Here is a 44247-nt window from a genome sequence, read left to right as displayed (position 1 = left end):
AGCGCAACCTTGCCAAGGTTGAGGTCATCGGTTCGAACCCGATGTATCGCTCCAGTTTACTTTTCATGGTAAACAAAACTCTTTAAGCCACAGTGTTTAAAGACGACCTTACCGGTCACGCTCTTTCTTTAATGCTGCGAAGCATAATCCCCCCAAAAAGCAAATAATCCTCCATTATGGTGGATATTTTTTTGTCTTAAATTTTTGTTAGCAACAAGAATGCTAGTAAACATCAGGTCTCTGAAGCAGATACTTGAGGTTTTTCATATCTATAAACAGACTTATCCACAAAGTATTAAGTGTGGATAACTTGGTTGATAAAGTTATTTCAGACCTAATTCTTTACATTTCTCTAAAAGATCTTTCTTGTTTTCAGTATATTAGCTGAATTGTGCCGATCGTAACTCATTGTTTTTTATCAGGTTGAATGCTTACCTTGAATTTGATAAAAGATCGTTAACTTGTTGTTTTTTGATCTTAATCATTTATCGGTACTGTGTTTAACTTTACGTGGGTGTCGGAAGTTTACGAGAGTTCTGAATTTTTTCCACATTGTTAGAATTGAGAACAAGGTCAAACATTGTTCGAAAATTATGTGCAACGAGTTGTGTTGTATGGTGGGTTGTTGGTGTGGGTTGACCTGCCAATCGTTGATGGCTAAGGGGCTAGGCGTCTCTTGGTAGCCCTTTCTCAACGATGCGTATTAGCCTGTGCTTTTTGGTGAGGATTTTGCTGCTATTTTTTTGCACACAGCTATTTTTCTGCGTAGAGCTATCTTCTTGCATGCTGCTAGCATTGGGTAACTGTTGTAGTTGTTTATTTAAAGCCCACTCAATATGCACATCCAGCATTTCGTTGTTGCCTCGATGAGATTCCAGTGTTTCAACAATGCGTTGTTGAAATGGCGCATTGCCCATAGCAACAAAAATATTGCGTAACCATTGGGTGTGTCCAATACGTCTTATCGCTGAGCCTTCCATCTTCTTTAGGAAGGTCGCTTCATCCCAACTTGAAAGTGAAACAAGGTCTGCCTCTCGGAAGTCTTCTCTGCGGTGGAAGTCTGTTTGCTCAGTGAGTTCGGCATGGCGGTTCCACGGGCAAACTAACTGACAGTCATCGCAACCGTAAATACGATTACCAATTGCGTCTCTATACTCTTCCGGGATCACACCATCATATTCAATGGTTAAGTACGAGATACATTTTCGAGCATCCACTACGCCATCAGCAATAATGGCGCCCGTTGGACAAGAGGTGATACATGCGGTGCATTTGCCGCACTCATCGACACTGGGTTCATCTGTTGGAAGAGGTATGTTAACTAACAATTCTCCTAGGAAGAACCAAGAGCCAGCGTCTTTATCAAGAATTAATGAGTGTTTACCTGTCCAGCCCAACCCTGCTTTTTGAGCGAGCGGTCGTTCCAAGATGGGCGCTGAATCTACGAAAGGACGTGAGTCTAAACCTTCGACTTCCTTCTCGATTCTTTGTCCCAGCTTTTTCAACTGGTTGCGGAACAATTTGTGATAATCGCGGCCTAAAGAATAACGGCTGATATAACCTTGAGTGGTATCGCTTAGGTTAGAGGCAAACTGAGCTTCTGGTGGTAGATAGTTCATTCGGGCGCTGATCACTCGAATGGTGCCTGGGTGAAGTTCATTGGGACGAGCACGCATCATCCCATGTCGAGCCATCCAATCCATTTCGCCGTGGTTGCCAGCATCTAGCCATGCTTGAAGAGGGGCTTCATGTTCACTTAAATCAACATCGCAGATGCCAACTTTTTGAAAGCCGAGTTCTTTTCCCCAGATTTTAATTTTTTCAGCAAGATGGTCTAGATTCATGGCTTCATTCTTAATTCTTATTTTCTCTGTTTTACAATTAGAGATAAGGCTAATTAAAATTAGGTTCGGCAAAAATGGGGGCGGATCTTAACGGATCTTAGTGGTATTGACCAGAACAGACGTGTTTTGATCAGTATTTTTCATAGAACTTACACTTGAGTGCTTGTCTCCCAAAAGCATCACGGTTTACTATTCTTGTTCTTTTGATTTTTATATAGTCAACGATCGATTTTTAGAGAACGTATTCATGAGCACGAAACAATTTACTTTGAAAGATGAACAAGCAACGATTCAATTAGGAACGGAGCTTTCTAATCTTTGCTCACAGCAGACAACTATTTATCTGCATGGTGATCTTGGCGCAGGTAAAACGACCTTCAGTCGTGGTTTTGTAAAAGCACTTGGCCATCAAGGAAATGTAAAGAGCCCAACGTATACTCTAGTTGAACCTTATCAATTTGCCGATTGGCAGGTGTACCATTTTGATCTTTATCGCCTAGCCGATCCTGAAGAATTAGAGTTTATGGGGATTCGTGACTACTTCACGCCAGATGCTATCTGTTTGGTTGAATGGCCAGAGAAAGGTTATGGAATGCTACCAGAAGCTGATTTGGATATTGATATTCGTTACCAAGACGATCACCGCATTGTTTCTTTAACCGCTAACAGTGAATACGGACAGCGCTTACTTAGTCAGTTGGAGTTATGTTGATTTCTAGACGCCTTATTTCAGCAGTAGCTATGTTGGCTGCTGTTTTTTCTATATTGTTTTCTTCACTTGTTTCTGCAAACTCACTAAAGAGTTTAAGGGTTTGGCCTTCTCCAGAAGAAACTCGTGTGGTTATCGATTTAAAATCAGAAGCGGATTTCAGCTATTTCACCCTGAGTAGCCCGAGTCGCTTGGTTGTTGATTTAAAAAAGACCAACCTTGCAACTAAGTTACCTGTCGTGGTGAAAGACAGCCCCGTTCTATCTAAGATTCGTAAAAGCTCACCGCCAGACAAAAACACCTATCGCTTGGTTTTTGAGTTAAAGAAGTCGTCTAAAGCAGAGTTGTTTAAACTCAGTCCGACTCCTGGTGGTCAGTACGGACATCGCTTGGTGATCGACTTGCCTCATGGTGCGGCAAGTAAAGGCAAAGCAACATCAACGCCGAGTAAGCCAACAGTGAGTAAGAACCTCAATCAAGTTAAGCGTCAGCGTGATGTTCTGATTGTGATTGACCCAGGCCACGGTGGTGAAGATCCTGGTTCCATTGGCCCATCTCGTAAATATGAGAAGAATGCGACTCTTAGTATTTCGAAAAAGATCGCTGCGCAGTTAAATGCAGTTCCAGGAATCAAAACGCGTTTAACACGTAATGCTGATTACTTTGTAAACCTGAACAGACGTGTTGCAATTGCTCGTGAGAACGAAGCACACCTCTTGATCTCTATTCACGCCGATGCCTTTACGACGCCTCAACCAAGAGGTGGTTCGGTGTTCGTGTTGAATACTCGACGGGCAAATACTGAGATTTCCCGTTGGATTGAGAACAAAGAGAAGCAGTCAGAATTGCTGGGCGGCAGCGGTGCTGCGTTTACTGGCAATATTGCAGATAAAAACGTCAACCAAACCCTGCTTGATTTGCAGTTTAGCCACTCTCAAAAAGAGGGCTATAAACTGGCAACGACCATTCTCTCTGAAATGGGTAAGGTCGCAAAACTGCATAACAGTAAGCCGATTAACACCAGCTTGGCAGTGTTACGTTCACCACAAATTCCATCGGTACTTGTAGAAACGGGCTTTATTTCGAATCCGACCGAAGAGAAGCTTCTTTTCCAACGTTCGCATCAAGACAAACTTGCGCGAGCTGTGACCAAAGCGGTCGTTAAATATTTGAAAGCGAATCCACCAGAAGGGATTGTTATTTCTAACGCGGCGGCATCTTCTAACTCTACCAGTCAGCACAAAGTACAGCGTGGTGAATCATTGTCTGTGATTGCGAAGAGGTACGGCACGTCTACACAAGCATTAGTGAAGTTGAATGGTTTGAAGTCGACGAGCTTAGCGGTAGGGCAAATTCTAAAAATTCCAAGCTCGGGTTCACAAGCGGCTACCACAACAAGCCGTAAAACGGTGACACACACGGTTAAGTCTGGAGAGTACTTAGGCAAGATAGCTAGCCGTTACAAAGTATCGGTAGCAAGCATTAAACGTGAGAACCGCTTGAAATCAGAAACCGTGAGAGTAGGCCAAAAGTTACGTATTACGGTTGAAGTAAAAGATATACCTCTACGTAAACATAAAGTCGCAAGAGGCGATTATCTTGGCAAGATTGCTTCGAAATATGGCGTGAGCGTCAACAGTATCCGTCAAGCAAACAAACTACGTTCCGATGAGTTGGCCATTGGCCAAGTGCTGATTATTCCGCACAAATAGTTGGCTAATGTTGAAGTAATGTTTAGAGCATAGAAGCAATCTCAAACGCGAGAAGTGCTTCTATAAATGGCAGTAAGGTAGCTATACATATGACGATCAAAATACTGCCAGCTCGGCTAGCTAACCAAATCGCAGCGGGTGAAGTGGTAGAAAGACCTGCTTCTGTTGTGAAAGAGTTGGTTGAGAACAGTTTGGATTCTGGTGCGACACGTATCGATATCGATATCGAGAAAGGTGGCGCTAAGATGATCCGCGTTCGTGACAACGGCAAGGGCATTGTTAAAGATGAGCTTGCCTTGGCATTAAGCCGTCATGCTACCTCTAAAATTCATACTCTTGATGACCTTGAAGCGATCGTCAGCCTAGGTTTCCGAGGTGAAGCACTGGCGAGTATTAGCTCTGTTGCCCGCCTAACTATGACTTCACGTCCTACGACTCAGGATCAAGCTTGGGCTGCACATAGTGAAGGTCGTGATATGCAGGTGAAACTGCAGCCAGCAGCGCATCCCATTGGCACCTCGGTTGAGGTATTGGATCTGTTCTTCAATACTCCGGCACGACGTAAATTCTTACGCACCGAGAAAACTGAATTCACGCATATCGATGAGCTGCTTAAACGCATTGCATTGAGCCGTTTTGATGTGACGATTAACCTTCGTCATAACGGTAAAATGATTCGTCAGTACCGCGCTGCAAAAACACAAGTTCAAGCCGAAAAGCGCATCGCAGCAGTATGTGGCAATCCTTTTGTTCGCCATATGCTTAAGATCGAACTTGAGCATCAAGGCTTAAAACTTCATGGTTGGATCACCACGCCTGAAGGAGCAAGACAACAAAGCGATCTGCAATACTGTTATGTGAATGGTCGTATGATGCGCGATAAGCTGATCAATCATGCGATTCGTCAAAGCTACGAAACTAGCTTGCGCCCCGACCAATTCGCGACGTATGTGTTGTTCATTGAGCTAGACCCACATCAGGTGGACGTGAATGTTCATCCTGCAAAACATGAAGTGCGTTTTCATCAAGCCCGCCTTGTACACGACTTTATCTACCAAGCCTTGAGTGATGGCTTAGCCCAAAGCAAACAAATTGATGCAGCACCGATCAAGCAGTCTGCGTTTCATCAGTCAGAAGTGATGCATCATCAGCAAGGTAGCTCGAATCCGGGTATCGGAGAGATTGCCAGTTTCTCAGAGCCTGAAAGCATAATGCCGAGCAGTTCAGAACAACCTCAAGTATCTGATAGTGAAAGATATGCTATTGAGCAAACGCCAGCCTACCCAAGAAAAGCCGAATCTGAACAGGTTTATGATAACCCTCAGCACAGCGTTAATGATGGTGGGCAGCGTTATAGCTCACCAGCTAACCGAGGTTCATCGTCTAGCAGAGGCTCGTCGGATCGCGAAACCAGTTTTACAGGCTCGCCTCGCCAAGAGTGGATAGAGTCTCGACCTGAACCTAAAAAAGAAAAAGAGCCGCACCAACATCATGGTGAACCTGCTCCATCTAAGCGAGAAGTGAAGGCCTATAAAGAGCTTCTGAAAACGCCAGATTTTGATGATCAAGTTGTACAGCCATCATCTCCTCAAGAGCACGTGGCACCAGTAGAAACCAGAGATAACATAGACAAAGAAGCTAAGCCTTCTCAACAGAATCCCGTTAACTTGAAACCAAGAGCACCTGTAACGGACTTGGGTAAAGCGGTCTCGATTGTGGAACGTCAATATCTGGTGATGGGCAATAAGAACGGCAGTGTGTTGGTTTCTTTGGCTAAGGCTGAGTTATTGCGTGTTGTTGGTCAGCTTGATACTCGAGGGGGCGCGTTAAAAAGCCAGCCACTATTGGTGCCCTTATCGATTAAGCTGGGCAGTGAACTTGTCGAAGTTGCTAAGGCGCTGAGTCAAACTTTGGCGTTACTGGGGATTGAGCTTAAGGCGCGAAACAGCGAGGCGGTAATGGTGATGGGCGTGCCTTCTCCTTTAAGGCAGCAAAACTTACAAATTTTGATCCCAGATCTGTTATCTTACGCGGCTTCATTAAACGCTCAGATTGTTGATAATCACTCGGCTAATGTTTCCAGCGATCTGTTGCCATCATTGGTTAACTGGATCGGGATTCAAACGGCACAAGTAAAAAGCGACTACACTTTATCTGAAGCGGTTCAACTAGTTGGGGAACTTGAACAACTTTGGCATGGTCTACTTCCATTAGATGATCCAGAGTTTGTTAATCCTATCGACTTTTCTGCAACCATCGCTGCTTTTATGGCTTAGTTTGCAGGTGAATTTTCACAGCTGAGTTTTAGATAAATTAAGCTTATTTACGGCTTCGGCTGTTTACGATTTAACTGTTGCGATGAGGCTTTTCTTAGTAGACAAGAGTATCGCGACATGAAGCCTTTTAATTAAGTGCTCTAACAGAGAAATAAATACAAAATATCATGACTGAAAAATTACCTTTAGCGTTGTTTTTAATGGGCCCAACGGCATCAGGAAAAACAGATTTAGCTATCCGCTTGCGTCAGAAATACCCGGTAGAGATCATCAGTGTCGATTCGGCGCTAATCTACAAAGACATGGATATTGGTACTGCTAAGCCGGATGCAGGAGAGCTCGCGCTCGCGCCTCATCGCTTGATTGATATTCTCGATCCAAGCGAAGCGTATTCTGCGGCTGACTTTCGTCGTGATGCGATCAGTGAAATGAATAAGATTGTAGCGGAAGGTAAAATCCCGCTACTTGTTGGTGGCACAATGCTTTACTACAAGGCATTGTTGGAAGGTTTATCGCCACTACCCGCCGCGGATCAAGAGATTCGTAAGAAGATTGAAGCGGAATCTATCGAACAAGGTTGGCAGGCATTGCACGATCAATTAAGAGAGATAGATCCCGTATCCGCTGAAAGAATACACCCAAATGATCCACAAAGGCTTTCAAGGGCATTGGAAGTTTACCGAATTTCGGGTAAAACATTAACAGAGCTAACTCAAACGAAAGGCGATAGCCTGCCATTTCGTGTAAAACAATTTGCAATAGCTCCCAAGGAAAGGACTGAACTCCATCGCCGCATTGAGCTGCGTTTCGAGAAGATGATAGAAGCGGGATTTGAAGATGAAATGAAGGCGTTGTACGCCAGAGAAGATCTTCACCCTGAACTGCCATCGATCCGATGCGTTGGTTATAGGCAGATGTGGGATTATTTAGACGGTAATTGTGATTTAGACGAAGCGGTTTTCCGTGGTGTCTGTGCAACCCGTCAGTTGGCCAAGCGACAAATCACCTGGTTGCGCAGTTGGGATGATTTAACTTGGTTAGATAGCGAAAACATTGATCAAGCGTTAGAAACTCTTTCAGATGCAATAGCATCTGATTAGTATTGCTGTGTATAATGTGATCGCTTTTGCGTGAATATACTCTGGAAAGGATCCGTTATTGAGGCTTTTAAAAAATCACAGCCTTTCAATAACAACGGAGTTTTTTTATTCATTTAGCTCAGATGCAAAGGCCGCACCTTTTTGTGCACCACTAGCTAAATAATTACAACAAAATACAAATAAGGAAAATAAAATGGCTAAGGGGCAATCGCTACAAGACCCATTCCTAAATGCACTCCGTCGTGAGCGCATTCCAGTCTCTATCTATCTTGTTAACGGCATTAAGCTGCAAGGTCAGATCGAGTCTTTCGATCAATTCGTGATCTTATTGAAGAACACAGTAAACCAAATGGTTTACAAGCATGCGATTTCTACTGTGGTACCTGCTCGCGCAGTGAGTCACCACAGCGGCGAGCAACGCACGCCATCTGATCGTCCTGAGAAGACTGAAGATTAATCGTTCAATTGATACAGCTTGCGCTGTAATAAGGAGTTGGTTGCTTGTTTGACCGTTATGAATCCGGCGAGCGAGCCGTACTTGTTCATATCAACTTCACGCAAGAGGGAGAATGGGAAGACCTAAGCGAATGTGAAATGCTGGTCTCCTCAGCGGGGGTAGAAACGCTACAAGTGATTACTGGTAGCCGACAATCCCCACTCCCTAAATACTACGTTGGAGAAGGTAAAGCCCTAGAAATCGCACAAGCTGTTCAGCTAACCGGTGCTGAAATTGTGATTTTTAACCACTCCCTCTCTCCTGCCCAAGAGCGAAACCTCGAGCAATTGTGTAAATGTCGTGTGATTGATCGCACGGGTTTGATCTTAGATATCTTTGCACAACGTGCGCGAACTCATGAAGGTAAGCTACAAGTTGAGCTCGCTCAGCTTCGTCATATCTCTACTCGATTGATTCGTGGTTGGACTCACCTTGAAAGGCAGAAAGGTGGTATTGGTCTTCGTGGTCCAGGTGAAACTCAACTGGAAACCGATCGCCGTTTGTTGCGTGACCGTATAAAAGCAATACTACGTCGTTTAGCGAAAGTCGCTAAGCAGCGTGAACAAGGGCGACGTGCTCGTAATCGAGCTGAAATCCCAACAATTTCTTTGGTTGGTTATACCAACGCAGGGAAATCAACACTTTTCAATCGCATCACAAGTGCTGGTGTTTATGCGGCAGACCAACTGTTTGCAACTCTAGACCCAACACTACGTAAGATTGATTTGGCAGATGTCGGGCCTGCAATTCTCGCAGATACCGTAGGTTTTATCCGTCATCTACCACACGACTTGGTCGCTGCGTTCAAGGCAACATTACAAGAGACGCAGGAAGCTGACATTTTGTTACATGTTGTTGATGCCAGTGATGACCGTTTTCGTGAGAACATTCAGGCTGTTCATGAAGTATTAGAAGAAATCGATGCTCATGAAGTGCCAACCCTTGTAGTCATGAACAAAATTGACTGCATGGAAGACCAAAAACCTCGAATTGAAAGAGACGAAGAGGGCGCACCTCGCGCTGTTTGGGTTTCTGCAATGGAAGGAGAAGGTATTGAACTGCTGTTTGAAGCTTTAACTGAGCGTTTAGCTAGCCAGATGGTTCAATTCCGGTTGTGTATTCCACATCAACATCAGGGCCGTATTCGTAGCTTATTCTTTGAGATGAAATGTATTCAACAAGAAGAGTATGATGAAAATGGTAACTTGTTGATAGATATCCGAATGCAACAAATAGATTGGTCTAAACTTGAAAAAAGAGAAGGGGCGCTCTTAGGTGGCTTTATCGTTACCAAAGAGACTGCTACAGTATAACGTCATATCAAATGATGGAGCTTTCTAATGGCGTGGAATGAGCCTGGAAATAACAACAACGGCGATAATAACGGCCGCGATAACGACCCTTGGGGTAAGAACAATAATCGCGGCGGCCGAGATCAAGGACCGCCAGACTTAGACGAAGTGTTTAGTAAACTAAGTCAAAAGTTAGGTGGCAAGTTTGGTAAAAAAGGTGGCAACGGTAACGGGCCATCTATTGGTGGTGGCGGTGCGATTGGCTTTGGTGTCATTGCTGTCATTGCGATTGCTATCTGGTTCTTCGCGGGTTTCTATACCGTTGGCGAAGCAGAAAGAGCAGTAGTACTTCGACTGGGTCAGTTCGACCGTATCGAGGAACCTGGTCTTAACTGGCACCCACGCTTTATCGATGAAATCAAAGATGAGCAACTGGTAAACGTTCAAGCGATTCGTTCTCTACGTGCTGCTGGCACCATGCTAACGAAAGATGAAAACGTTGTGACCGTTGAAATGGGTGTTCAATACCGTGTTTCTGACCCATACAAATACTTGTATCGTGTAACGAATGCAGACGACAGTTTACGCCAAGCAACCGATTCTGCGCTTCGTGCGGTAATTGGTGACTCACTAATGGATAGTATCTTGACAAGTGGTCGTCAGCAGATTCGTCAAAGCACTCAAGAAACGTTGAACCGTATTATTGATAGCTACGACATGGGTATTCTGATTGTTGACGTGAACTTCCAGTCAGCACGTCCACCAGAGCAAGTGAAAGATGCATTTGATGATGCTATCGCGGCTCGTGAGGATGAAGAGCGTTTCGAGCGTGAAGCTGAAGCTTACCGAAATGACATTCTTCCAAAAGCAACAGGTCGTGCTGAGCGTTTGAAGAAAGAAGCGGTGGGTTACTCAGAGCGCACAGTTAATGGTGCTCTAGGTCAAGTAGCTCAGTTCGAGAAACTGCTACCTGAATACCAAGCAGCTCCTGAAGTAACACGTAACCGTATGTACCTTGATACAATGGAAAAAGTGTACTCAAGCACATCGAAAGTCCTGATTGATTCTGAATCAAGCGGTAACTTGCTATACCTACCAATTGATAAGCTAGGCGCACAAGGTGGTTCTCAGTCGGGCACTCGCCCTGCAAAAACATCATCAACTTACGATCAAATTGAGTTAGAAACTCAAGCCGATCCAAAGTCTAGCACTCAAACTCGTTCAGACAGTTCACGTCAAGGGAGATACTAATAATGCGTAAATTAATGATCCCTGTATTAGTTGTGACGATTGCCCTTCTATTGATGTCACTATTTGTGATTCAAGAAGGCGAACGTGGCATGGTAATTCGTTTTGGTCGAGTTCTCGATGACAACGGCGTATCACGAATCTATGAACCAGGCTTGCACTTTAAACTGCCGATGTTTGATCGCGTAAAAGTACTTGATGCTCGTATTCAAACGATGGATGGTCGTTCTGACCGTTTCGTAACATCAGAGAAAAAAGACGTTCTAATTGATACCTACGCAAAATGGCGTATTGCTGATTTTGGACGTTTTTATCTGAGTACCGGCGGCGGCAATATCATGACGGCAGAAGCACTTCTTGAGCGTAAAGTGACAGATGTTCTTCGTTCTGAAATTGGTTCTCGTGAAATTAAGCAGATCGTATCAGGCCCTCGTAATAAGGACATCCTGCCAGACTCTGCTGATAGCGAAGTTGTCACAACGGTAGCGGCTGCAGAAGCACTAGAAGTTGATGGCGAACGCGATAAGATCATGGAAAACGTTTTGTCTGGAACGGCAGAAAGTGCGATGGCTGATTTAGGTGTTGAAGTTGTTGATTTCCGAATGAAGAAGATTAACCTTCCTGACGAAATCAGTGAATCTATCTACCGCCGTATGCGTGCAGAACGTGAGTCGGTTGCTCGTAGACACCGTTCACAAGGTCGTGAGAAAGCAGAAGTTATCCGTGCTCAAGCTGAGCTAGAAGTCGCGACTGTTCTTGCTGAAGCTGACCGTACTGCTCGAGTGACTCGTGGTGATGCTGATGCAGAAGCAGCGAAGATCTACTCTGATGCATTTAGCAAAGACCCTGAGTTCTATGGCTTCATGCGTTCACTGCAAGCTTATGAGACATCATTTAGCGATAAGAGCGACATTCTAGTACTGGATCCGAAGACTGACTTCTTCCAATACATGAATCAAGCAAGCGGTGCTCCAGCAAAATAAGCTGATTCGTTAATTCATTAAATTAGCGAAGTACCTAAAAATCAAAAGGCTCCCATAATGGGAGCCTTTTTGTTTTCTATTCGTAGAAGACTGCAGGTGACCATTGAATCTTCGAGGGAAGTCGTAGTGACAGCTCCGTACTTTGAGAAAACCTAACGGTAGGTCATGAAAGCGATAACGGCACCAGCCACCACAAGACAACCGCCAATACGGCGCAGTTGGGTGTCTGGTTGCTCGCTCAGTTGCGCGACCATGTTTCTCCAGCCATTAGGTGCAATCAAGGGGCCGAGCCCTTCAGCGATAAGAACGAGCCCAATAGCGAGCCAAATTGATTGAGACATGGTTCTGCCTTTTGTCTATAAAATGCAATGATATCAGCATCTTTACACATTCGCCCTCAGTTATCGCTGGTTTATTTTTGTACAGTGTTAACGTTTATGAACAAAAAGTGACTGCAAGAAGTGTGATTCAGTGCTAGAATCCATTTTTAATTAGCAACAGAAATTGGAAAGATGGGAAATAACGTAGTCGTTCTAGGCACCCAATGGGGTGATGAAGGTAAAGGTAAAATCGTTGACCTTTTAACTGAAGATGCAAAATACGTGGTTCGCTACCAAGGCGGTCACAATGCAGGTCACACACTTGTAATTGACGGTGAAAAAACCGTTCTTCACTTAATTCCATCAGGCATCCTACGCAATAACGTTAAATGTGTTATTGGTAACGGTGTTGTATTATCGCCTGACGCACTTCTTAAAGAGATGAAGCCTCTTGAAGAACGCGGTATCCCAGTGCGTGAGCGTCTTTTCATCTCTGAAGCTTGTCCTCTAATTCTTCCGTACCATATTGCTATCGACAACGCGCGTGAAATCGCTCGTGGCGCTAAAGCTATCGGTACAACAGGTCGTGGTATCGGTCCTGCTTACGAAGATAAAGTTGCTCGTCGCGGTCTACGCGTTGGCGACCTTTTCGATAAAGAAGCATTTGCTGAGAAGCTAAAAGAAGTTATGGAATTCCACAACTTCCAACTAGAGCACTTCTACAAAGCTGAAACAGTAAGCTACGAAGAAGTACTTGAGCAAGCGATGAGCTACGCAGACATGTTAACTGCGATGGTTATCGACGTAACTGACGAACTAGACGCAGCACGTAAGCGCGGCGACAAGATCATGTTTGAAGGTGCTCAAGGTACGCTACTAGATATCGACCACGGTACTTACCCATACGTAACGTCTTCTAACACGACTGCTGGTGGTGTTGCTGCAGGTTCTGGTTTCGGTCCTCGTCACATCGGTTACATCCTTGGTATTACTAAGGCTTACTGTACTCGTGTTGGTTCAGGTCCATTCCCAACTGAGCTATACGATGGCCTTGAGAAGCAAGATCCAGTCGGTAAGCACCTAGGCGATGTTGGTCACGAGTTTGGCGCAACTACTGGTCGTCTACGTCGTACAGGTTGGTTCGATGCTGTTGCTATGCGTCGTGCAATCCAAATCAACTCTCTATCTGGTATGTGTCTAACTAAACTAGACGTTCTAGATGGCCTAGAAGAACTAAAAATCTGTACTGGTTACAAGATGAAAGATGGTTCTATCCTAGAAGTTTCTCCAATGGCTGCTGAGTCATTCGAAGAAGCGACGCCAATCTACGAAACAATGCCTGGTTGGTCTGAAAACACATTTGGTGCTAAATCTATCGACGCGCTTCCACAAGCTGCTCTAGATTACATCAAGCGTATCGAAGACCTAACTGGCGTTCCAATTGATATCGTATCAACTGGCCCAGATCGTAACGAAACTATCATCAAGGTTCACCCATACGGCGCATAATGCCCAGCTGAGTGATTACCACAGCACGAAGCGTACTGAGGTAATTAAAGTACTTTGATAATGAAATAGTTTTCTAAAAGCCGACTTTGTTAAGTCGGCTTTTTAATACCTGCAATTTGAAAACTAAGCCGCTCGTGATGATCTTTTGAACTCCATATGGCAAAATATTGCCCATTAGCGGCAAGTTTTGTCTAAAGCCGTCAAGGTTATTGCCGATACAGATATCATGGAAAGTGAAGTTCACCCTATTTTGGTGCGTGCAGAAATCGTCTGCTGCCCTCAATAGATAGCTTTAACGACAGATAATAGAGTGCAGGTATGAAGCTACGAATTGTAGCAGCTTCATTGATAGTGGCGCTGAGCTCACCCTTGAGTCATGCAGATTTGGCTGATGTGGGAGAGCCCGTTCCAATATATACAGAAGCTGAACTGATTAATTTAATCGAGAATAATCAACACCTAGAGCGAGTGAAAGCTGATAAGTGCCAGTTAGTTGAAGATATCGTTGCTCGTGCAACGCGTATTAGCTTGCCTTCTTATGAGTTTTTATACGGTGATATGTTGGCTTGGGGTGTGTGTGTTCCGCAAGATGTAGAGCTTGGCCTTTACTATATGGAAAACGCAGCACATCAAGGTTTACCAGCGGCACTCGAGCAGTTAGGACGTTATTATTCTCTTGGCACTTTGGTGCAACAAGACAAAGAGCGTGCGATCCCGTATTTACGTGAAGCCGCCTCGATGGGTAACTTAAGTGCAAGTATCCACTTAGCGGAACTCTTGCTACGTGATTACGGTAGCCCGTTAGATTATGAGGATGCTTATCGCTGGTTATACAACTCGGTGACAGCGGATCAAAGGCAACATAAGCGTATAACTGTGCTTCGAAGCGGTTTGGAGCGGAGAATGCCAGACAACATTATCGCTCGAGCAAAACGTCGAGACGTGTTCTGGTAATTACAATTATTAATTAAGGTTGATGGTTAACGACTGCACTCGTTAACCATCTATCTTGATCGAGAAAGATATCGATATAAAAAGGCCTCATAGGTAAATACCTATGAGGCCTTTTTTGATCTGAACGGAAAGCCGTTTATTTCATTCGATGACGTTACTGAACAACTTCACCAGATTCAATTACCGTCTTACGAACGACTTTGGTGAAATCGAGTGCTTCTTGGCGAATTTGATCTTCATCGACCGTTAGCATGTCGCGATCTTGCATGATGATCTTGCCATCAACGATGGTGTGACGAACGTTCCCCGAGTTAGCTGAGTAAACTAATGCAGAGTATGGGTTGTAGACCGGAATCATGTTTGGCGCTTTAGTATCGATCACTATGATGTCGGCTAGTTTGCCTGCTTCAAGAGAACCGATCTTATCTTCCATGTGTAGTGCTTTTGCTGCGCCCATTGTTGCCATGTCGATCACTTTGATCGGCGGCATTGCAGCACGATCTTTATTCACCAATTTGTGAACCTTAGCGACTTGGTTGAACTCATCAATGGTGCTCAATGTGTTACCAGACATTGGACCATCAGTACCTAAACCGATACGTACATTTTCGTCATACATCTTAAGCGCAGGTGACACGCCTTTTGCTGACTTGATGTTGGCACTCATGTTGTGAGCCACGCCCATATCTGATTTTTTCACTAGCTCGATATCATGATCGTCTACTAGGATCATGTGTGCGCCAACTAAGTTTTTGTTTAGTGCACCAATGCTGTCCATGTATTGAACCGGAGATAAACCTTCAGCTCGTTTTGCAATTTTTTCTTCTTCACGATGAGATTCAGCTAAGTGAATCATTACTGGAACATCAAGTTCTAGAGAAAGCTTTGCTACTTTTTGAAGGACTTCGGTTGTGTTTGTGTAAGGGGCGTGAGGAGCAAATGCAGGCGTAATACGCGGGTGATCTTTATATTCTTCAATGAAGTTCAATGCGTATTTAATACCTTCTTCCGCGTTTGCTGCATCAGCCACTGGGAATTTGATTACTGTTTCGCCTAATACTGCGCGCATACCAATTTTATCAACAGTTTTAGCGACTTCGTCTTCAAAGTAGTACATATCAGCGTAAGTAGTTACGCCACCTTTTACCATTTCAACGTTACCAAGGTTAGCGCCTATACGAACCATATCGCGAGACACTAACTTAGCTTCAAGTGGGAAGATGTAGCGGTGCAAGCGATCAGGCACATCATCGGCCAACGAACGGAAAACCGTCATGGATACGTGAGTATGAGTATTGATGAGACCTGGCATTACGATATCGCCATCAACGTCTAGCACTTGTTTAGCTTGGTACTGCTTCTCTAGTGAAGCATCGCCAACCGCAATGATTTTGTTGTCTTTGACGACAACAGTGCCGCTCTCGTAAACCGTTTTGTCTTGGTTCATGGTTAGAACCATGGCATCGGTTATCATCAGGTCAGCTTTTTCCATTGCTGAACTCGCAAATGGAAATAGAGCTAGGCTTGCCATCGCTGAAGTCAATAGGGTGCGTTTTAGTTTCATATCAATACTCAGAACAGGTGTTGTTAAAGTGTGTGGATAATAGTGTATTTCATTCATGGCGCAAACGTTTGTTTTATCGTTTGCTTGAAATTTTGATGATAGTCCGCGTCTATGAAGTGATGTTTCACAAAGTGAAGATATGTATCAATCTTAGGTTATTTTAGGCTTTTCCAAAGCATATCTGTAGCTTACCTCTAGCATCAGATATACTAGGGGTAATATACCTTCCTTGCTTAAGCAGGCCCGCCTATGTCAAAAAACACACCAATGTCAGAAAACACGACAGCGACAACCACTGTTGATCCTTTTGCCGACCGAGAGTCGAAAAATTACGAAAACCCAGTACCAAGCCGTGAGTTCATTATTTCGTTTCTAACAGACGCGAATACTCCTATGAACCGCAACGATCTATTCGAAGCTTTGGGTTTGGCTGGAGAGGAACAATATGAAGGGCTGCGTCGTCGTTTACGTGCAATGGAACGTGATGGACAGCTTATCTTTACCCGTCGTCAGTGTTACGCATTGCCTGAGAAGATGGAATTGATTAAAGGCTTTGTGATTGGTCATAAAGACGGTCATGGTTGGGTACGCCCAGACGGCAGTGTGGGTAAAGACAATGATATCGTGCTGCCGCATCATCAGATGAAAACCATCATGCACGGTGATTATGTATTGGTTCAGCCGACTGACAACAGTAAGCGTGGCCGTCGTGAAGGCCGTTTGGTTCGTGTGCTTGAAGAGCGTAAAACGCCACTTGTTGGTCGCTTCTTCCTAGAGTACGGCCATTCTTATGTGGTTGCTGATGATTCGCGTATTAGTCACGACATCCAGATCCCAACGGAGCATAAAGGCGGTGCTCGAATGGGTAATGTGGTTGTGATTGAAATTACGGACCGTGGTGGTCGTTCTCGTAACATGATGGGTAAAGTGACCGAAGTTCTTGGTGAGAATATGGCTCCGGGTATGGAAACGCAGATAGCGATCCGTACTCACCAGATCCCACAAGAGTGGCCTGAAGCGGTAGATAAGCAAATCGTAAACCTCGGTGAGCATGTTCCTGAAGAAGCAAAAGAAGGACGTGTTGACCTGCGTAAATTGCCATTGGTGACTATCGATGGTGAAGATGCGCGTGACTTCGATGATGCGGTTTACTGTGAAGCGAAGAAAGGCGGCGGCTGGCGCCTGTGGGTAGCGATTGCTGACGTAAGTTACTACGTTCGCCCAGAGACAGCGCTAGACAAAGAAGCGATTAACCGTGGTAACTCGGTATACTTCCCGTCACAAGTTGTCCCAATGCTGCCAGAAGTCCTTTCAAATGGTTTGTGTTCATTGAACCCTCAAGTCGACCGTTTGTGTATGGTGTGTGAGATGACTATCTCAGACAAAGGTAAACTGTCAGGCTACAAGCACTATGAAGCAGTCATGAATTCTCATGCTCGTCTTACTTATAACAAAGTAGGCGCGATCTTAGATGGCAATGAAGAATTACGTGAACGTTACGAACCAGAAGTACCACATCTTGAAGAACTGCATAAGATGTACAAGGTGCTTAAGAAAACGCGTGACGAACGTGGTGCGATTGAATTTGAAACGGTAGAAACTAAGTTTATCTTCAATGCGGATCGTAAGATTGACCGTATTGAGCCAGTAATCCGCAACGATGCACACAAGATCATCGAAGAATGTATGATTCTTGCGAATATCGCATCGGCATCTTACGTAGAAAAAGCGAAAGAGCCGGCTCTATACCGTGTTCACGATACTCCGGGTGAAGAGCGCTTAATGGGCTTCAAGAGCTTCTTAAGTGAACTAGGTTTAACGCTGGAGGGTGGCCTGTCGCCATCTCCGGTAGACTATGCACAACTGATGCAGCAGATTAACGAACGTGAAGACCGTGAGTTAATCCAAACTATGCTGTTGCGCTCAATGAAACAAGCGGTATACAACGCGGACAACGCGGGTCACTTTGGTCTAGCTCTTAAGCGCTATGCTCACTTTACCTCGCCAATTCGTCGTTACCCAGATTTACTATTGCACCGTGCAATTAAGTACCTTATTGCGAAAGAAGAAGGTCGTAACAGCGAGCGTTGGACGCCAACCGGTGGTTACCACTACACTTTCGATGATATGGACTTCTACGGCGAACAGTGTTCAATGACTGAGCGTCGTGCTGATGATGCTACACGTGAAGTGAACGACTGGCTGAAATGTGAATACATGCAAGACCATGTTGGCGAAGTGATGGATGGCGTGATTGCCAACGTGACTGGCTTCGGTTTCTTTGTGCGTCTAACGGAACTGCACATCGATGGTCTGGTACATATTTCTGCGCTAGCGAATGACTACTACCAATTTGATGCTGTTGGTCAGCGTCTAGTGGGTGAAAGCTCAGGTAATATCTACCGCTTGGGTGATTCGGTTAAAGTGAAGGTTTCTGCGGTTAACTTAGAAACTCGTCAAATCGACTTTGATTTAGAAGACACCGATCGTCAGCCGCGTGGTAAAGGTAAAACAGCCAAGAAGCGTGCTGCTGAAGCGATGAAAAAGGCGAAAAGCAAGAAGCGTTCAGCGGTGAAGAGCAATAAGCCGGGTGTACCTGCAACGCCTTTAGTTGAACCAACTAAGCGACCTGATGGAAGTAGCGAAAGTTCATCTAAGAAGAAAAAGCCAGCGAATAAAACTGGTGCTGCTAAAGCTCGTGCGAAGAAAAAGCGCGCAGCAAGCCGTAAGCCAAAGGCTGATAAGTCTTAAGCTATCGTCATTACAGTGACGAGTAGCGCTTAAACGTCTAACGAATTTAAATGCGAGAGTATCAGGCGGAAGATGCATGCTCTCGAAATAAACAATACAGAGATGGGTGCATCGGGTTTGATGACATTCACCTCTGAGCAATAAGAGTAACCAGAGACAATGAGTAACGAATTTATTTACGGTATTCACGCGGTGAAAGCCGTACTAGAAAAAGATCCAGCGCGTTTTATTGAAGCGTATGTACTGAAAGGTCGTCAAGACGATCGCCTGCTTCCATTACTGAATCAATTGCAGCAATTTGGTGTATCGATTCAACAAATGGGTCGTAAGCCGCTTGATGAAAAAGCACAAGGTGCGAATCACCAAGGTCTTATTGCTAAGGTGAAGCCTGCTAAGCAGCTTAATGAAACTCACCTAGACGATATCCTTGCGCAGCACGAACAGCCTCTGCTGTTGGTTCTAGACGGCGTAACAGACCCTCACAACCTAGGTGCTTGTCTGCGTAATGCGGATGCCGCGGGTGTTGCTGCTGTTATCGTACCGAAAGACCGCTCTTCGCCGCTAACAGCAACGGTAAGCAAGGTAGCGTGTGGTGCGGCTGAGACCGTTCCTCTAGTACGTGTAACCAACCTCGCTCGAACAATGCGTGCACTGCAAGAACAGGGTGTATGGTTTGTGGGTACCGCAGGTGAAGCAACGCATGATATCTACCAAGCGAAGTTAACAGGCCCTCTTGCTGTGGTTATGGGTGCTGAAGGTGACGGTATGCGTCGTCTAACGCGTGAAACCTGTGATGATCTGATTAAGATCCCAATGGCAGGTAGCGTGTCGAGCCTGAACGTTTCAGTAGCATCGGGCATCTGTCTGTTCGAAGCGGTACGTCAGCGTTTAGCTCAGTAAACCTAGGTTCAGCAACATTTGACTCAGTCACGCTTGGTTTAGTTGTGTGCCTCTATGTTGTTTAGAGGTACTTGCTATATAAAGAGTTAAACGACTTTAAGTCTATGAATTTATTAACGCTCGCCTCTTGTTGGTGAGCGTTTCTTTTTAGGCTGCAATAGCAGAACTCATTGGTTTATCAGATGGCTAGATGGCGAAAGAAAAACTGTTTCATTATTAGCCAAATACCGCTTGCCAATACCGGGTTCTTTCTATAATATTTGCCGTCCTTAAAACTCGGTCATTTTTCTTTAGTTCCTTGCTTCCCTTGGACGACCGAGCCTTTCGTGGAAGCTAATAATCCGTAAGGAGCAACCAAATGCGTCATTATGAAATCGTATTCATGGTTCACCCTGATCAAAGCGAGCAAGTTGCTGGCATGATCGAGCGTTACACTGGTTCAATCACTGAAGCTGGTGGTACTATCCACCGTCTAGAAGACTGGGGCCGCCGTCAAATGGCTTACCCAATCAACAAACTTCACAAAGCTCACTACGTTCTTATGAACGTTGAAGCTGGCCAAGAAGTGATGGACGAGCTAGAAACTGCTTTCCGTTTTAACGATGCAGTTCTACGTAACATGATCATGCGCACTAAAGGCGCTGTGACTGAGCAATCTATCATGCTTAAGCAAAAAGAAGAGCGTGCAGAGCGTGCTCCTCGTCGTGATGACCGTGAAGAACGTGCACCACGTCGTGAAGAAGAAGCTAAGCCAGAAGCTGCTGCTGAGTAATTCTTTTTTGGCCTTTTAGGTCATTAAATTTTATTCAACTCGTTTAGGTATTCTCACTACAAGCATTTGCTTAGACTTATTTATAAGTTCGTGTGAGTACCGCATTATTAAATTTAGATCAGGAGATAGCCCATGGCTCGTTTCTTCCGTCGTCGTAAATTCTGCCGTTTTACTGCAGAAGGCGTACAAGAGATTGACTACAAAGACGTAGCAACTCTAAAAAACTACATCACTGAAGCTGGTAAAATTGTACCTAGCCGTATCACTGGTACAAGTGCTAAATACCAACGTCAGCTAGCTCGCGCTATCAAGCGTTCTCGTTACCTAGCACTACTACCGTACACTGACAAGCATCAGTAATCGGTAATAGTTAATAATAGTTTAAGAGGACTAAGATAATGCAAGTTATTCTACTTGATAAGATCGGTAACCTAGGTGGCCTTGGCGACCAAGTAAACGTTAAATCTGGTTACGCTCGTAACTTCCTTATCCCACAGGGTAAAGCAGTTATGGCAACTAAAGACAACGTTGCTATGTTCGAAACTCGTCGTGCAGAACTAGAAGCTAAAGTTGCTGAGCAACTAGCTGCTTCAGAAGCTCGCGCTGAGAGCGTTAACACTCTAGAAGGCGTTACAATCGCTTCTAAAGCTGGTGACGAAGGTAAACTATTCGGTTCTATCGGTACTCGTGACATCGCTGACGCTATTACAGCGGCAGGTGTTGCAGTAGCTAAGAGCGAAGTACGCCTACCTGAAGGCGCTCTACGTAACATCGGCGAATTCGAAGTAAGCATCCAACTTCACTCTGAAGTTTTTGCTACTGCGAAAATCGCTATCGTTGCAGCTGAGTAATTTCAGTACCAAGACGAATTCTTTCTTTTGAAAGTTTTAAACACCAGCTTCGGCTGGTGTTTTTTTATGTCTGCAATATGAGTTTTAAGCTTTTTGGAACAGTGACGATTGCAGGGATAGAAAGCACTAGAGAGGAGGGGCCTTACATAGTAAAAACGAGGGTGTTCTTTATCGATACACCGTTATACCCGCTCTCAAATTTAGAATTGAAAAAGTAGATTTACAGACAGTACGGAATCTTCTTTGTTCAACCCTTCCGGTACCTTGTCGTGGTACTGTCGAGAGTGAGCAATTTTTAGTGCGATATTGTCGGTAATATCGTTGATGGCTTCTAATTCAGTATCAAATTTTAGGTTGCTGTGGCCAGACACCAACGTCACATCGGCTTTGAGCTTCAAATTTTTCAATACCTGCCATGATGTATTTACATTGCCACGGAAAATCGCTTCTTCAACGATCTCTGGGAAGATGATGTCATCGTCGTCTAATTCATCGAGATTAGGCTCTTGGTAACGAAAACCCGGCCCCACTTCGACCTCCAACACAAACTCTTCTGTATTCGAAAACTGATAACCTAGACCGCTAGAAACGGTGTAGTCCTTAAAATAAGCACTGTATCGTGAATCGACCCCTTTAAAGCTGCCATAGAGGTAGGTTTTCGGACTTAACTTGTAGTCACTCTGAGCAGAATATGTCGATTGCCTTTTATCTTCTTCGCCATCTTTGTAGAGATTGTAATATTTCCATTCGCCACTGGTTCTATGACGGCCAGCCGTGTACTCACCGTTCAGGCGTGCATTCAGCGATCGAGAATCAGAATTACCAGTATGCGACTGATATCCAAATTCGACTTCAGTATTCAGTGGGTTCGGCAGTTCTGAATCACTCGGTGCGATATCCATATCTTTTTCTTCAGGTGTCGGTGCAACGACGATCGGCTCAGCAGCAGGTTCTGCTACCACTATCGAGTCGAGGATTGCATCAACAGAGGCTTTAGCATCATCCGCTAAGGCCGACGGAGTGCTCAGGAGACCGATGCTTAGAAGACCAGTGCTCAGAGCCAATAATTTGGACACGCATACCTCAGTTATACAGTGAATGAATGGAAGGATCGTAATGCTACCTTTGGTTAATTCCGTCAGCAATAGGTAAATTCTTGCTGAAGAATAAAACAAACTCATAGGATCGGATTACAAACGGATGTTCTTGGGTATAATGAACGATCATTATTAGTTATTGAGTGTAGTCATAGTGGATACCAAAAGTCAGAAATCAGCCAACGATCAGGTGGACGCCATCAAGGTCCCGCCACATTCATTAGAAGCTGAGCAATCTGTTATTGGCGGTTTGTTATTGGATAACGAACGCTGGGATACGGTGGCCGAAAAGGTTGTGGCCAAAGACTTTTATAGCCGTCCTCACCGTCTGATCTTTGAAGCGGTAAAGGATATCCTTGAAGAAAGCTCTCCTCTGGATCTTATTACACTCTCTGAACATTTAGAGCTGCGTGAGCAACTTGAAGAAGTGGGTGGCTTTGCTTACCTTGCTGACCTAGCGAAAAATACGCCAAGTGCGGCAAACATCAATGCCTATGCAGATATCGTGGCACAACGTGCATTGGTGCGTAGCCTGATTGGTGTAGCAAATGAAATTGCGGATTCTGGTTATGACCCGCAAGGTCGTACATCGGAAGAACTTGTTGATCTTGCTGAGAGTAAAGTTTTCGCGATTGCCGAAGGCCGAGCAAGTGAAAATGAAGGTCCACAAAACGTTGATAGCATTCTAGAGAAGACGCTAGAACGTATCGAAATCTTATATAAATCGCCACAAGATGGTGTGACAGGTGTCGATACGGGTTTCAACGACCTCAATAAGAAGACAGCAGGCCTTCAGGGTTCTGACTTAATCATTGTTGCTGCGCGTCCATCGATGGGTAAAACCACGTTTGCGATGAACCTATGTGAAAACGCAGCGATGAAGCAAGACAAGCCAGTGTTAATCTTCTCGCTAGAGATGCCTGCTGAACAGCTGATGATGCGTATGCTTGCATCACTTTCTCGCGTAGACCAAACCAAGATTCGTACCGGTCAGTTAGACGATGAAGATTGGGCTCGTATCTCGTCGAGTATGGGTATTCTGATGGATAAGAAGAATATGTATATCGATGACAGCTCGGGTCTAACACCAACAGAAGTACGTTCTCGAGCTCGACGAATTGCTCGTGAGCATGATGGTATTTCTATGATCATGATAGATTACCTTCAATTAATGCGTGTACCTTCGTTATCTGATAACCGTACTCTAGAGATCGCCGAGATTTCTCGCTCATTGAAAGCACTAGCAAAAGAGCTCAACGTACCAGTTGTGGCACTTTCTCAGCTTAACCGTTCCCTAGAGCAACGTGCTGATAAGCGCCCAGTTAACTCGGATTTGCGTGAATCAGGTTCGATCGAGCAAGATGCCGACTTAATCATGTTTATCTATCGTGATGAGGTTTATAACCCAGATAGTTCATTGAAAGGCATCGCTGAAATCATCCTTGGTAAGCAACGTAACGGTCCGATCGGTTCGGTTCGTCTTACGTTCCAAGGTCAACACTCCCGATTTGATAACTATGCAGGTCCTGCATTTGATGATGAGTAATCACTAATGACTTACATGAAAGCAGCGACGGCGAGTATTGACTTAAACGCGCTTGAACATAACCTGAACCAGATAAAGTCGAAGGCTCCTCATTGCAAGGTAATGTCTGTTGTGAAAGCCAATGGCTACGGACATGGCTTACTGCATATTGCCAAGCATTCAAAAAGCTCTGATGCTTTTGGTGTGGCGCGTATTGAAGAAGCATTACAGCTTCGTGCTGGTGGCATTGTTAAACCTATTTTGTTGCTAGAAGGGTTTTATTCTTCGGGTGATTTGCCAATCTTGGTGACCAATAACATCCAAACTGTGGTGCACTGTGAAGAGCAATTAAGCGCGCTAGAGAATGCAGAGTTGGAAACACCTGTTGTGGTTTGGCTAAAAGTCGACAGTGGTATGCATCGCCTAGGTGCTCGTCCTGAGCAATACCAAAACTTTGTTGAGCGCTTACATCAATGTGCGAATGTTGCTAAACCTCTGCGCTACATGAGCCACTTCGGTTGTGCTGATGAACTTGATAGAGCAACCACCGTTGAACAGACCGAGCTTTTCTTATCGCTCACCGACGGTTGTGAAGGTGAGCGTTCACTTGCTGCTTCAGCGGGTCTATTAGCTTGGCCAGACAGCCATCTTGATTGGGTTCGACCGGGAATTATCTCTTACGGTGTTTCTCCTTTTGTTGATAAATCAGCGCAAGATCTTGGCTTTTATCCTGTAATGACTTTGACCTCGCACTTGATAGCGGTTCGTGATGTTAAAGCGGGTGAAAGTGTGGGTTATGGCGGTAACTGGACCAGTGAGCGAGATACCAAGGTTGGTGTGATCGCGATAGGTTATGGTGATGGTTATCCTCGCACTGCTCCTAACGGCACTCCAGTATTCGTTAACGGCCGAAAAGTACCGATCGCAGGACGTGTATCAATGGACATGCTAACGGTTGATCTTGGCCCTGATGCGGCAGATAAAGTCGGTGATGAAGCAACATTATGGGGTAAAGATTTACCTTCAGAAGAAGTCGCAGAACATATCGGCACTATCGCTTACGAGCTGGTCACTAAGCTGACTTCGCGTGTTGCGATGGAGTACGTGAAGTAGCTAATGTGAAGTAACTAAATGTGAAGTAACTATGGATCCTATAAGTAAATGATGTTCATACGAACGACTCGATACTGGTTAATGTCTGCAATGGCATTACTCGGTGTCAGCTTGTCTTCTCCCGCTGCGAGTGAAGAAAAAGATTCAGCCTTTGTTCCTTTCTATTTTAGTACTGAAACCATGGGTAATACCTTCGGGGTTGCTGGTGTCGCAAAGGGGGTTTGGCAACCTCAAGCCGCTCTGTTTGGCATGGCGCTTTATTCAGATAAAGACAGCTACGTTGGTTTCTTATCAGCCTTTAACTTCGCACTGTCTGAGAACGTATTGTTCAGTACTCAGATGTACCAAGCTCGCTTTAACGAAAACCCGTATTACATTGGCTCTCAAGGCGATAATGATTCATCCATTGATGATAAAACCATTGCCGACGGCTTAGAAGAAAACTATCAGGTTGAGTTTAAGTATCTGCTGCCTTGGGGCAATGTTGCAGAGCATGGCTTGCTAGGGGCTTTCCAACCCATCAAAGATGTGAGTTTTGCTTCCCCATTAGAGTCGGGTGTCAGTTCGATTGTCTTTACGCCTTTCTATACGGCTCGTGAGCTAGAAGGCTTAAACAATAGCGAGCAAGCGACAGGTTTTAGTTTGGCGTTTGATTGGGATAACCGTGATAGCACACGCAACCCAACCAAGGGGTCTCATACCAATCTTGAGTTTACTACCGGCGCTGAAAGTTGGTCTAACGATGACTTATGGCTGAAGTGGACATTCCAAAACAGTCAGTATTTTGCATTGGGTCCTTTGGGGAACTTGTTCGACCAACAAGTCGTGGCATTTGATGTCTATACCGCTGATACACCTACGTGGGGCAACTGTTCAGGGCAAGATTGTGCTCGTCCACCGGAAACAGAGCAGGCTCGACTCGGTGGCTTATATCGCTTAAGAGGTTATAGCGGAGGCCGTTACCACGGTCGTTCTGCTATTCACTACTCTGCGGAATATCGAGTGCTTCCTGATTGGCAACCACTGGGCGATATCCCACTGATTAACTACTACGATTTGCCTTGGTGGCAGTGGGTGGCGTTTGCTGAAGTCGGGCGTGTTGCTGATGAGTACGATATCAAAACACTGCACACAGACATGAAATGGAGCCTAGGCGGCGCAGTTCGTTTCCAGGTCGAAGGCATTGTTGTACGTGCTGAATTAGCGCGAGGCGGTGATGAAGGGACCTTTAGGGTTATGATAAACCAGCCTTTCTAATTCTAATTCTGATTTTACCAACCCGACTCTCTTATATTTTTAAAGGGTGACACATAACTGTGTCACCCTTTTTTGTTTTCTACCATTATGTTTGTTAAGCGGTATTTCACTGTTGATGACTTAACGTTACTCACCTTGAATGGTCGCAATAACGGTACGACTTCCGCCACAATCTCGGTGTTCACCTAAGTAAATGCCCTGCCATGTCCCTAATGCTAGACGACCATTGGTAATCGGAATTGTCACACTGGTGCCAAGTGTCGATGCTTTAATGTGAGCGGGCATATCATCATCACCTTCGTAGGTGTGCTTGTAGTAGGGGGCTCGTTCGGGCACAAACTTATTAAAGTGTGATTCCATATCGGTGCGGACGGTCGGGTCTGCGTTCTCATTTAGCGTAAGGCTAGCAGAAGTATGCTGAATGAATAGATGTAATAAACCAACAGACAGTGAATGGATATCGGATATCTGTTGTTCAATTTCATCAGTGATGAGATGAAATCCACGTTTTTGTGCGTGTAGGTGTATCGTCTTCTGAATCCACATACGCCATCCTCTATAATGTCTTTGGAAAAAAAGTGGTTTAACGCTATCTTTTGAACTTGAATTTATCAGGTTTCGCTCACATTTAATGATGTGAGCGCTAGAGTCAGTACCGATTCTTCTATCAGGAAATCTAATTCTGATTTATCTCAAGGTACCGCTCTTCATATGCGGCATAATACGTCGTGAAAAAAAATTACAAAGAATCTTTCAGTGGTGATGCGATTTGGTCATCATAGAAAAATATAAACTTTCGCCTAATCGGGGGTTCTATTCATCACTTTGGTGACGTCTAGAATAAAACCTACAGTAACATCGGGATAGATACCATGTTGAAAAATATCAACCCAACGCAAACACAAGCGTGGAAAGCTCTAACTGCACATTTTGAGTCTGCTCAAGATATGGATATGAAAGAGCTATTTGCTCAAGATGCAAAGCGTTTCGAGAGCTTTTCTACTCGTTTCGGTTCAGACATCTTAGTGGATTACTCTAAGAACCTTATCGACGCTGAAACGATGCAGCACCTATTTGCTCTTGCGAACGAGACTGAAGTTAAGTCTGCAATCGAAGCAATGTTCGGCGGTGATGCAATCAACAAGACTGAAGGTCGTTCAGTTCTTCACACTGCGTTACGTAACCGTAGCGACAAGCCAGTAATGGTTGATGGCAAAGACGTAATGCCAGCAGTGAACGCAGTACTAGCAAAAATGGAACTGTTCACACACCGTATCGTTTCTGGTGAGTGGAAAGGTTACACAGGTAAAGAGATCACTGATGTCGTCAACATCGGTATCGGCGGTTCAGACCTTGGTCCATACATGGTAACTGAAGCACTTACGCCATACAAAACTCGCCTAAACATGCACTTTGTTTCTAACGTAGACGGCACTCACATCGTTGAGACACTTAAGCCTCTTAACCCAGAAACAACACTGTTCTTAGTGGCATCTAAGACATTTACCACTCAAGAAACAATGACGAACGCACACTCTGCGCGTGATTGGTTCTTGGCTGAAGCGGGTGACTCAGCACACGTTGCTAAGCACTTCGCAGCACTATCAACAAACGCGGCTTCAGTTGCTGAGTTTGGTATTGATACTGACAACATGTTCGAATTCTGGGATTGGGTAGGCGGTCGTTACTCACTATGGTCAGCGATCGGTCTTTCTATCTCACTATCTATCGGCTTCGATAACTTCGCTGAGCTACTCGATGGTGCACACGAGATGGATAACCACTTTGCTTCAACGGAATTTGAAAGCAACATTCCAGTGATCCTTGCGTTAATTGGTGTTTGGTACAACAACTTCCACGGCGCTGAGTCAGAAGCAATTCTACCTTACGATCAATACATGCACCGTTTTGCTGCTTACTTCCAGCAAGGTAACATGGAATCTAACGGTAAATTCGTTGACCGTGAAGGTAACCCAGTAGAGTACCAAACAGGCCCTATCATCTGGGGTGAACCTGGTACAAACGGTCAGCACGCGTTCTACCAACTGATTCACCAAGGCACTAAGCTGATCCCATCAGACTTCATTGCTCCGGCTATCAGCCACAACCCAGCATCTGATCACCACCAGAAGCTAATGTCTAACTTCTTTGCTCAAACTGAAGCGCTAGCTTTCGGTAAGACAAAAGAGACAGTAGAAGCTGAATTCCTAGCGGCTGGCAAAACAGCTGAAGAAGTTGCTGAGCTAGTACCTTTCAAAGTATTTGAAGGTAACCGCCCAACGAACTCTATTCTTGTTAAGCAAATCAACCCTCGCTCTTTAGGTAACCTAATCGCGATGTACGAGCACAAGATCTTCGTTCAAGGCGTTATCTGGAACATCTTCAGCTTCGACCAATGGGGCGTAGAACTTGGTAAGCAACTAGCAAACCAAATTCTTCCAGAGCTTGCAGACGATGCACAAGTAACGTCTCACGACAGCTCTACTAACGGTCTAATCAACGCATTTAAAGCGCTGAAAGCTTAAGACTGTTTAAGTAACACCAAGTAATAACTGTAAACGGCAACCTTTCGGTTGGCGTTTTTTATGTCCGTTGATTTTACGGCAATAAAAAAGGCTGACGTATGTACGTCAGCCTTTCGCTTTTTATTTACTCGATTGTCTCTATTCGAAACAGATCTCGATGAAAGCATTACCCCACTGAGATGAGAAAGGCATGATGATGATTGCGCCTTCACATTTGTGACGAATAGTATGGCCTTTACCTGAAACCACGATTGGCGTTGCCATATCGAAGTCAAAGCCGCTTTCTGCAAGAATACGCTTTGCGCCACCGGTTACCATGTTAGTGATTTCACCCACCATGTCGGTCACTTCTTCGTTCAAACCGTTTGGTCGTTCACCTAGCATGTTTTCCATGATTTCTAGAGCAAGCCCTTCATCAAAGGTGATCGACATTGAGCCACGAGACTGTGTACCAACCATACCAATTAGGCCGGACACATCACCACGAGCGATTTCATCTTTCTTCACTCTTGGTTTCTGAGGCTTTAATTCTAGAGATGCCATCGTTTTTAGTACGTTCATCAAAGAAGCTAAAAACGGGTTTACAAATTCAGCGCGCATAATGTTCTTCTATAATCTTATTCTTTCATTTCGGAGGAGCAAGTTTGGCAAATGCCATGTGATTCAATGACATGGTTGGTCAACTTGAATCCATGCTGCTCGGCGTTACTCGCGAGTAGGGCGACAAGCGCATCGTCTTGTAATTCTATCACAGTGCCACATTTATCGCAGATCAGTAATTGAGAAAAATGCGTGTTGGCATTGCAAGAGCAGCAGCATATAAAGCTATTCGTTGACTCAACTCGGTGAATGAACCCTTGCTCTAACAAAAAATCCAAAGCGCGATAAACTGTAGGAGGCTTGGCTTGCGGTTCACTGACTTTCAATTGCTCTAATAATTCATAAGCACTGGAGGCTTTTTTATTAGATAGGATAAGCTCAAACACTCGCTTTCTTTGGGGTGTTAGCCTAACACCTCGCGATACGCATATCCCTTCAACTTGCTCTATTAATGTGTGGTCCAAATTTTTCACCGTTCAATCAAACATCCCCATTCAGCCCCTATTGCTAGGTAACCTTGTTTGAGGAGACATTGATTTTATTAAAGTCAGGTACAGAGCGTATTGTGACCTACGACTTTGAATAAGACAAGGTAACTCAAAACGACAGTGTGACTCAAGGCATAACTGATTAATCAAGCTGAATTAGAGATCTGGTGAATGAGTTTGAAAATATCAAGTGCAACAATGTGCTTATTGGGCGAAAGTTCTCAATCGACATTGGCCTGTCATCGACTAAAAAGGGTTAAGTGTTATCTGGCGCAGGAGCGGTTTTGATCTCTGATCATCAAGAACTTATCGCCACTAGCGTATCGGCAGACGGTGTTCAATTCGGTGGCATTATTGGCGCAAGTACTCCAATAGTATTTGGCCTATAGGAAACCCTACGCAATGAGTTTAAGTAAATGGCAGAGTATCAAACAATAATTGTTGCCGTTGTTAGTGCCTTGTCTAGCGGGGTGGGGAAGGCATTACACTTAAAACCGATGTTAAGTGGCTGCACTTAATGATGGAAAAGATGGATGAGCGTATTATAAGGCTTGAAAATTGTAACGGGTAAAAGAGACAGCCTTGCGACTGTCTCTTTAAGTTATTCTTTAATCAAGTCTGCGACTGTATTGACAAAGTAAATTAGACCTTTGACAAAAAAGTCAGGTCTTAATTTGAAAATAGTAAAGCCAGTGTTGAAGACCTTACGTAGCAAAGCTTGGACGCTTTTGGGCAACATAATCACACCTATATGGTTGTGTTAATTTGATTGCCAAGCCTGTATCCACGATCTATAGTCTCGGTGTCAGATATTGAGATTTAGATATCTAGTGGCCACTTTTCGAGTGATTGGCGTTACTCTAGACTTGGCTTTGAATTCGAACCCTGCCTTTTGGTGGGGTTCTTCGTTTCTGGTTAAATAAACAACACCTCCTGTATAACTCCCTTCTGTATATTGTGAATAACAAAAACACTATATCGTGTGCTTTCCCGTATTTCGGATTACAAGATAGAGCTACAACTGATATTTTTCAAGGTAAAGAAATGGGGGTGCTTGTGGATAAGTAGTGGATCTAAAAAAACTGTAAGTGACTACTAACTGATGGTGATATATGCCACTTGATTGTATAAAAAGCGTCTTTTAATGATGCTTTATTTTCGCGCGATCATAAAAAAACCCCTTGATCTTTGGGTGAAATATACAACCTTGTTTTTTGTCGAGAATACACCTAAGTAACTAATTTTTTTAATCCTTTGAGGCCTGAGTAATCCTATTTTTTCTATGTAATTTGTGCGGGAAATAATTGTGTATAAACTTGTCAGAGGATATTCAAATTTCTATGTCTTGTGACTTGGGCTACTTCTTCAATAGAGTAGCCCTTGTCAAACAACCGACTTGCACCCTCTCTTCTTAAGTCGTGATACCTCAAGTCCTCAATACCTAATTCATTTCTCACTCGCTGAAAGCCTGCACTAACACTGTGCGAGTTGTACGGGAAAATAAGTTCGTCTTTGTTCCTGAATGTTTTCGATTCCCTGTGTATAATCGCCCAATTATTTTTGACTACAATGTCCACTGTGAAGCGTGATTCACCGCTTTGAAGTGTTCTTTTTTAATGCTAGATGCCTTCGTTTCACTTCATCAATACGTACTATAGGCGTACTGAGTGGGTGAGCTTGCGGCAGAACTAGCGAGTTTCTGTATATATATGCAGTGTATAGATTTTGAGTAACGCTTTATGAAACCTGACAATACCAGTAAATACGCGGCTAACCGCTTATCCGTTGCACCCATGCTCGATTGGATTGATTAAGCAGCCTTAGCAAGGGCTGGGCTAGTTCGAGGGGTACCATAGGGGTACTCTTAATGTAGTCGTTCTCAAATATTCTCGAAATTAGTCGACATATACTATAGTTTGTATAAGTATAGTATTTGTATGATTCTTACCCATCTGATAGAATCCTCGCCTCCCAAATTAAGGGGTGGCGAAATTGCAACCCGTTTTTCTTAATCTACTCAAGTTTAAGGTGATATATGTTTTCTGAAGAAAAAGTTACGCAAATGGCTGCTTATTTTCTTCTTAGAAATGATCGCCGTTTGCCATACATCAAACTGATCAAATTGCTTTATTTAGCAGAACGAAAAGCTTTTGATAAGTGGGGAACGTCAATGAGTGGGGATAGATTCGTTTCTATGCCTTATGGGCCTGTTTTGTCTCAAACATATAATCTAATTCAAGCGCATGCGCCTGAAGATGATAGTCCATGGCAATCTACGATAAAAGATGAAGCAAATCATGAAGTGTCTTTGATAGATAACTTAGATGTAGATGATTTGGATGAACTCAGTCGTTCAGATTGTAAAATCATGGATAGTGTGTTTGAATCTTACGGTCATATGAAACCTTTTGACCTTGTCGCCTATACGCATAAACAATGTGCTGAATGGGAAGACCCTCAAGGAAGTTCGTATCCGATAAAACCCGAAACTATTTTTCGAGCTCTTGGTAAAAATGAAGATCAAGTAGAAAAGCTGATAGAAAAATATAGGGAAGAACAAGCTTTAGACTCAATAAGGGCTTCGCTGAGATAGAATGGACGATATTGCTAAAAAAGGGACAATTCTCATACCATCGGGGGGTGTTAAGCACCTACATTTTGTGTGTTCCGACCCCGTGTTCTACCCTAAAACAGCTAAAGAGAGTATTTTAGTTGTGAACATATCCTCAATACAAGAGGGGCTAGAACATGATGAGACTTGTGTACTTGATGTTGGTGATCATCCGTTCATAGCTCATCCAAGCTATGTCTACTACCGAAAAGCAGATATTTTTGGTGCTGATACCGTCAAAAGGAACATCGATGATGGTACTTTTAACGTACATGAACCTTGCGGTGACGGTACCTTTAAGAGAATTCTTGATGGCTTTGACATTAGTGAAGATGTCACAGGAAAAGTTCTTAACTTCTATCAAAAATATTGCAAATTAGAGGACTAGTGATAGTCCTCTTTTTACATCCTTTGCCCTGACCAAACCACCTCTCCAATGATTTGAAAGTCTTTGTGCTCTAAATCTTTCTTGATGATCTCCCAAGTTTTATAAGTTGGGTTATCGCTTACTACTTCGATTCGTTCCGGTAAGAATTGTAGCCGCTTAACCAACAGTGCACCTTCAAACCGAAATACATAAACCCCATCTGAAGCAAAATCATCTATTTTATTGACCATTACAATGCTCTGGTTCTTGAGCGTTGGCGCCATACTGTCACCCCTAACTGACAACAGGAAAATGTTTTCAGGTTTGTAACCCAGATCTTTCCTTAGGTATTTTTCACTGAATAGGAGAGCGGTGGAGGGGTCTTCGTTTTCGACAAGTGAGCCTGAACCGGCACTCGCTTCGACTTCATAGAGTTTTACTGAAACATACCCTCTACTAGTCGGAGTAAGGCAACCGTGCAAGGAGATTTCTTCAGCTTTAGCCATTATGTGTTTCGGTATTTTTCCGCGAGCACGCCAGTTCTGAATGGTAGACGTTGAAACACCTAAGATTTCTGCCAAATCGATATTCCGAATCGTGCCGGTCATCTTTTTTAATTCTAATAATTTATCATCAATTATGGCCATGCTCCCTCCCTTTAGAGTCAATAAGGTGCTTATATAAATTAAATATGAGCGCTTTAGTTGCCTATTGAGCTCATTGGTTGCTCATTTATAAGTGAGCGATTTTAGAGCTACTCAATTGCTCTAGATAGTCTTGAATAAACCAGAGTATCACAGGTGACCAGATGAATATGCACTTCGCATTGTTGGCTCGTTTTGAGAGTCCGACAGTTGAATTAAAGGCCGTAAGTCAGGAGTTTTTTGGGATTACGCCGAAAACCGCAGAGCAGAAAGCTAAGGCGTGTGACTTTCCTGTTCCTACTTTCAAACTACGCGACTCTGAACGGAGTCCAACGCTGATCAGGGTGGAAGATCTAGCTATGTATATCGAGAAACGATATGAGCTAGCAAAAACCGATTGGCAATCAGTGAATGGATGAGGAGGAATTATGGAAACCCCTATGCATTCTATCAACATTGATTTTACTCATTCCAGTGAAGCTAAGTTGTTACATCGATTAATTGAAAGCCAGTTGAACCCATCTATTGACTCCGAGGAGGATAGTTATCTCTCTGTTGTTTTAGGCCAATTTGAAGAAGCAATTGAATTACTTGAAAGTCTGGAGGTGTAGATATGCAAACACCAACAGAGATTCGATTCGATGAGCTGAAATTGATAATTAAGCGCTATCAATATCGTCATGCAAAGTCGCCGCGTCAACGCGAGTTGATTGAGCAACAAGCTAAATTGATAAGTAAGCGAGTATCGAGCTATGCAAGACACAAATCTTAATGTAGAGGAGCAGCTCAAAGAGCAGGCCAGTCGTGATGAAGCGACTCGTTTTTCTCTAGAGACGTCAATTGGTCATCATTTTTTTAAGCTGCTCCCCCGTGTTGTTCAGGAGGATATTGAACATCAACTTATCAAGCGTAAAAAGCGTAAGAATCCTGATAGAAGAAATCTCGAACTCTTTGCTGTTGATGTGTTCAGTCATGCCCTAAAACTTTCACCCATTATTGAAGATAAGTTTCCCTTTGCAGATGCACGTAAAGAGGCCAAACCCAAACCAGTCGTGTGCTCAGAGCTGCGACCGTACATTCAACTTGATCACTTTACGCTGACCAATGACGAAGCGTTGGAACGTTTGGCGTTAAACCTGACCGAAGTGTTCCACTATGACATCCGCCAAGTAGAGTTAAAGGAAAGCTACTTGTCTGCTTTAGATATGGCTTATCAAGCGATTGAAACCCAGATGAAGGAAATCCACCTTGAGCCTCCGAAGTTATATATTACCGAACAGATGCCGCTTGAGGATTGTGAGCGTGAATACGAAAGTGCAATTCGTCGTTGTTTGGATGTTCGATATTTAGTGCGCAAGCTCATTTATCTACGGAATCAATATATTGAGTTCGCTCAAATAGCACTTGAGCGGGTTGGGGGCGATAAAGCGCAAAGAAGTTACGTATCGAGTCGTTCATTTGAAATGTGGCGCCGCAAGCAGATAGAAGCCGAAAATTATGTTCAGTCGATGGTTGTCGTCAGTGAAGAGACCGACACCGTTTTTGATTTGAGTGAAGTGGTGAAACGAACGACGGCGAATCATGAAAATCGTCGTATTGAGCTGGTGGTACGCTCTAGAGGTGACGAAGAAAGAGCCATCGATTTAGGTTATGAAGGGGTGTTTATTACTTGGACTTTACCGGGAAAGTATCACCGAAGCTCAAAGCATTGGATTGGGTGTACACCGAAAGAAGCCCATATAAATTTGATGGCTCAGTGGAAAAGAGCGAGAGCTCTTTTCAAAAAACATCAAGTTGATTGGTTTGGTCTTCGGGTGGCGGAACCACATAAAGATGGGACTCCTCACGCGCATTTGTTTTTGTATTGTCCTAAACAGCAGCTTGAGCAACTAGTGGACATATGCCGTCAGATCGCTATAGAGGAAGATAATGAAGAGCTTAAAACAAAGGAACTTCAGGAAAAACGTTTCTTGGCTAAGCAATGTGATCCATCGAAAGGGACGGCAACGGGCTACATCATTAAATACATTTCCAAAAACATTAATGGTGCTCATATGCCAGAGAAAGAAGCGGATGAAAATGCTTTATCGGCTCGTGCATGGGCATCAATTCATAGAATTAAGCAATTTTCTCAATCGGGCTCTCCTGCAGTGGGGCTTTGGCGTCAACTCCGAAGAGCTAAACCATTAGATACCGCATTCGATGAAGAACTTGATTCACTTCGTGCTCACGCTGATAACTCTAGATGGAAGGGTTTTTGTGAATTAGGTAACAAAGCCAAATTAGCTTATGAAGAGCAGTTTAATAAGTATGGTGAGAAGACCAAACGTGTGGTTGGTTTTCGTTGGTTCGGAAAACTTATTGAGACATGCAGCGAGCACTTTCGATTGGTTAAAAAATCGGATCTGAAGCAAGTGCAAGAAGCGCGGAGCGCTTTACCTTGGAGCACTGAAAATAAGTGTAACCCACCTCCGGAAATGGAGATATCCCCGCTCGAAAAAGCCTTAATGGACGTGACCGGATGGAGCGTAAAAGGGGTTCAATGCTTGCTTAAACCGCTGTCGATGGGGGCGAAAATCCCCATTGATAAGCACACTACTCTCAGCCTGATAAATGGAAGACTGGGAGTGACTTAACCCACGCCAACGATGTGAATCAGGGGCCTTTTATCCAATACCAACGTCGAGAGACAGGGGAAGACAATGAAAAGACTATCGCTTGAGGAGTGTCAACGAGATTTATCCGCCCTCGATGCGGCTGATAAGCTGACCGCCAGCCTAAAAGTGGAAATTGACCGTTTTAAAGAAATGGACACCGGCGCACTCATGAAAAAAGCCATGGGAATGTTGATGAGTGGCAACCTTTCACTGGAGGCGTTAGGCCTTCCCGTTAACTTGTTTGAGCAGCTTGAACACCTCGACAAGCTCAATGGGGTGGCTCGCCTGAAATACCGTGCAGTGGTAGAGGTTCAAAAGCAGCAGCTTGATGAGATGGAAAGTGCAGAGGTGGATCATGGCTGAACATAAAAACCCAATCCGTGGGTATCTCTCTTGCCCGGTTTGTCAGTCGGTCGCCAGCGCTCATCAAGTGGGTGAAGGGAAACTGATTGCTACAGGGGAGCCGCCTAAAAACAGCCGCAACATTGGGTTGATGTATTACCGTTGCCCAAAGTGCGGTAACAGCTCACATAGCCATGAAGTGACCAAGTTCATTAAAGCGAATCTTGTCGCTGACTCAACCGAACTTCAACCGACAGTCACCGATAAACTGTCGGTGGTTGATCCGGTTTTGATAACCGAACCTAACCGAACAGAGGTAACCGAACTAACCGAGGGGTTAACCGAACCGGAAGAAACACAAGAAACCAGTAAAGACGCGGTTTCCAACCGAGCGGTAACCGAAACGGGCAGCGATGAAGAAACAGAAAAAAACCAAGGCAAGTTTTCCTTTAAACGAGTCGTAGCAGCGTTGGTGTCGGTTATCTTCCTCATCTGGGCATTTTCTCAACTGCTACCTAAACCGAAAGCCCCAACCGAACCAACGCAAGGGGGTGAGCATGGAGCAAACGAATGAAGTCTTGTTGAATGAGTCAGCGGCGGTGGATGATTGGGGGGATTTTGGCGCGGTCATTGATCAGCTTGAACAGCAAGAGCAAACCGAAAGCGAACCAGTTAGCCTAACCGGCTCAACCGAAACGGTAACCGAAGATAAAACCGAAGCCATGGCGGGATTACTGGATATTGTGTTCGCTTTGACCGAACAAGCCACGTCCATGATTTCAGGGGTTGAGTTTGAATTCGACGGTAAAGGGAAACAAGCCGTTATCGATGCTGCGCAGCCGGTCTTTGCCAAACATGGCTCAACCTTGATGGGAGTGTTTGGGGACTACATCGAAGAGGCGACGCTGCTGCTTGCAGTTTTGGGCTTGATCTACGCGTCCAAACAACAAATGGCTGCCTTGATGCAAGCCAAGGAGACCGAAAGTGAACAAACCCAAAACCCTAGCCCTACCGAATCCCGTTAATGCTAACCCGTCCTTTGATGCCGAGCACACCCTTTATGTGGCGGGAACGGGAGGGGGAAAAACCTCAGCGGTTAAGCATTTGGGGTTAATCCCGAAAACCGCACAAGCGGTCTTTTTTGACCCCTACACCAACTACGCGGGAAATAAGTTTCAAGGACAAATGTGCCACGGCACCTCATCACGCTTAATCTTTGTGAAATCGCTGGTGATGGCGCGTCGTCGTGGCGGCTCGTTTAAGTTGGCGTACATTCCAGCCAATGGGGCAACCGGTGGAGAGTTGGAATTTTTCGCGTCGGTGGTGTGGTCGGTAGGGAACGGCCGCGCTAGCCGGCTCTATACGGTGATTGAAGAGTTAGCCTCCTGCGTAGAAACCTCTGGCAAACTTCGAGGTCGTGCGGGTGAGCTGTTGCGTGGCGGGCGTCAGTATGGCCTTGTGGTGCACTCCATATTTCAACGAGGTCAAGAGGTACCGAAAACCGTGACCGAGCAATCCAGTGTTTGGTGGGTGGGCGCAGTTAATTCTCTGAGTGATGCTCAATGGATCGCGGATAAACGCGGGTTGGATGTGAATACTATTGCGACGTTGAAATCCGCTAAGGTCAACAAGCAACGTATCGGAAAACCGATCGCGGAATACCTCTTGATCCGTGATGGTATTGGTAATATTGAGCATAAGGCGTTGAACTGTCAATCCGGCTCAACACTCAATTTGAACTACCGGTAACCGCCCTTTTTAACCTATAGGTTACCCATCTAACCTATAGGTAACGCTTCCTTTCTTTTTCAACCTTTTTCCTCTTTGATAAACACTTCATTTGATTATTCAAGATCCAACGTCGAGAGACAGGGGAGTGTATGAAAGCTCAGCATAAAAACATCTTGATTGCTGTTGTCCTGACCTTACTGATGATTGCCATCATTAATAACGTCTCAACGTTAGAAGCAGTCAAACAACTCATCAACGGCAAACGTGGCTGGTTTTAAGGAGAGACAAACATGTCAGTAAAACCAATCAAACTGAATTCCATGGTCGGGGCCGCTTGGGGACAAAAAGGCACGCTGCCTATTCCTGTTGGGCCGACTTACCATGAGTTAGTGTTAGAGACGAATGCCGAGGCCGCCGAGATTGAACGCTTGTCTATTACGCTGAACGCAGAAGAAATCTATGTCTTAACGGGCAGTGAGATCCTCATGTTAGAGCGTTACAAGCAACGTGCTCATACCACCGGCCATTACGTGATCCCATTCAGTGATATTACCGCTCGCACTAAAAATGGGGTTCGTTACACAGGACTGGTGACAGAAGCGGGCGATAACATCCATTTGGATGTTCAGTTCAAGGCGAAAGCCGGCGGCGATCCCCTGTCTATTCAGGTTCATGCTTGGGTCACCAATGCGCAACCTGCCCGAATCTTGGTTCCAATGATAAAGCGTGAAACCATGCCAGCGAACGCAGAAGGGGTAAACGAATTTACGAGCTTAGTCTCAAGTCCGTTAATCAGCTTGCGTCGTGCGCACTTTATGTACGCGGGGATCACTAAGCTCGAGGTGGAACGTGACTTTGTGAAAGAGTACGAAGCCAACAAATTCATCAATGAAGCGAACGCCAAACGAAACGAACGTACCCCGCAAGCGGGTTACTTTCACTTTGATCCGATTGTGCGTGGTTTTTCTATTGATGAGCTCTTCCCAACACAACACAGCTCTAATTTGAAATTTTCAGTGACCACGAATGACGTCGCCGGCTCAATCCCTATTTTGGTTGAATCGGTGAAAGTGGTTCGCCCTGAAATGCTCACAGGTAAATACTAAGGAGCGCGCATGAGCTTTTTTGATGACCTGTTGGAGTTTGGTGAGGGGGCGCTCGATAGCGTGGGCGAAAATGCCGATTGGTTATTTGGTCACAACGCCAATTCGTCCAATCCCAACACCACGCAGCAGCCAAATACCCCGGCGGTCGACAATAACGGCAATGCCGTGACGACGCCACAAGGTGGCTCTGCCGTGGTGAAAGATAACACCCTGCTTTATGTGGGCGGTGGGATAGCGGCGCTCTTGGTGGTGGTTCTTCTCATTGTTCTCTTCAAGGATTAGCGCATGCCATTACTTTTCATCGGTTTGGGCGGTCTGGGGCTGGGAACGGCACTCGGGGTTGGAGTGAGTCAGGGGCTCAAAAAAACCTTAACTGCGACTGCGGTGATGGCTTTGCTCTACCTTGCCTATAAATCGGGAGTATTTCGCTCATGCTAGGCTCATTGACTTCTTTAACGGGAGGCGGTGGTTTGACGGGCGGGTCTTCAGGACCTGCAGAGTCAGGGAACACCTCCAACACCACCAACAACAGCGGCTTTACGGCCGGCGCAATGAACTTTGGCAGTCATAACGGCATACCGTGGTGGGGAATAGCGCTCGTCGCGCTTCTTGCGCTGTATGTTTTCACTCGAAAGTAACTTAATTCCTGAAACGTGGGGAAACGCCAAGCCGAGGTTAAGTCAAGCGCTTGGTGACTACCTAAAGAAGGCTGAAATTGAAGTGAAAGCGGGGCGAGAGTCCCTCTATCGAGTCGAAGACACGTTTATGTTGCTGCGCGGTGAGCAATCCCCCACCGGCGCTAAGGAGCTGGTTGTGGTCGCTTTAGCGGGTGACATGGCCATGGGGACGCTCAGTGCCCTCAATCACGGAGTGGCGAATGGGTTTGATTCGATTCGCGCCCACTTTAATCAGCGCGGCGCTTATCGCTACATTCAACGTAAATTGCAATTGCCTGTGCGAGAGATTGAGACCCACAAGAATGAGCACGTATTACAAATAAGGTTTGATGACATGGGTGGACGGAGTAAATCGAAGAGCAATGCGAAAACCATCACCACGACCACCAACAAAAGCAACAGTCAGGGCATAGGTGGTGATAACAATGGCTTTGCTCTGTCAGGGATAGAAAACTCTGACATTAATTTAAGCATGACGGACCACGGCGCCATGGCGGTGGCGGGTAAGACCGCGGAAGAAGCGTTTCACTTTGGTAATAATGCCTTAGATTTGGCGTCAGAGACCGTAGATACGTCGTTTAATTTTGGTGAAAGTGCCCTCGAAGAGGCATTGAGTTTTGGTGAGAGTGCGTTAGGAACTAACGCTGATCTTAGTGAGTACGCGATAGGCGCAAACACGAACCTGAGTGAGCACGCGATAGATTCGATTAAATCCATGGCGGGTCAACAAACGGAAACCACCAAAGCCGCGATTGCCATGGCGAACGCGTCCAAAGCAAGAGAGCAAACGGGTGAGAACGAAAGCAATAATGAGCTGTTGAAGAACGTGTCTCTTATGGTCGGCATTCTTGGCACGTTAATCACCATGGCCTATTTAGTGGCGGAGCGTAATAAATGAAACAACTCCAAACCCTAAGCCCAGGCGAAAGCATTCAATTTAATGCAGGTCAGGCGGGCAAATACCTCATCATTCGTGAAGCCAGCCATTCCCTCATGCTTCGCGGAGACGCGTTACGTCCTACAGAAATCGGGCGGGGTGATACGGTGGATATCACTCGTTTTGATGAGCTTGAACTTTTTAACCATCAGGCGGAACCGGTCACGGTTGAATATCAAGTGGCGGACATTCCCATCAGCACCACATCGCAAAAAATCGACATTAATAATTCCGTCGCGATTAGCGAAATTTTAACCCCCATCACTGTCAGTGCCGTTCAAGCAGAAGTGAAGACACGCATTCAAAATGACACGCTAACTGTGAAGAAGCTTGCTGAGCTTTACACCTTGCAAAAGGTCGATACGGGCTATCTGGATTTAACGGGAGATGAACAAAGCATTGCGGGAAATGAAGAGCGGAAAGGACTCTTCATTCAAACCTATCAAGATAATGATCGCTCTGTTTTGGTTCAAGGGTTTATTGAGGTTGTCGCCGGTGGTCATGTACTTATCAAAAGCAATGAAGCCATTACATTGGAAGGCGTTGCTGGGAATGGTGTTCGTATTGGGGAGTTTATCTAATGTTTGAACTTCACAATCCTATTGGCAGTCGTGGTGATAAGACGGGAAACGGTGGTTTTCAGTCATTAGTATTAAGCAACCAGTATGCTCAAGTTTCAGATGCCACAAACCGACAAGTAGAGTTTTCTCTGTCAGATGATGTAGAGCTACTGGAAGTACGAGTGGGTTGGTTGGATAGAGAAAATTCAAGGAACTTAGATCAAGTCGTCTTTTGGTCTCAATGCTTTGATGATCATGACGAGATGATAGCTAATAGCCATAGGGCAATGGTAGTTCCCTTTGTGGCTGGCTTTGCAAGGCGATGTTATTTCATTCCTATTTTGACACCGAGCAACGCGAAAAAAATCATATTTACTTGCAATTATATTGATATTCAAGTGTGCATTGTGTCTCGAACGACCTTTAAGGAGTTAGAGCGATGATACAGGTCGATACGCAGGGGCGAATTGTCACGATCAACGCGCCTCAAGCGTCAACTCAATTAATCCGTTTAGATGTCCAACTGACGCAAGACGTCGCCGTTAATCCCGAACTCTACCGATGGACTGGTGAGGCTTTTGTCCTGTCACTAGAGGCTCAACAAAATAAAGAACAATCTGAAAGGCGCGCAAAGGCTAAACATTACCTTGATGCGACCGATTTTTACTTAGTACGCCAAGTAGAAAACGGTGCGGACGTCCCCCAAGAGGTTCTCTCCAAGCGTGAGACAGCCAGAGCCTTACTCGTGACCCAGTTACCGGATTTCGAATAATGACCATTAAAAAGTTGAGTGCGCTCGTTGTGCTCTTCACTTTACTAGGAGTGTATTTCATGAACAAAAAAACCGTCGATAAAGCACTCAGTCAGTTTGCGTTATCAGCAAGAAGCGAGTCTCGCATGATAGGGGTTCATGGCGATCTCAAACGCGTGGTTCGCAGGGCGATTGAGTTAACCCCGTTTGATTTTGGCATTACCTCGGGAAAGCGAACGGCCGAAGAGCAAAATGCGCTCTTCAAAAAAGGCGCTAGCCAACTCGATGGCTACAGTAAAAAAAGCCGGCACCAGTCAGGCCATGCGATTGATTTTGTGGTGTATGACGAAAACAGCAAAGTCACGTGGGGCTTTAGTTATTACGAACAAGTGAGTTGGGCGTTTAAACAAGCGGCAAAAGAGCTGAATGTGCCTATTGTCTGGGGTGGGGATTGGGTCAGCTTTAAAGATGGGCCTCATGTGGAACTCGATAAACGGGTTTACGCATGATAGGCGCCATCGCCAACCTCATCACTGGCGGCATTGATGCCTATAAGCAGCACGGCCTCAATAAAGCGAATGCCCTCAAGCGACAAGATGAGATCGAGCAAGAGCGTCACCAAGCTCAAGTGAAGCGTTTACAGTCTGGAGATGAACAGGCCGCCGATTTAGATAGGGTGAGCCTCAAAGATCGCGGCCTTAAAGATGAGTTCATTCTCTTGGTGGTGTTTGTTCCTCTGATCTTGTCGTTTATCCCAGACTATGCGGAGTATGTTCAAGAAGGGTTCAAAGCGTTGGAATTTGTGCCCGAGTACTATTGGTACATAGTGGGTGCGGTGGTCATCGACACGTTTGGGTTTCGCTCTATGGTGCGTTACTTACTGGAGTTCTTTTCATTTAAATTCAGGGGTAAGTAATGGAGTTACTCGTCTCACTGAACAGCATGGGCTTATCGCCGACCTGGATAGCGTTACTCGTTGTGCTCTGGAAGCAAGATAAGCGCTTAACCATCATTGAAACAATTTTAGAAGGTAAGAATAGTGGCTAAAGCAGGGGTAAAAAGAAACGGCACGTTAAAGAAGGGGTATCGCTTCGCCAAAGGTGGGCGTGTTGTGAAAGCAAAAAGCATCACAAAGAAGCGAAGAAAACGTCGATAAAATAAATCGCAGATAGCAAAAAGGCCACTCATTGAGTGGCCTTTTTTCATGCATAAAAATGCACTTTGAAGATGGCAGGGGTGGAGAGATTCGAACTCCCAACACGCGGATTTGGAAGACTTACTAGAAAAGCTCCCTAGCTCAACCATCCACTAAAAAGGGTTTAGCGTTACTTGGCGCGGGAGCTGCTTTGGTAGTTGGTCACCCTGAACTTATCACCGCTAGCGTATCGGCAGACGGTGTTCAATTCGGGGGTATTATTGGCGCAAGTGCTCCAATAGTATTTGGCCTATGGAAAACCCTACGTAATGAGTTTAAGTAAATGGCAGAGTATCAAACAATAATAGTTGCCGTTGTTAGTGCCTTGTCTAGCGGGGTGGGTGTAGGCATTACACTCAAAACCGATGTTAAGTGGATGCGCCTCATGATGGAAAAGATGGATGAGCGTTTGACTCGGTTGGAAAACAAAAGCCCTCTGTAGGAGGGCTTGTTATTAAAGAACATTTGTTTCTTGTGGAGAATTATTCTCCTACAGGTTTGTCTTCGATTAGTTTTACTTCAGAGCCATTCTGCAAAAGTTTGTATGACTCGTTGAGCTCTTTAACAGTTTCAGTATCAAATTGGTCATCATTGCTAGCAAGGCACGTCATTGACCCTCCCGATGAATTAAACTTATGTACTTCTTTTATTGCTTTAGCAAGCTCATTGTTTGCTTTGTCATTTTGAATTAAGCCTTGTTCTTTTAAACTCGAAATCACTTTAGCTACAATGTATCCGCCCCATGAACCCACGGGGCGACTTGTCAGTGTTTGAAGTTCCAAG

General features: G+C 44.8%; 51 protein-coding genes. 41 read left to right on the top strand and 10 right to left on the bottom strand.

All coding sequences use genetic code 11. From position 1 onward, the window contains the following. Positions 1-665: 665 nt before the first annotated feature. A complete protein-coding gene (queG, locus tag ACED60_RS21685) occupies positions 666-1844 on the bottom strand; it encodes a tRNA epoxyqueuosine(34) reductase QueG (protein ID WP_029222983.1) in 1179 nt (392 codons plus the stop codon). A 247-nt stretch (positions 1845-2091) separates the two neighbouring features. Between queG and tsaE the strand changes: the two genes are divergently transcribed. From tsaE to hflC, 8 genes are all read left to right on the top strand, one after another. Continuing rightward, positions 2092-2556 carry a tRNA (adenosine(37)-N6)-threonylcarbamoyltransferase complex ATPase subunit type 1 TsaE gene (gene tsaE / locus ACED60_RS21680; protein ID WP_248395456.1) on the top strand — a complete coding sequence of 155 codons (465 nt, stop codon included), beginning with the start codon at positions 2092-2094 and terminating at the stop codon, positions 2554-2556. After that, complete coding sequence (locus tag ACED60_RS21675; RefSeq protein ID WP_009847878.1) at positions 2550-4265, top strand: N-acetylmuramoyl-L-alanine amidase; 1716 nt, start codon at positions 2550-2552, stop codon at positions 4263-4265. The genes tsaE and ACED60_RS21675 overlap by 7 nt, the downstream gene beginning before the upstream one ends. An 89-nt stretch (positions 4266-4354) precedes the next feature. Beyond that, positions 4355-6541: a DNA mismatch repair endonuclease MutL gene (gene mutL / locus ACED60_RS21670; RefSeq protein WP_009847879.1), complete on the top strand. Its 2187-nt coding sequence runs from the start codon at positions 4355-4357 to the stop codon at positions 6539-6541. 167 nt (positions 6542-6708) lie between these two features. Next, entirely contained in the window at positions 6709-7641 is a 933-nt protein-coding gene (gene miaA, locus ACED60_RS21665) for a tRNA (adenosine(37)-N6)-dimethylallyltransferase MiaA (protein ID WP_371728449.1), read from the top strand. Positions 7642-7834: 193 nt separating this feature from the next. Further along, complete coding sequence (gene hfq, locus ACED60_RS21660; RefSeq protein ID WP_017059927.1) at positions 7835-8098, top strand: RNA chaperone Hfq; 264 nt, start codon at positions 7835-7837, stop codon at positions 8096-8098. A gap of 44 nt (positions 8099-8142) precedes the next feature. Continuing rightward, positions 8143-9450 (top strand): ribosome rescue GTPase HflX, encoded by a 1308-nt coding sequence (gene hflX / locus ACED60_RS21655; RefSeq protein ID WP_009847881.1) that lies wholly within the window; start codon positions 8143-8145, stop codon positions 9448-9450. 27 nt (positions 9451-9477) lie between these two features. Further along, the gene (gene hflK, locus ACED60_RS21650; protein WP_009847882.1) at positions 9478-10680 is read left to right on the top strand and encodes an FtsH protease activity modulator HflK; all 1203 of its coding nucleotides are present in this window, start codon (positions 9478-9480) and stop codon (positions 10678-10680) included. A gap of 2 nt (positions 10681-10682) precedes the next feature. Then, positions 10683-11660, top strand: a complete 978-nt coding sequence (gene hflC / locus ACED60_RS21645; RefSeq protein WP_009847883.1) for a protease modulator HflC — start codon at positions 10683-10685, stop codon at positions 11658-11660. Positions 11661-11812: 152 nt separating this feature from the next. Here hflC and ACED60_RS21640 read toward each other — a convergent pair whose 3' ends face one another. Then, a complete protein-coding gene (locus ACED60_RS21640) occupies positions 11813-12001 on the bottom strand; it encodes a DUF2065 domain-containing protein (RefSeq protein WP_009847884.1) in 189 nt (62 codons plus the stop codon). 171 nt (positions 12002-12172) lie between these two features. Here ACED60_RS21640 and ACED60_RS21635 point away from each other — a divergent pair, with 171 nt between their 5' ends. Further along, positions 12173-13489: an adenylosuccinate synthase gene (locus ACED60_RS21635; protein ID WP_009847885.1), complete on the top strand. Its 1317-nt coding sequence runs from the start codon at positions 12173-12175 to the stop codon at positions 13487-13489. Between the two features lie 318 nt (positions 13490-13807). After that, positions 13808-14443: a tetratricopeptide repeat protein gene (locus ACED60_RS21630; RefSeq protein ID WP_009847886.1), complete on the top strand. Its 636-nt coding sequence runs from the start codon at positions 13808-13810 to the stop codon at positions 14441-14443. Positions 14444-14597: 154 nt separating this feature from the next. Here ACED60_RS21630 and ACED60_RS21625 read toward each other — a convergent pair whose 3' ends face one another. Further along, complete coding sequence (locus ACED60_RS21625; protein ID WP_371728448.1) at positions 14598-16007, bottom strand: amidohydrolase; 1410 nt, start codon at positions 16005-16007, stop codon at positions 14598-14600. 249 nt (positions 16008-16256) lie between these two features. Between ACED60_RS21625 and rnr the strand changes: the two genes are divergently transcribed. The 5 genes from rnr to rplI all read left to right on the top strand — a co-directional run bounded on the left by rnr (position 16257) and on the right by rplI (position 21281). Beyond that, positions 16257-18758: a ribonuclease R gene (gene rnr / locus ACED60_RS21620; protein ID WP_371728447.1), complete on the top strand. Its 2502-nt coding sequence runs from the start codon at positions 16257-16259 to the stop codon at positions 18756-18758. A gap of 159 nt (positions 18759-18917) precedes the next feature. Further along, the gene (gene rlmB / locus ACED60_RS21615; RefSeq protein ID WP_009847889.1) at positions 18918-19658 is read left to right on the top strand and encodes a 23S rRNA (guanosine(2251)-2'-O)-methyltransferase RlmB; all 741 of its coding nucleotides are present in this window, start codon (positions 18918-18920) and stop codon (positions 19656-19658) included. A gap of 358 nt (positions 19659-20016) precedes the next feature. Then, entirely contained in the window at positions 20017-20430 is a 414-nt protein-coding gene (gene rpsF, locus ACED60_RS21610) for a 30S ribosomal protein S6 (protein ID WP_004735855.1), read from the top strand. Between the two features lie 132 nt (positions 20431-20562). After that, entirely contained in the window at positions 20563-20790 is a 228-nt protein-coding gene (gene rpsR / locus ACED60_RS21605; RefSeq protein ID WP_000090472.1) for a 30S ribosomal protein S18, read from the top strand. A 38-nt stretch (positions 20791-20828) separates the two neighbouring features. Continuing rightward, complete coding sequence (rplI, locus tag ACED60_RS21600; RefSeq protein ID WP_009847890.1) at positions 20829-21281, top strand: 50S ribosomal protein L9; 453 nt, start codon at positions 20829-20831, stop codon at positions 21279-21281. A 200-nt stretch (positions 21282-21481) separates the two neighbouring features. Here rplI and ACED60_RS21595 read toward each other — a convergent pair whose 3' ends face one another. Continuing rightward, positions 21482-22357 (bottom strand): DUF481 domain-containing protein, encoded by an 876-nt coding sequence (locus ACED60_RS21595; protein ID WP_135382974.1) that lies wholly within the window; start codon positions 22355-22357, stop codon positions 21482-21484. A gap of 175 nt (positions 22358-22532) precedes the next feature. Between ACED60_RS21595 and ACED60_RS21590 the strand changes: the two genes are divergently transcribed. Genes ACED60_RS21590 through ACED60_RS21580 form a run of 3 tightly spaced genes read left to right on the top strand, consistent with a single transcriptional unit; the run spans position 22533 to position 26273 of the window. Next, entirely contained in the window at positions 22533-23924 is a 1392-nt protein-coding gene (locus ACED60_RS21590; RefSeq protein WP_009847892.1) for a replicative DNA helicase, read from the top strand. Between the two features lie 6 nt (positions 23925-23930). Beyond that, a complete protein-coding gene (alr, locus tag ACED60_RS21585; RefSeq protein WP_371728446.1) occupies positions 23931-25016 on the top strand; it encodes an alanine racemase in 1086 nt (361 codons plus the stop codon). A 51-nt stretch (positions 25017-25067) separates the two neighbouring features. Further along, positions 25068-26273: a BamA/TamA family outer membrane protein gene (locus ACED60_RS21580; RefSeq protein ID WP_371728450.1), complete on the top strand. Its 1206-nt coding sequence runs from the start codon at positions 25068-25070 to the stop codon at positions 26271-26273. Between the two features lie 126 nt (positions 26274-26399). Here ACED60_RS21580 and ACED60_RS21575 read toward each other — a convergent pair whose 3' ends face one another. Further along, entirely contained in the window at positions 26400-26819 is a 420-nt protein-coding gene (locus tag ACED60_RS21575) for a secondary thiamine-phosphate synthase enzyme YjbQ (protein WP_009847895.1), read from the bottom strand. 326 nt (positions 26820-27145) lie between these two features. On the opposite strand from ACED60_RS21575, the gene pgi reads away from it, so the two are divergent. Continuing rightward, on the top strand, positions 27146-28798 hold the full coding sequence (pgi, locus tag ACED60_RS21570) for a glucose-6-phosphate isomerase (protein ID WP_009847896.1): 1653 nt from the start codon (positions 27146-27148) through the stop codon (positions 28796-28798). A gap of 138 nt (positions 28799-28936) precedes the next feature. Here pgi and ACED60_RS21565 read toward each other — a convergent pair whose 3' ends face one another. The 3 genes from ACED60_RS21565 to ACED60_RS21555 form a co-directional block, all read right to left on the bottom strand. Next, positions 28937-29398, bottom strand: a complete 462-nt coding sequence (locus ACED60_RS21565; RefSeq protein ID WP_009847897.1) for a chemotaxis protein CheX — start codon at positions 29396-29398, stop codon at positions 28937-28939. A gap of 17 nt (positions 29399-29415) precedes the next feature. Continuing rightward, positions 29416-29871: a zinc uptake transcriptional repressor Zur gene (gene zur / locus ACED60_RS21560; protein ID WP_012603115.1), complete on the bottom strand. Its 456-nt coding sequence runs from the start codon at positions 29869-29871 to the stop codon at positions 29416-29418. Positions 29872-31205: 1334 nt separating this feature from the next. Next, positions 31206-31463 (bottom strand): tyrosine-type recombinase/integrase, encoded by a 258-nt coding sequence (locus tag ACED60_RS21555; RefSeq protein ID WP_371728445.1) that lies wholly within the window; start codon positions 31461-31463, stop codon positions 31206-31208. 458 nt (positions 31464-31921) lie between these two features. Between ACED60_RS21555 and ACED60_RS21550 the strand changes: the two genes are divergently transcribed. Continuing rightward, positions 31922-32479 (top strand): Panacea domain-containing protein, encoded by a 558-nt coding sequence (locus ACED60_RS21550; protein ID WP_057620423.1) that lies wholly within the window; start codon positions 31922-31924, stop codon positions 32477-32479. A 1-nt stretch (position 32480) separates the two neighbouring features. Then, the gene (locus ACED60_RS21545) at positions 32481-32885 is read left to right on the top strand and encodes a hypothetical protein (protein ID WP_371728444.1); all 405 of its coding nucleotides are present in this window, start codon (positions 32481-32483) and stop codon (positions 32883-32885) included. A gap of 14 nt (positions 32886-32899) precedes the next feature. Here ACED60_RS21545 and ACED60_RS21540 read toward each other — a convergent pair whose 3' ends face one another. Beyond that, positions 32900-33511, bottom strand: coding sequence for a S24 family peptidase (locus ACED60_RS21540; protein WP_371728443.1), 612 nt, complete (start codon positions 33509-33511; stop codon positions 32900-32902). 161 nt (positions 33512-33672) lie between these two features. Here ACED60_RS21540 and ACED60_RS21535 point away from each other — a divergent pair, with 161 nt between their 5' ends. From ACED60_RS21535 to ACED60_RS21440, 20 genes are all read left to right on the top strand, one after another. Then, complete coding sequence (locus ACED60_RS21535) at positions 33673-33927, top strand: pyocin activator PrtN family protein (RefSeq protein WP_057620417.1); 255 nt, start codon at positions 33673-33675, stop codon at positions 33925-33927. A 9-nt stretch (positions 33928-33936) separates the two neighbouring features. Beyond that, on the top strand, positions 33937-34119 hold the full coding sequence (locus ACED60_RS21530; protein WP_371728442.1) for a hypothetical protein: 183 nt from the start codon (positions 33937-33939) through the stop codon (positions 34117-34119). A 2-nt stretch (positions 34120-34121) separates the two neighbouring features. Then, complete coding sequence (locus ACED60_RS21525) at positions 34122-34280, top strand: hypothetical protein (protein WP_371728441.1); 159 nt, start codon at positions 34122-34124, stop codon at positions 34278-34280. Next, on the top strand, positions 34261-36144 hold the full coding sequence (locus ACED60_RS21520; protein WP_371728440.1) for a replication endonuclease: 1884 nt from the start codon (positions 34261-34263) through the stop codon (positions 36142-36144). The genes ACED60_RS21525 and ACED60_RS21520 overlap by 20 nt, the downstream gene beginning before the upstream one ends. A 66-nt stretch (positions 36145-36210) precedes the next feature. After that, positions 36211-36528: a hypothetical protein gene (locus ACED60_RS21515; RefSeq protein ID WP_076648863.1), complete on the top strand. Its 318-nt coding sequence runs from the start codon at positions 36211-36213 to the stop codon at positions 36526-36528. Continuing rightward, positions 36521-37081, top strand: coding sequence for a hypothetical protein (locus ACED60_RS21510; protein WP_017081719.1), 561 nt, complete (start codon positions 36521-36523; stop codon positions 37079-37081). The genes ACED60_RS21515 and ACED60_RS21510 overlap by 8 nt, the downstream gene beginning before the upstream one ends. Further along, positions 37065-37532, top strand: coding sequence for a hypothetical protein (locus ACED60_RS21505; RefSeq protein WP_048666122.1), 468 nt, complete (start codon positions 37065-37067; stop codon positions 37530-37532). The genes ACED60_RS21510 and ACED60_RS21505 overlap by 17 nt, the downstream gene beginning before the upstream one ends. After that, positions 37492-38256: a hypothetical protein gene (locus tag ACED60_RS21500; protein WP_170968007.1), complete on the top strand. Its 765-nt coding sequence runs from the start codon at positions 37492-37494 to the stop codon at positions 38254-38256. Before ACED60_RS21505 ends, ACED60_RS21500 begins: the two co-directional genes overlap by 41 nt. A 131-nt stretch (positions 38257-38387) precedes the next feature. Continuing rightward, positions 38388-38516, top strand: a complete 129-nt coding sequence (locus ACED60_RS21495) for a hypothetical protein (RefSeq protein WP_017081565.1) — start codon at positions 38388-38390, stop codon at positions 38514-38516. A 12-nt stretch (positions 38517-38528) separates the two neighbouring features. After that, positions 38529-39344 carry a major capsid protein P2 gene (locus ACED60_RS21490; RefSeq protein WP_371728439.1) on the top strand — a complete coding sequence of 272 codons (816 nt, stop codon included), beginning with the start codon at positions 38529-38531 and terminating at the stop codon, positions 39342-39344. 9 nt (positions 39345-39353) lie between these two features. Continuing rightward, positions 39354-39626, top strand: a complete 273-nt coding sequence (locus ACED60_RS21485; RefSeq protein WP_017083729.1) for a hypothetical protein — start codon at positions 39354-39356, stop codon at positions 39624-39626. Between the two features lie 149 nt (positions 39627-39775). Beyond that, positions 39776-39982, top strand: a complete 207-nt coding sequence (locus tag ACED60_RS21480) for a hypothetical protein (protein ID WP_017083727.1) — start codon at positions 39776-39778, stop codon at positions 39980-39982. Continuing rightward, complete coding sequence (locus tag ACED60_RS21475) at positions 39963-40919, top strand: hypothetical protein (protein ID WP_371715295.1); 957 nt, start codon at positions 39963-39965, stop codon at positions 40917-40919. Before ACED60_RS21480 ends, ACED60_RS21475 begins: the two co-directional genes overlap by 20 nt. Then, positions 40916-41539: a hypothetical protein gene (locus ACED60_RS21470; protein ID WP_102492605.1), complete on the top strand. Its 624-nt coding sequence runs from the start codon at positions 40916-40918 to the stop codon at positions 41537-41539. Before ACED60_RS21475 ends, ACED60_RS21470 begins: the two co-directional genes overlap by 4 nt. Beyond that, the gene (locus ACED60_RS21465; protein ID WP_102421467.1) at positions 41539-41961 is read left to right on the top strand and encodes a hypothetical protein; all 423 of its coding nucleotides are present in this window, start codon (positions 41539-41541) and stop codon (positions 41959-41961) included. Before ACED60_RS21470 ends, ACED60_RS21465 begins: the two co-directional genes overlap by 1 nt. Beyond that, positions 41958-42290 (top strand): hypothetical protein, encoded by a 333-nt coding sequence (locus ACED60_RS21460; protein ID WP_048615170.1) that lies wholly within the window; start codon positions 41958-41960, stop codon positions 42288-42290. Before ACED60_RS21465 ends, ACED60_RS21460 begins: the two co-directional genes overlap by 4 nt. A 59-nt stretch (positions 42291-42349) precedes the next feature. Next, positions 42350-42778 carry a M15 family metallopeptidase gene (locus tag ACED60_RS21455; RefSeq protein WP_017100572.1) on the top strand — a complete coding sequence of 143 codons (429 nt, stop codon included), beginning with the start codon at positions 42350-42352 and terminating at the stop codon, positions 42776-42778. After that, positions 42775-43185, top strand: a complete 411-nt coding sequence (locus ACED60_RS21450) for a hypothetical protein (RefSeq protein WP_017083721.1) — start codon at positions 42775-42777, stop codon at positions 43183-43185. Before ACED60_RS21455 ends, ACED60_RS21450 begins: the two co-directional genes overlap by 4 nt. Next, a complete protein-coding gene (locus ACED60_RS21445) occupies positions 43185-43316 on the top strand; it encodes a hypothetical protein (RefSeq protein ID WP_017083720.1) in 132 nt (43 codons plus the stop codon). The genes ACED60_RS21450 and ACED60_RS21445 overlap by 1 nt, the downstream gene beginning before the upstream one ends. A 299-nt stretch (positions 43317-43615) precedes the next feature. Continuing rightward, on the top strand, positions 43616-43747 hold the full coding sequence (locus ACED60_RS21440) for a hypothetical protein (protein ID WP_371728438.1): 132 nt from the start codon (positions 43616-43618) through the stop codon (positions 43745-43747). A gap of 199 nt (positions 43748-43946) precedes the next feature. Here the strand turns inward: ACED60_RS21440 and ACED60_RS21435 are convergent. After that, positions 43947-44247, bottom strand: a 301-nt coding sequence (locus tag ACED60_RS21435) for a hypothetical protein (protein WP_371728437.1), incomplete at its 5' end; no start/stop codon positions are given.

The sequence above is a fragment of the Vibrio sp. 1F279 genome (assembly GCF_041439815.1).
GTDB lineage: Bacteria > Pseudomonadota > Gammaproteobacteria > Enterobacterales > Vibrionaceae > Vibrio > Vibrio tasmaniensis_A.
This window is presented reverse-complemented; position numbering and strand designations above follow the sequence as displayed.

Excerpts from the sequence above, each read along its gene's own strand:
- queG (WP_029222983.1), bottom strand. The coding sequence starts at position 1,844 with ATGAATCTAGACCATCTTGCTGAAAAAATTAAAATCTGGGGAAAAGAA.
- tsaE (WP_248395456.1), top strand. The coding sequence starts at position 2,092 with ATGAGCACGAAACAATTTACTTTGAAAGATGAACAAGCAACGATTCAA.
- ACED60_RS21675 (WP_009847878.1), top strand. The coding sequence starts at position 2,550 with ATGTTGATTTCTAGACGCCTTATTTCAGCAGTAGCTATGTTGGCTGCT.
- mutL (WP_009847879.1), top strand. The coding sequence starts at position 4,355 with ATGACGATCAAAATACTGCCAGCTCGGCTAGCTAACCAAATCGCAGCG.
- miaA (WP_371728449.1), top strand. The coding sequence starts at position 6,709 with ATGACTGAAAAATTACCTTTAGCGTTGTTTTTAATGGGCCCAACGGCA.
- hfq (WP_017059927.1), top strand. The coding sequence starts at position 7,835 with ATGGCTAAGGGGCAATCGCTACAAGACCCATTCCTAAATGCACTCCGT.
- hflK (WP_009847882.1), top strand. The coding sequence starts at position 9,478 with ATGGCGTGGAATGAGCCTGGAAATAACAACAACGGCGATAATAACGGC.
- hflC (WP_009847883.1), top strand. The coding sequence starts at position 10,683 with ATGCGTAAATTAATGATCCCTGTATTAGTTGTGACGATTGCCCTTCTA.
- ACED60_RS21640 (WP_009847884.1), bottom strand. The coding sequence starts at position 12,001 with ATGTCTCAATCAATTTGGCTCGCTATTGGGCTCGTTCTTATCGCTGAA.
- ACED60_RS21635 (WP_009847885.1), top strand. The coding sequence starts at position 12,173 with ATGGGAAATAACGTAGTCGTTCTAGGCACCCAATGGGGTGATGAAGGT.
- ACED60_RS21630 (WP_009847886.1), top strand. The coding sequence starts at position 13,808 with ATGAAGCTACGAATTGTAGCAGCTTCATTGATAGTGGCGCTGAGCTCA.
- ACED60_RS21625 (WP_371728448.1), bottom strand. The coding sequence starts at position 16,007 with ATGAAACTAAAACGCACCCTATTGACTTCAGCGATGGCAAGCCTAGCT.
- rnr (WP_371728447.1), top strand. The coding sequence starts at position 16,257 with ATGTCAAAAAACACACCAATGTCAGAAAACACGACAGCGACAACCACT.
- rlmB (WP_009847889.1), top strand. The coding sequence starts at position 18,918 with ATGAGTAACGAATTTATTTACGGTATTCACGCGGTGAAAGCCGTACTA.
- rpsF (WP_004735855.1), top strand. The coding sequence starts at position 20,017 with ATGCGTCATTATGAAATCGTATTCATGGTTCACCCTGATCAAAGCGAG.
- rpsR (WP_000090472.1), top strand. The coding sequence starts at position 20,563 with ATGGCTCGTTTCTTCCGTCGTCGTAAATTCTGCCGTTTTACTGCAGAA.
- rplI (WP_009847890.1), top strand. The coding sequence starts at position 20,829 with ATGCAAGTTATTCTACTTGATAAGATCGGTAACCTAGGTGGCCTTGGC.
- alr (WP_371728446.1), top strand. The coding sequence starts at position 23,931 with ATGACTTACATGAAAGCAGCGACGGCGAGTATTGACTTAAACGCGCTT.
- ACED60_RS21580 (WP_371728450.1), top strand. The coding sequence starts at position 25,068 with ATGTTCATACGAACGACTCGATACTGGTTAATGTCTGCAATGGCATTA.
- ACED60_RS21575 (WP_009847895.1), bottom strand. The coding sequence starts at position 26,819 with ATGTGGATTCAGAAGACGATACACCTACACGCACAAAAACGTGGATTT.
- pgi (WP_009847896.1), top strand. The coding sequence starts at position 27,146 with ATGTTGAAAAATATCAACCCAACGCAAACACAAGCGTGGAAAGCTCTA.
- ACED60_RS21565 (WP_009847897.1), bottom strand. The coding sequence starts at position 29,398 with ATGCGCGCTGAATTTGTAAACCCGTTTTTAGCTTCTTTGATGAACGTA.
- ACED60_RS21550 (WP_057620423.1), top strand. The coding sequence starts at position 31,922 with ATGTTTTCTGAAGAAAAAGTTACGCAAATGGCTGCTTATTTTCTTCTT.
- ACED60_RS21545 (WP_371728444.1), top strand. The coding sequence starts at position 32,481 with ATGGACGATATTGCTAAAAAAGGGACAATTCTCATACCATCGGGGGGT.
- ACED60_RS21540 (WP_371728443.1), bottom strand. The coding sequence starts at position 33,511 with ATGGCCATAATTGATGATAAATTATTAGAATTAAAAAAGATGACCGGC.
- ACED60_RS21535 (WP_057620417.1), top strand. The coding sequence starts at position 33,673 with ATGAATATGCACTTCGCATTGTTGGCTCGTTTTGAGAGTCCGACAGTT.
- ACED60_RS21530 (WP_371728442.1), top strand. The coding sequence starts at position 33,937 with ATGGAAACCCCTATGCATTCTATCAACATTGATTTTACTCATTCCAGT.
- ACED60_RS21525 (WP_371728441.1), top strand. The coding sequence starts at position 34,122 with ATGCAAACACCAACAGAGATTCGATTCGATGAGCTGAAATTGATAATT.
- ACED60_RS21520 (WP_371728440.1), top strand. The coding sequence starts at position 34,261 with ATGCAAGACACAAATCTTAATGTAGAGGAGCAGCTCAAAGAGCAGGCC.
- ACED60_RS21515 (WP_076648863.1), top strand. The coding sequence starts at position 36,211 with ATGAAAAGACTATCGCTTGAGGAGTGTCAACGAGATTTATCCGCCCTC.
- ACED60_RS21510 (WP_017081719.1), top strand. The coding sequence starts at position 36,521 with ATGGCTGAACATAAAAACCCAATCCGTGGGTATCTCTCTTGCCCGGTT.
- ACED60_RS21505 (WP_048666122.1), top strand. The coding sequence starts at position 37,065 with ATGGAGCAAACGAATGAAGTCTTGTTGAATGAGTCAGCGGCGGTGGAT.
- ACED60_RS21495 (WP_017081565.1), top strand. The coding sequence starts at position 38,388 with ATGAAAGCTCAGCATAAAAACATCTTGATTGCTGTTGTCCTGACCTTA.
- ACED60_RS21490 (WP_371728439.1), top strand. The coding sequence starts at position 38,529 with ATGTCAGTAAAACCAATCAAACTGAATTCCATGGTCGGGGCCGCTTGG.
- ACED60_RS21485 (WP_017083729.1), top strand. The coding sequence starts at position 39,354 with ATGAGCTTTTTTGATGACCTGTTGGAGTTTGGTGAGGGGGCGCTCGAT.
- ACED60_RS21480 (WP_017083727.1), top strand. The coding sequence starts at position 39,776 with ATGCTAGGCTCATTGACTTCTTTAACGGGAGGCGGTGGTTTGACGGGC.
- ACED60_RS21475 (WP_371715295.1), top strand. The coding sequence starts at position 39,963 with ATGTTTTCACTCGAAAGTAACTTAATTCCTGAAACGTGGGGAAACGCC.
- ACED60_RS21470 (WP_102492605.1), top strand. The coding sequence starts at position 40,916 with ATGAAACAACTCCAAACCCTAAGCCCAGGCGAAAGCATTCAATTTAAT.
- ACED60_RS21465 (WP_102421467.1), top strand. The coding sequence starts at position 41,539 with ATGTTTGAACTTCACAATCCTATTGGCAGTCGTGGTGATAAGACGGGA.
- ACED60_RS21460 (WP_048615170.1), top strand. The coding sequence starts at position 41,958 with ATGATACAGGTCGATACGCAGGGGCGAATTGTCACGATCAACGCGCCT.
- ACED60_RS21455 (WP_017100572.1), top strand. The coding sequence starts at position 42,350 with ATGAACAAAAAAACCGTCGATAAAGCACTCAGTCAGTTTGCGTTATCA.
- ACED60_RS21450 (WP_017083721.1), top strand. The coding sequence starts at position 42,775 with ATGATAGGCGCCATCGCCAACCTCATCACTGGCGGCATTGATGCCTAT.
- ACED60_RS21445 (WP_017083720.1), top strand. The coding sequence starts at position 43,185 with ATGGAGTTACTCGTCTCACTGAACAGCATGGGCTTATCGCCGACCTGG.